The organism is Archangium violaceum Cb vi76 (assembly GCF_000733295.1).
GTDB lineage: Bacteria > Myxococcota > Myxococcia > Myxococcales > Myxococcaceae > Archangium > Archangium violaceum.
In genome coordinates, this window is the sequence record NZ_JPMI01000302.1 from 1 (window position 1) to 56,806 (window position 56,806).

Below are 56,806 nucleotides of genomic sequence, written 5' to 3' on the forward strand. Positions count from 1 at the left end.
CTACTTCTCGGCTGCACCCCGTTCAACCTCGGGGGCCGCATTCTTTATTTCGAAGCAGCTCTACTGTCAAGCGACCGTTGCCGCTCCGTTTCGCTGCTTCGCCTCGTCTGGATTCAACCCGGCGCCGTGGCGCCTCGCTGCCTCCTGCCGAGGGGCGCGGAACCTACTTCGTTTCCGCGTCTCGTGTCAACTCGCTTCGTCGACTCTTTTCTTCCCTCGCTTCAGCTTTCGCCGTTTCGAGGAGAGGCGGCTTCTACCACCACCGCGTTGGGAGTCAACTTCGCTCGCCGACTTCGTATTTCGTCTTTCACTGCTTCGGCCGGAGCCTCCATCGCCAGTGCGACGTCGCCTTTCCGTCCGAGGGGGCGCGGCTTCTATCGCCTCGCCTTGGGTGGAGTCAACCGCTCACTTCAATCAGTCGATTCCGCTCGCCCTCCGCTTTTTCAGCGGCACTGGCCGAGTTCCCCGTATCTATGACCGCCTTCAGGACCTGTCAACTTCATCGACCTGTCCCGTCTGGCCAGTCGCTGCAACCATCATCTGGTGCGGCGATGCCGACCTACGGTCTTATTTGGTGATCAAAAGAGCAGCCCCGCTTCGCTGTAGTGTCACCTGGGTGACACCGCGCCGTGAGGTGAAGCGGCTTATCCACCAACCGATCAGGCGGCGCAAGTTCTTTCGCCTGCGCCCATCCGTGTGCCCAACTCGGACTCCCGGTCCCGGAGACGTGGCGCCTTCCAGCCCGGCCGCTCCGAAGCATGGGGGCGTAGGGAGCGCAACCCGCCTTCGAGCTGGCGTCATTCCCTCAGGGCGTGGGTTTCTCCAACTTCAGTTTCGAGAGATCCACCCGCCCCCGCCGGCTGCGCTCGGCGATGACCACCGCGTGCAGGTCCCTATAGGCCCGCTCGAAGTCGTCATTCACGATGATGTAGTCGTATGCGGCGACTCCCCGCTCGATCTCCGAGCGAGCAGCCAGCATCCGGCGACGGATGGTTTCCTCCGCATCCGTCCCACGATCGCGCAGCCGCCGCTCGAGCTCATCCATCGCGGGAGGAACCACGAAGACGAGCACCGTGTCGGGATGCTTGCGCTTGATCGCCAGCCCGCCCTGAACGTCGATATCGAAGATGGCCACACCCTTCCGGGCCCGCGCCTCGTCCACCACCGCCTGGGAGCTGCCGTAGAAGTGCCCGTAGACCTCGGCCCACTCGACGAACTCGCCCCGCTCGATCCGCTCCTGGAAGGCAGCGACATCCACGAAGTGGTAGTCCACTCCGTCCTGCTCCCGTCCTCGAGGCTTCCGGGTGGTCACGCTGACCGAGAAGATGGCGTCCGGCAACTCGGCGAGCAGGCGGCGCGCCAGAGTGGTCTTCCCCGTTCCCGAGGGCGCGGAGAGGACGAGCAGGAGACCGGGCTGGAGTGGAATGGACTCGTTCATTCGACGTTCTGAACCTGTTCGCGGATTCGCTCGACTTCTGCCTTCATCGACACCACGCGCGAGGAGATCTCCGCGTGCTGGCTCTTCGAGCCCGTGGTGTTCACCTCGCGGTGCATCTCCTGCACGAGGAAGTCCATGCGGCGGCCCGACGGCTCGCTTCCCGCCATGAGATGACGGAACTGCTCGAGGTGGCTCGCCAGCCGCGTCATCTCCTCGGCGATGTCCGTCCGCTCGGCGAAAATGGCCACCTCCTGGGCGAGCCGCTGCTCGTCCACGGAGATGCCTCGCGCCAGCTCGGCCACGCGCTCGGCCAGCCGCTGCCGGTACTCCTCCACCGACCTGGGCGCCATCTGGGCCACTTCCTGGCTCCACCGCTCGATGAGCCCGAGCCGGGCATCCAGATCCGCACGGATGGCCTCGCCCTCCACCTGGCGCATCTGCTCCAGCGCGCCCAAGGCCTGGGCCAGCGCCTCCTGCACCGCCTGCGTGGCCGCCTCCACGTCCATCCCCCGCTCCTCCAGCTTCATCACCCCCGGCTGGTTGGCCACATGCGTCCAGGACACCTCGGCCATCATCCCGAGCGCCTCGGCCACCTGGCGGTAGGCCCGCGAGTACTCCCGCACCAGCCCCACGTCCACCACCGGCACCGTCCCGGCCGCCGTCACCGTCTGCCTCTTGATGAAGACCTCCACCGAGCCGCGCGCGAGCCGGTCCTTCACCTGCTTCACCAGCGCCGCCTCCAGCGCCGCCAACTCCCGCGGCACCCGCGCCTTCACCTCGCAGAACTTGTGGTTGAGCGAGCGCAGCTCGACGGAAAACTCCTCGTCGCGCACCCGCGCGCGCCCCGCTCCGAATCCAGTCATGCTCTTCAGCATTCGCGGCTTGCTAGGCGCTTCCGGCCAACAGGTCAAGCCACCTGCGCGAATCCTCTCTGCTATGGTCCGCCCCCCGATGGTCTGGCACAAGCGGCTCGAGTTGTGGGCGAAGCTGGCACTCGCTCTGGTGGCTTCCGCCCTCCTCTGGCGTCCCGGCCGGCGGCGGAAGCCCGGAACCCCCCTCCCCTCCCCCCGGCGCGTCCTCCTCGTCCGGCTCGACAACCGGGTGGGGGAGGCCCTCCTCACCACCCCCCTCCTCTCCACCCTCAAGGCGGCCCCCCAGCCCCCGGAGGTCCATGTCCTCGTCCACTCGAAGGTCGCCCGCGTCCTCGCCGGCCACCCCGAGGCGGACCGCATCATCCCCTTCGACCGGCGTCTCCTCTGGCTCGGCGCCCTCGCCCCCGGCATCCGCGCCCTCCGGCACGAGCACTATGACGTCGTCGTCGACTGCTCCAACTGGTCCACCCCCTCCGTTACCTCCGCCCTCATCTCCCGGCTCGTGGGGCCTCGCGCCATCGTCATCGGCCCCCATCAGTGGCCCGTCCGGTATCTCCACTCGCTCTCCGTCCCCGCTCGGGAAGATACGTCCCGCGAGGTGCTCCAACGCGTGCACCTGCTCTCCCCCCTCATGCCCGGCGTTCCCCATCAGGGGATGTCCTTCCGGCCGCCCCAGGTCAGTGACTCGTTCCGCTCATGGCTCGACGCTGGCTCCAGTTCGCCCCGCGCCGTGGTCAACCCCGGGGGGAGGCTCGGCTGGAGACGCATTCCTCCCGAGGCCTTCGCAGCCGCGGCCCGGGCCTTGATCGCCTCCGGGCGCACTCCCATCGTCACCTGGGGCCCCGGTGAGGAGGAGCTCGCCCGCTCCGTCGTCGCCTCCGCCCCAGGCTCACAGCTCGCCCCTCCTACCAACATCGACGAGCTCGCGGCCCTCATGCGCTCCGCTGGACTCACGGTCTGCAACAACACCGGCCCCATGCACCTGTCCGTCGCCGTCGGATCCCCTACTCTCGGGCTCTTCTTCCGCATGGACATGGCCCGCTGGGGCCATCCTCTCCCTCCGCATCGCATGGTCGACCTCACCCCCGTCGTCGACTCCGGGGGAGATCTGCCCGCTCGTGTCTTCGAAGAGGTGAGCGCCTTCGCCTCAGGGGTCCCGGTACGGACCTCAGCTTCCTGAGCTCAGTGGGCGAGATTCCTCGGGGAGTAACACCGGAACTCCGTCACGGATGGGGTACGCGCGGGCACAGGTGGCGCAGCACAGCTCGGCCGGAGTGGTGCTCCCGGGAGGGGAACCCGGGGGACGGATACCCTCACCCCGTCCCTCTCCCGGGGGGAGAGGGGAAAGGGGGCCCTTGCAGCGCGGGCACGCCAGTGTCGCGAGCAGCCAGTCCGGGAGATTCATTCCTCCCCTCCCCTACTTCGTCCCTCGCTCCGCCTGCAGCCGCTGCGCGAGCTCCGTCGTGCTGTGATTCTTTGGATCCCCCGCCACCGCCACCCGTCCTCCGTAGGCCCTCACCTCGTCACCCTCGGGAATCGTGTCCGGCGTGTAGTCCGTCCCCTTCACGTGCACGTCCGGCTTCAACGCCCGGATGATGTTCCTCACGTTCGGCTCGTCGAACACCATCACCCGATCCGTACACGCCAGCGCCGCCACCAGCTCCGCCCTCTCCCCCTCGGGAATGTGCGGCCGGCCCGGCCCCTTGTACGCCCTCGTCGAGGCGTCCGAATTCACCGCCACCACCAGGCAGTCCGCCAACTCCTTCGCCCCCTCCAGATAGCGCACGTGCCCAACGTGGATCAGATCGAACACCCCGTTGGCCAACGCCACCGTCTTCCCCTCCGCCCTCCAGCGCTCACGCTGCTCCACCACCTCCGCCAACCGCTGCACCTTGTCCAACGTCCTCACCGCGCACTCCTCAGCTCGCCCAACAGCTCGTCCCGCGCCACCGTCGCCGTCCCCGGCTTCTGCACCGCCAACGCTCCCGCCACGTTCGCCAGTCTCGCCGCGTCCCCAAAGCTCCCTCCCGCCGCCAGCCCGAGCGAAAAGGCCGCGATCACCGTGTCCCCCGCTCCCGTCACGTCCACCGCCTCCTTCGCCCCATGCACCGGAATCACGTCCAGCCCGCCCTTCGCATCGAAGAGCGCCATCCCGTGCCGGCCCCTCGTCACCAATAGCGCCTGGCACTTCAGCCGCTTCACCACCTCGTGCCCCGCCTCCAGCAGCTCCGCCTCCGTCCTCAACGGCCGCCCCACCAGCGAGTGCAGCTCCGGCTCGTTGGGCTTGCACACCGTCACCCCCGTGAACGCCGACAGGCTGTAGCGGCTGTCCACGCACACCGGCAGCCCTTCCGCCGCCAGCCTGCGCAACGCCTCCCTCATCTCCTCCCCCACCACCCCCGCTCCATAGTCCGACACCACCACCGCGTCCGCGTCCTTCGCCGCCTCCTCCACCCTCTTCACCAACGCGCGTCTCAGCTTCGGCGGCAACGCTCCCCGCTGCCCTCGATCCAGCCTCAACATCTGCTGCCGCGTCGTGTTCACCCCTCCCGCCAGGATGCGCGTCTTCGTCTCCGTCTCCACGCCCTTCGCACTCACCGCGCTCAGCTCGATCCCCGCTTCGGCGAACAGCTTCCGCAGTGCCTTTCCCATCTCGTCCGCGCCCAGCAACCCCACCGCCGTCACCCGGCCCGACAGCGAACGCACGTTCGCCGCCACGTTCGCCCCGCCTCCCAGCTTCACCTCCGAGGATTCGTGGCGCACGATCAGCACCGGCGCCTCCCGGCTCACCCGGTCCGTCTGGCCGTAGATGTAGTGGTCCGCGACCAGGTCCCCCACCAACACCACCCTCCGGCGCGCGAAGGCCAACGCATACTGGGCCAGGGGGGAAGCAGTCACTCGGGCGGGCAACACGGCAGCCATGGCGGCGCGTTGTCCCACAGCAACTTCCCTTCCACAAGCCGACCTTTTCCTACCCGAGCCCGAGCGCCCGCCGGAGGTGCGACTCGCCCTCGAGCACCTCCACCCCAAGCCTCACCGTCCACGTCTCGAAGCCTCCAGGCAGCCGCACCCGATCCTTCTCCGTCGTCACCACCCGCGCGCCCAGGCCCGCCGCCCGGCTGCTCACCTCGTCGAGCTCCCGCTCGCTGAAGCGATGGTGGTCCGGAAAGAAGGCCGTGCCCCGAACGTCCGCCCCCAACTCCCCCAGCGTCCTCAGGAACCCCCCCGGCCGGGCAAGTCCCGCCAGTGCCAACACCGGCTGTCCCGACAGCGCCTCCACCGGGTGCAGCCCTCCCGCCGGATCCACCCACGCCGTGGGCCGGTAACGCGTCCTCACGCATGGCGCCAAGAGAGGGGGTAGCTCCGGCCCGGGCACCGCCGCGGCTCGCACCCAGAAGAGCGTCGCCCGACGCAGTCCCGTGAGCGGCTCGCGCAGTGGGCCTCGCGGCAACATCCGGCCATTGCCGAAACCCACCGCTTCGTCCACCACCACCACGTCCTCGTCCCTCGCCAGCTTCCGGTGTTGGAAGCCGTCGTCGAGCAGCACCACCTCCAGCCCGAACTCGTCCCTCGCCCGACGCGCCAGCGTCCGCCGATCCGCCCCCACCAGCACCCTCGCCTCCGGACACCGGCGCGCCAGCAACAACGGCTCGTCCCCGGCCTCCTCCACCGAGGGCAACGGCCCCGCTCCCGTGAAGCTCAACGGCTCCTTCGAGCTCCTCCCATACCCTCGCGTCAGGATGCCCACCTTCCTCCCCTCCCGCACCAGCAACTCCGCCAGGTACAGCACCGCCGGCGTCTTCCCCGTCCCTCCCACGTTCAGGTTGCCCACCGAGACCACCCGCAGCCCCTCCACCCGCTCGCCTCGCAGCACCCCCGCGTCATAGAGCGCTCCCCTCAGCCTCACCCCCGCGCCGTAGCCCCACGCCAGTACCTCCAGCGGTGCCAACGCCGCCCTCCGGCTCCACGGCTCCGGCTTCTCCGGGTAGAAGACCCGCTCGATGGCCGTCGGCGCTTGTGATTTTGGGGCGCCCGCGCTCACCGCTTCGCCCTCGCCTGCTCGTAGAGCGCCAGCACGTCCGCGGCGATGCTCGCGTTGCTCGGATGCTCCACCAACGCCCTCGCACCCGACTCCGACGCCGCCACCACCGCTTCCGGCGTCAACTCCTCCACCAGCACGTCCGCCAGCGACGGCAGGTTCCCCTCGTCCACCGCCACCACCCGGACTCCACACGCCCTCGCCTGCGCTGCCGCCCTCGCGCTCCAGTCGTTCCCCAATCCCAACACCCAGACCTCGTCCAGCGCCCTCAGCCAGCGCACGAACGCCTCGCCCTTCTGGTACCCCGCGAACGTCACCCCCTCCTCCAACCCCAGCCTCCGCACCTGCTCGCGCACCGGCTCCACCAACCCTCCATCCCCCACCAACACCAGCCGCGCTCCCGCCTTCTTCTGGCGCAACCTCGCGAAGGCCTCCACCGCCAGCTCATGTCTCCTCGAGGCCTGGAACGTCGACACCATTCCCACCAACGGCTCCCCCTTCAGTCCCAGCTCCCTCCGGAGCTCCTCCCGGTCCTCCGCCGGACGGAACAGTGGATCCACCAGCGGCGGCAGCACCCTCACACTCCTCCCCACCAGCTTCGTGATGAGCGATGACGAGGGCACCGTGTACGCGTCCGCCGCCGGCAGCGAGGCCCGCAGCGACCTCGGCGCATGCACCGAGCGGATCAACACCGCGCCCCCCGGCCTTCCCCAACGCGCCACCAGGTGATCGTGCGTGAAGTGCGCGTGCACCACGTCCACTCGCATCCGCCTCAGCCGCCTCGTGTCTCCCCATACATTCCACGGCGGCGACTTCACCGAGAGCTCCAGCCCTCCCTCGTCCAACAGACCCAAGGCCTCGAACCTCGGCGCTCCCGGCTCCTCCGAGGTCACCTCCGTCCGCCGGCGATCCACCGCCACCGTGACCTCGTGCCCCGCTTCGCGCTGCGACAATGCCAGCAACGCCACGTTCTCCGCCGGGCCACTCCAGAAGGGACTCGCGAGCAGGTGCAGGATTCTCATCGCTGATCTCGCTCTTCGCTCGAGTGGGGGGACAGGGACGCTGCTCCGGGGGCCAACACGGTGACGGGCACCCTCACCCCGTCCCTCTCCCGAAGGGCGAGGGGTGATTGGGCGCAGTGGGGGGAGTGGGGGAATTGGACACGCTCTTCGCCAGGGCGCTCGCCATGTGCTCCACGTTGCGCTGGCTCGCTCCCGAAATCTGTCTCACCGTCGCCCTCGCCAGCTCCCCCAGCGAACCCACCGTCTCCGGCTTCGCCAACAGCTCCGTCATCACCCGGTACAGCTGCTCCCCATCCTTCACCTGGATGCCTCCCCTCCCCACCAACACCTGCACGCTGTCCCGGAAGTTCTCCATGTGCGGACCGAACAACACCGGCTTCCCCTGCCCCGCCGGCTCCAGGATGTTCTGCCCTCCCCTCGTCGTGAACGAACCGCCCACGAACACCAACGTCGCCAGCCGGTACGCCCTCGACAACTCTCCAATCGTGTCCAGCACCACCACCTGCCCTCCCTCCTCGTTCCCCTTCGAGCGCAACCCCACCCTCAGCCCCGCCTCCTTCACCAACCCCACGATCCGCCCCGCTCGCTCGATGTACCTCGGCGCGATCACCAGCCTCAGGTCCGGGTGCGCCTCCAACAACCGCCGGTACACCCCCAGAAGGTGCTCCTCCTCGCCCTCGTGCGTGCTCCCGGCGATCCACACCCGCTCCCCCACCTTCAACCCCAGCGCGCTCCGCAGCGCCTCGTCCTCCTGCCCCTGATCCGCCACCGCCAACGCGTCGAACTTCGTGTTCCCCGTCACGAACACCCGCTCGCCCGGCGCCCCCAACCCCAATACCCGCTCCGCCTCGTCCTCCCCCCTCATCAGGAACAGCTCCATGTCCTTCAAGGGATTGCCGATCAGCCCGAAGAACAGCCGGTACTTCCCCTGCTGCGCCGGAGAGAACCGCCCATTCGTCAACACCACCTTCCCTCCCGCCCGGCTCGCCGCGCGGATGAGGTTCGGCCAGATCTCCGTGTACTCGAGCACCAGCAGGTCCGGGCCAATCTCCTTCACCGCCCGCCGCGTCGCGCCCCACAGGTCGTACGGCGCGTACACCACCCCGTCCACCTGCTTCGCCAGACGCTCGCGCCCCATCATGTAGCCCGAGTTCGTCATCGTGGAGAGCACGATGCGGCACCCCGGAAAGCGCGCCCTCAACGGTCCGAACATCGGCGAGAGCGCCAACAGATCCCCCGCGCTCGCCCCGTGCATCCAGATGGTCGGCCCCGGCCCCCGCGCGGGCAGCTCGCCCTCCGCGTAGAAGCCCAGCCGCTGCCGCAGCCCGTGCCGCGTCTTGCGGTGCAGCGACAACACCGGGAACAGCACGGCGAACAGCACATAACTGGCGAGGACGTAGAGCAGTCGCATGGCACCCGGGCCTCGCCCCTCTACCAGATGCCGCCCCTCCCGACAGCACACATCCCCCTTCCCGCTCCTCCCTCCAAAACCTTCAAACCACAATCTTTCTCGGAATGTGTTAAAACAGGATAAACAGAACTTATCAGTAATCCTTGAAAGTGTCGGACCCCTCGTGCACAGTGCTTTCCATCCTTGAGGCACAGGGATCAGGAGGCAGCACAGTGGCGAATCGCATCCGTGGAGTAATGGGAGTGGCGGCCCTGTCGTTGATGATGGGCGCCTGCACCGAAGGCAGCACGGCTGAGAACAACAAGCCCGAGGCGGTCCGGACGTTGGCGTCCGCGCTCGGCAACAACGTGGTGGACGCGGACAAGGACGGCGTGGCCCGTTTCATCACCGGTGACCTGGGCACCCTGCCCGAGGCCGGCCTCACCGCGGACCTGAGCCCGGTGCTCGCCACCATCGCGCCCCAGTTCAAGCTGGACGCGGGCAACCTGACCCTCAAGCGCTCCTACACGGATGCACAGGGTGACACCCACTTCCGCTATGCGGTGAGCCACAACGGCCGGGCCATCTACGGCGGCGAGCTGCGCCTGCACGCGCGCGGCGGGAAGATCATCGCGGCCAACACCAACGTGCGCGGTGACCTGGTGGGCCCGGCGAAGGCCACCGTTGCCCCCGAGGCGGCCCTGTCCGCCGCCGAGCAGGACCGCGAGGCCCCCCAGGCCGCCCGCTTCGTCGGCTCGCCGGAGCTCTTCTACTTCCGCAACGGCGACAAGCTCGCGCTGGTCTACGAAGTCCGCCAGACCGGTGAGCAGGCCGACGGTACCCCGGTGGACGACTCGGTGCTGGTGAACGCCGCCGACGGCTCCGTGCTGCTGCGCATCCCGCACGTGCACACCGGCCTCAACCGCAAGCTGTACGACGGCAAGACGCTGTCCACCCTGCCCGGCACCCTGGCCCGCTCCGAGGGCGAGGCGGCCGTGGCCGACGCGGTCGTCAACACCAACTACGATCACCTGGGCACCGTCTACAACTGCTACCAGAGCCTGTACGGCCGTGACTCCATCAACAACGCGGGCGCCACGCTCATCAGCACCGTGCACCACCGCGTCAAGTACGTGAACGCCTTCTGGGACGGCACCCAGATGGTGTACGGCGACGGCGACAACGTCACCGCCTCCAACCTGGCCAACTCGCTGGACGTGACCGCCCACGAGCTGACCCACGCCGTGACGGACAACGAGTCGGACCTCATCTACTCGGGTGAGTCCGGCGGCCTCAACGAGTCCATGTCCGACATCTTCGGCGCCGTGTGCGAGTGGTACGGCGACGGCAAGGTCGTCAGCGCGCGCACCTGGCTCATCGGCGACGACGTGTGGACGCCGGCCACCCCGGGCGACGCCCTCCGCTACATGGCCAACCCCTCCCAGGACGGCGACTCGCTGGACTACTACCCGGACTACGCCTCGGGCGTGGACGTGCACTACAGCTCCGGTATCTCCAACCTGGCCTTCTACCTGCTGAGCGAGGGTGGCACGCACCCGAAGGGGAAGACGACCCAGGCCGTGGCCGGCATCGGCATCGAGAAGGCCTCGCGCATCTTCTACAAGGCCAACGCGGACCTGATGACGCCGAGCACCACGTTCGAGCAGGCCAAGATCGCCACCGAGCAGGCCGCCCAGCAGCTGGGCTACGACGCGGCCACCATCGCCTCCGTGTCCAACGCCTGGAAGGCCGTGGGCGTGGGCGTGCCCGTGCCGCCTCCGGTCAGCATCCCGGTCGAGAAGAACACGCCGATCTCCGACATCTCCGGTGCCCGCGGCGCCAAGACGTACTACAGCTTCCAGGTGCCCGAGGGTGCGACCGATCTGGAAGTCAGCATCGCCGGTGGCACGGGTGACGCGGACCTGTACGTGCGCTTCGCCAACGCGCCGACCACCACCCAGTACGACTGCCGTCCCTACAAGTCCGGCAACGCGGAGAGCTGCCTCTTCGCCGCTCCGGCCCAGGGCACCTGGTACGCCATGCTCAACGGCTTCAGCGCCTACTCCGGCGTGACGCTGAAGGTCACCTGGAAGGGTGGCTACATCCCCATCACGAAGGGCATCCAGCTCAACGGCCTCTCTGGCGTGGCCGGCTCCGAGCAGGTGTACAAGCTCGAGGTCCCCGCTCCCGCCAACGGCAACCGCAACATCCACATCCGCATCTTCGGCGGCTCGGGCAACGCGGACCTCTACGTGCAGCACGGCTCGGCGCCCAGCCACTTCGAGTACGACTGCCGCGAGGTGAAGGAGCACAACTCCGAGAACTGCAACCTCAACAACGCTCGCCCCGGCAACTACTACATCAAGGTCTTCGGAGCGAAGGGTGGCTACGAGAACCTCTCGCTGACCGCCGACTACAACTGAGTTGAGCGCACAGTGACACGGCGGCCGCTCTCGCTCTCGCGGGGGCGGCCGTTTCACTTTGTGGGGTCACGGTGGGGAGGACGGGGACGGGCACCCTCACCCCGTCCCTCTCCCGGGGGGGAGAGGGGAGGTTGGGCACTGTGTCACTTCTGTCGCTCCGGTCAGGGAGTCCAGATTGCTGGCAGGACCTTCACCGGGCTCGGCGATATCCAGGGGCGCCACTGTCTTCCGAAGAAGCGTCCCGGTGCCTCCACCCACGCTTCCACCTGCACCGCCCCCTCCTCCACCAGCTCCACCGACCTTCCATCCGGTCTCAACCTCCCCGCCCCTCGGACCTCGACTCGCACCCGCTCACCGGCTCCCGGTGGCAGGCGCACCGTCAGCACGTCCCCCACGTGGGCCTCGCGGCTCTCCGTTCTCAGGCCCTCCAGCGTGAAGCCCTCGGGCTCCCCCAACGCACGGAAGGCGCAGAGCGCACCGCCACTCGCCAGGCCCTTCACCACCAGGTCCGCCGCGGCCCGCGCGTCCTCGGGGAGCTTCCGCACGTCCGGCAGGTACATCGCCAACGCCCGGAAGACGTCCTCGTACCTCGGCAACCCGTGCGCGTCGTGCGCGCACAGCGCAACCCGCGGCTTCTCCCGCTCGAGTGCCAGCAGCTTCTCCATCGGCTCGGGGCCCGGCTCGACCAGGAGCATCACCCCGTGCACCGGGTTGCCGAACGAGGCCCCCACCGCTGGCAGCAACCGGCTGAACGGATTGCGCACCGCATCCCGGAAGAACGTGTCCGCCGAGTAGAGCTCGAAGCCATCCGCCCGCCGCGCCGCCTCCTCGTGGCTCCACGGGTTGCGCTTCTGCACCGGGTGCGCGAGCACGCTCACCCCACCCGCCTTCTCCACCGCCGCCTCGGCTTCCCCTCCGTCCAGCCACTTCTGGAAGCCCTCCAGCGGGCGCCGCAGGCCGAACGCCACGAGGTGCCCATGTGCCGTGGACAGCTCCACGCCCGGCACCATCAACACCCCGTCCACGAAGGCGGGCTCCCGCGGGGCCACGTCGTTGTGGTCCGTGAGCACCACGAAGTGCAGGCCCGCGGCCTTCGCCGCGGCGGCCACTTCCTCCACCGTGCCCCGCCCGTCCGAGCGAACCGTGTGCACGTGGAAGGCCCCTCGCACCCAACCCGGCCCCTCCGTCTGGGACGCCACCACCGGGTACTCCGCGTACGAGGCCGCCAGGGTGAAGAACCCCGCCACGCCCAGCACCAGCAGCACCAGCCCCAGCAGCGCCCGGAGCAGCTTGCCCACCAATACCGCGGGCTTCACGCCGCTCCCCGCTCCGGCGCCGCCGTCTGCAGCGCCCACAACGCCGCGTAGCGGCCTCCCGCCTTCAACAGCTCCGCGTGGCTGCCCCGCTCCACCACCCGCCCCGCCTCCACCACGCAGATGATGTCCGCGTCCACCACCGTCGACAGGCGATGGGCGATCACCAGCGCCGTCCGCCCCGGCAGCACCGCCGCCAGCGCCGCCTGCACCTCGCGCTCACTCTCCGGATCCAGGCTGCTCGTCGCCTCGTCCAGCACCAGCACCGGCGCCCTCGACAACACCGCCCGCGCGATGCACAGCCGCTGCCGCTGGCCTCCGCTCAGCTTCACCCCGCGCTCGCCCACTCGCGTCTCGTAGCCCTCGGGAAGCTCCCGGATGAAGCCGTCCGCGTTCGCCACCCGCGCCGCCGCCTCCACCTCCTCGCGCGTGGCGTCCGGCCTCGCGTACCGCAGGTTGTCCAGCACGCTGCCCGAGAAGAGCAACGGCTCCTGCGTCACCAGCGCGAACTTCGCCCGCACGCTCGCCGCCGTGTAGCCGTCCACGTCCACCCCGTCGAAATACAGGTGGCCCTCCTGGGGCCGCTCGAAGCGCAGCAGCAGGTTGGTGAGCGTGCTCTTCCCTCCGCCACTCGGACCCACCAACGCCACCACCCTGCCCACCGGCAGCTCCAGCGTCAGCCCGTCCAGCGCCCGCCGCTCTCCATAGGAGAAGCGCACGCCCTCCACCTGGATGCCCTTCTTCAGCGCCGGGGCCTCCTGCGCCCCTGGCACGTCCTCCACCGGATGGCGCAGATCCAACAGCGAGAAGAGCCGCTCGCCCGCCGCGCCCGCCTGCATCGCGAACTGCGTCACCCGGCCCAGGTCCTTCACCGGCTGGTACACCAACACCACCGCGGTGAGGAACGACAGCAACGACTCGGGCTCCATCGCGTGCGTGGCCGCCGCGTAGGCCAGCGCTCCCGCCAACGCCGCGGCCGCCAGCACCTCCATCACCCCGGGCACTCCGCCTCGCGCCCACGCGGCCCGCACCAATGCCTCCTCGTGCGCCCGCGCGTGCTCCGAGAAGCGCGCCAGTTCCGCCGCCTGCCCGTTGAAGGCCTGGATGGTGCGCATGCCGCCCAGTCCCTCCTGCAACTGCCCCGCGAGGTGACCCAGCTGCACCTGGCCCTCGCGCGTGCCCTTCAGCGCCTTGCGCGTCAGCTTCGAGGCCGGCAGCGCCGCCAGCGGCAGCACGCCCAGCATCAACCCGCCCAGCATCGGGCTGATGGACAGCGCCACGCCCGCCAGCACCACGATCTGCAGCGAGTCCCGCAGGTACGAGCCCACGGTGTACATGGCCGCCAGCTCCACCGACTGCACGTCCGCGGAGAAGCGGCTGAGCAGATCTCCCATCCGCTCGCGCGCCAGCTGCGCGGGCGACAGCGAGGTGAGCCGGACGAACAACTCCCGCCGCAGGTCCGCCACCACCTTCTGGGCGAAGAGGCCCATGAAATAGAACTGCCCGAGGTACCCCACGCCCTTCACCACCCCCACCGTCAGCACCACCACCGGGAAGCCCCAGAGCACGGCCTCGCGAGACAGGCTCGACAGCCAGGGCACCGGCTGCGCGCCACCAAAGCCCTCCTCGCCTCCCGACAGCAGGAAACGCAGCGCCGGGCCCATCAGGTACGCGTACGCGCCCGTGGCCAGCCCCAGCAGCGCCATGCACGCGAAGGCCGCCACCAGCACCCCCACGTGCGGCCGGGCGTACCCCAGCAACCGCCTCAGCGACGTCCACATCACGGAATCACCGGCCCACCTTGCGCAGCGCGGCCTTGGCGAGGTTCGCGTTGGGATTGAGCTCGAGCACCTTCAACAGCTTCTTGCGGGCCCCGGACGCGTCGTCCATCTCGCTGTCGATGATGGCCGAGATGATGAGCGCCCGCTCCAGGTACGGGTTGAGCGAGAGCGCCTTGCGCAACACCTTCTGCGCCGCCTTGGCCCGGTCCTCCTTCGGCCCCGTGCCGGCCAGGAACGTGGCCCACGCCAGGTACGAGTAGTACTCGGGCTCCTGCGGGTTGAGCGTCACCACCTCCTCGAAGTGGATGAGCGCCGAGCGGAACTGCTTGCGCTTCAGCGCCGCCTCCCCGCGCCGCAGGATGATCTCCGCGTCCACGTTCACCGTGGTGGAGCGCCCCACGTCCATGCGCGACATCAGGTACTGCAGGTACGCCTTGCGCTTCTCCTCCACCGACAACACCCGGTACGCCGCCGACAGCTTCTCCTGCACCGACTCCAGCAGGTCCTTCATCTCCGAGGTGTCGAACTCGGCGTAGCTGTCCGGATGGAAGTGCGTGGCGAGCTCGTGGTAGGCGCGCTCCACCGCCTCGGTGTCAGCGGCGATGTCCAGCCCCAGGCAACGGAAGTAGCTGCCGGTGATGATCTTCACCGCGCCGTCCCGCAGGTTCGTCTCCGTCTCCGGAGGCAGCGGCTTGCGCTTGCGCGGGGCGATGGACTCCGGCACCGCCACCACCTCGCCGGGGCCCGTCGCCACTGGCGTGGAAGAGAAGCTCACGCAGCCCGCCAGCTTGAGGAACCACAGCAGCGAGTACCCACGCCGCAGATCTCCCCGCCCGTGCGCCAGCAGCTCCCTCAGCGCGATGCGCCCGTTCACCTGCATGGCGATCTTCAGATCGTCCGTGTTCAGCCCCAGCTCGGCCAGGTCCTTGCCGAACTCGGGCGTGCGCACCGGGTACTCCGCCTGGTGCGCGCGCAGCGGTGCGGCCATCACCTTGAGCGGAATGGCGCGCCGCGCCCCATCGAGGATCGGCGCCAGCGCCGGCGTCTCCACCGTGGCCACCTCGGCCTGGTACTCGTCGCCGGGATAGAAGGCGTAGCGGCCCTCGCGCATGCCGATGACCTGGGCCAGCCGGTCCGTCGTGTAGTCGCGCAGCAGTTGCAGCAGGTCCTCGCCCGCCGCCTCCACCCCCGCCTCCGCCAACGCCGCGCCAATGCGCAGCCCCGAGCCCAGCGCCTGCACCACCCGCTCCGCCTGCGCCTCCGTCACCACCTGGCGCTGCAGCAGGTAGTTGGGCAGGGCGTCCTGGCGCGCGCTGGAGTCGTAGTTCACCGCGCCGCCCCGGGCGAAGAACACCCGCCGCGTGAGATCCCTGTACGCCACCACCAGCACGCCATCGCGCTGCATCCGGTGCAGTGACACCAGCAGGGCGGGCAGCGGAAAGCCCTTGAGGTCACCGCTGACCACCGCCGGACGCGAGAGCAGCGCCCGCACGCCCTTGAGGGGCGCCCCGGAGGTCGCGGCCACGGTCGCCAGCGACTGGAGCTTGCCCACCAGCTCGCCGGGCTTGAGCGGGTCCGCCACGTAGGCGTTCACCTTCAGGTCCAGCACCGAGGCCACCCCGCGCGCCCGGCCCAGGTGCCCCTTGTCGATGGCCACGATGGGCACTCGCGCGCCCTGGCTGTGGTTGCGGATGAGGTGACCCACGTGCGCGCCCTCCAGGCGCGGCAGGTCCACGGACACCACGACCATGTCCGGGTTGTCGGCGACGAAGTGCTCCATCGCCGAGCCGGGGTCACTCACCGCTCGCACGGTGTACCCTGCTTGAGACAGCAACCCGGTCAGGTGCTCCAGAGTGGGCGGATGGCTCTCGGCCAGAAGAAGCGTCTTCAAGGGCCGCCGAGTGTACACATTCGGCCCGCTCGCATCAGGGGTATCCTCGCTCCCTCGCTCGCGGCCCCCTTCCTCCGCCTCACGGAAACCGCTTACCCGGTTGCCCAGGGAGAAGCCGGACGCTCCCGGAGTGAAAGAGTTCAGGGAGAGCACCTCGCCCACCGTCCCTGTGCAGGAGTCCGGAAGCCTTGAAAACGGTGCGGGGACAGCCCCACCCTGGGAAAGTCGGGAGCGAGACATGGAGACAGAGACCACCCCCTGGCGCGGCTACACCCTGCGGCGGGCCCGCCCCGAGGAGCTGCCCGCGCTGCCGGACATCGAGAACCTCGCCGCGCAGCAGTTCCTCCAATCCGTCCATCCCTTCGCCGCCTCGTTGCCCGCACAGACGCTCGAGCAGCTCCAGGAGTACCAACGGCACGGAGGCGTCTGGGTGGCCGCCACGGACCAGGGGAGCCTCGCGGCCTTCGTCCTGTGCAAGGAGGTGGATGGCGCGATGTTCATCGGGGAGATCGACGTGCACCCGGCCCACGCGCGCCAGGGACTGGGCCGGGCCCTCTTCGAGGTGGTGAAGCGCCAGGCGCTCGAGCGGGGCCATCCGGCGGTGCTGCTCACCACCTTCCGGGACGTGCCGTGGAACGCGCCCAACTACGAGCGCTGGGGCTTCCGCATCATGCGGGACGAGGACGTGGGCCCCGGGCTGCGCGCCATCCGCGAGCAGGAGACCCGCGCGGGACTCCCCGCCGCGAGCCGCGTCTGCATGGTGCTCCCACTGGACGCGATACCCGGCTACGGTCCCCGCGACCCATGATCGAACTCCTCCTCCACAACCCGCTCCTGCTGCTGTTCGTCGTGGTCGGTATCGGCTACCCGCTGGGACGCGTGCGGGTGGCGGGCAGCTCGCTCGGTGTCGCCGCGGTGCTGTTCGTCGGCATCGGCATCGGCGCGCTGCACCCCGACCTCAAGCTGCCGGAGATCATCTACCTGCTCGGTCTGGTGCTCTTCGTCTACACCATCGGCCTGAGCAGCGGCCCGTCCTTCTTCCGCTCCTTCGGGCCCCGTGGACTGAAGTCCAACGTACTCGTGCTGGGCATGCTGGCCCTGGGGCTCGGACTCACGCTGTTGGCACAACGACTGCTGGGGTTGAGGCCCACGCTCGCGGGAGGCCTGTTCGCGGGCTCGCTGACGAACACGCCCGCGCTCGCCGCCGAGCTCGAGTTCCTCAAGCTGCGCGCTCCCCACGACACGCAGGCCCTGGCGGATCCGGTGGTGGGCTATTCCATCTCCTATCCCCTGGGCGTCATCGGCGTGCTGCTGGCCATCGGCCTCACGCAGCGGCTGTGGAAGGTGGACTACCGCGCCGAGGCCGAGCGCACGCGGGAGCCCGGCTCCGCCAACCAGCCGCTCGAGGCGCGGGTGGTGAAGGTGCTCCGCGCGCCCGAGGAGCCCCTGGGCGTGATCATGCAGCGCCTGGGCTGGGACGTGGTCTTCGGCCGGCACCAGCGGGGCGGCCACCTGAGCATCGCCGACCTCTCCACCCGGCTACAGCCGGGGGACCTGGTCACGGTGGTAGGCCCCATGCAGGAATTGGATGAGGTCACCGCGGGGCTCGGCGAGGTGAGCCAGGAGCCGCTGGCGCATGACCGGAGCGTCCTCGACTACCGGCGCGTCTTCGTCTCCAACCCGGAGGTGGTCGGGCGGCGGCTGGCCGAGCTGGATCTCCCCGGACGCTTCGGCGCGGTGGCCACCCGGCTGCGGCGCGGCGACGTGGACATGCTCGCCCAGGAGAACACCGTGCTCGAGCCGGGCGATCGGCTCCGCGTGCTCACCCGGCGGGACAGGCTCGACGAGGTCAGCCGCTTCCTCGGCGATTCGTACCGGGCCATCAGTGAGATCGACATCCTCAGCTTCAGCCTGGGGCTCGCCCTGGGGCTGCTGCTGGGCGCGGTGCCCATTCCCCTGCCCGGCGGTGTGGACCTGAAGCTGGGCTTCGCCGGCGGCCCCCTGGTGGTGGCGCTGGTGCTCGGCTGGCTGGGACGCACCGGCCGCTTCGTCTGGGGCCTGCCCTACAGCGCCAACCTCACCCTGCGGCAGATCGGCCTGGTGATGTTCCTCGCAGGGGTAGGCACCCGCTCCGGCCATGCCTTCTTCTCCACGCTGACCCAGGGCGGAGGGCTCTCGCTGCTCATCGCGGGTGGCCTCATCACCTTCACCGTCTCGATGGCCACGCTGGTGCTCGGCCACAAGGTGCTCGGCATCCCCATGAGCGTGCTCACGGGCCTGCTGGGCGGCCTCCAGACCCAGCCCGCGGTGCTCGGCTTCGCACTGGAGCAGACGAAGAACGACCTGCCCAACGTGGGCTACACCACCGTCTACCCGCTGGCCACGGTGGCCAAGATCATCCTCGCCCAGGTGCTGCTGGCGATGCTGCTGTGAGCCTCATCCCCAGCAGATGTCGTACTCGCTGTCGAGCGCGGACGTCTGGCGGCCCCGCACCTTCAGCCGGAGCACCTTCGTCTTCTCGAGCAGCTCCAGCAGCACGCCCTCGTGGAACGGATAGGGGATGAAGGTGCGCTCCACCGTGAAACGGGCATGCGCGGGCTCCACCCACGACAGCTCGTACATGCCGAAGCTCAAGGCGATCCGGTACACCGCGGGGAGGCAGTCCAGCAGGCGCCGTGCATCTCCCTCGTGCATGACCCCCATGGCCCTGCCCGCCGAGGACGCCCTGAAGTCCGCCGCCGCCCTCCGGCCGATCCGCCGCAGCGATTCCTCGATGTTCCCGTACTTCGCCGCCAGCAATTGCACCGCGGTGGAGACCATCCGGAGATAGCTGGCGATGGGGTAGCTGAAGAGCTCCACGAAGGCCGTCTCGCCGCTGGCCTGGAGACACTGCCGCGCCGCCTCCGCGCCCCCCAGGTCCTCCATCGCCTTCAACAGGCCGATGCAGAACACGCCCCGCGCGGTATCGGCTGGAGTCGCCAGGGAGATCCGCCGCGCGAAGTCACGCTCCCAGTGCTCCCGGGCGAACCGCGGTACGTCCACCTGGACCTCGTGGTTCATGTGTCGTCCCCCATGGTTGACGCTCGGGTGCCCACCCTACAGGTGGGCCTTCATCGGGTACAGCCGGGCGAGGTTTCCATGCACATGTCACGAAATCATGAAGCGGCGACAAGCAAAACTTCAGGACTGTGTCAGGGATTCCCGCTAGAGCATGAGGAACATCAACTCCTCGTCGACGTACGCGTCACCGATGCGCAACGCGCGCTTCTCCACGCCGTAGGGCTGGAAACCCAGGGCGCGGTACAGGGCACGGGCCGGACCGTTGTCCACCATCACCTCGAGGTGGAGCTGTTCGACTCCGCCCATCTTCCTGCCGGCGTCGATCGCCGCCTCGAGCAGACGCCTGCCGATGCCTCGCGACTGGTGCTCGGGCGCGACGTACATGCCCCAGATGCGGGCCTTGTGCGCCGCCTTGCGGAAGGAGTCGCGCCGCAGGCCCGTCATCCCCACCAGCTTGTCGTCCACGAAGGCACCGAGCACGAGGTTCGTCGAGGGAGACTGGCTGTCGAGCCGGGCCCGCACCACGTCGAGGGGGACGTTCTCCTCTTCCTCGGGGGAGGAGGCGAAGCAGTCAGGGTGCTCCCGCAGCGCCCGGAGCCGGAGGGACCAGAAGGCCGCGGCCTCCGCGGGGAGCAGGGTCCGGATGATCGGTTCGGTGGGTGGAGCCATACCGAAAGCCTGCTGCGTCCGGGGGTGTGCCGTCTACTCCGGCGCGATCCCGTGCGACTTCTGGGTGACTGGAGCATCCGAGCGAGGCCCTCGAATCCGGAGCCGCCCATGCCATCCCCATCCGCCTCGCGCACGAGCCTGACCCTCCTGTTGCTGCTCTGTACGTCCTTCGCGGCCCAGGCGGCGGAGGCCACCCCCGAGGCCTTCCTGGCCACGCACAACACGGAGGCGGTGAAGCTGAACCGGGCGGCCATGGGCGTTCTGCTGGGCTGGGCGGTACTGAACATCGGGACGGGGACCGTGGGGCACTTCACCACCGAGGGTGAGCGAAAGGCCTTCTGGCAGGCCAACGCGGCCTGGAACGTGGTGAACCTGGCCATCGGGGGCTTCGGTCTATACGGGCAGCTCACCGCCACGCCGGAGAGCTGGGACCTGGCGCGCAGCCTCGCCGAGGGGCAGAAGATGGAGAAGCTCCTCCTGCTCAACGCGGGCCTGGACGTGGGCTACATCGCCTTCGGGGGCTTCCTGCTGGAGCGAGGGCTGCGCACGGACTCGGCGCAATTGCGCGGGTGGGGCAAGAGCCTGCTGCTGCAGGGCGGATTCCTGCTGCTCTTCGACGCGGTGCTGTGGGGCCTCAACTGGCACCTGAACTCGCAGCTCACGGCGCGGCTGGTGCCCGCCCCGAGTGGTGTGGGCCTTCTGCTGACGTGGCCTTGAGCGGCGCTTCGGTTAGGATGCGCGCCGCTTCTCATGTCCACCGCCCCCCAGATTCTCGTCGTGGCCGGCGAGGCGTCCGGTGACGCCCACGCCTCCGAGCTCGTCGCCGCCCTCAAGGCCCGCCGTCCGGACCTCACCTTCTTCGGCATGGGAGGCTCGCGTCTGGCCGCCCAGGGCGTGGAGCTGCTCTACGGCGCCCACGAGGTCAACGTCATGGGCATCACCGAGGTGCTGCCCAAGATTCCGCGCATCCTCCAGGTGATGGGCGGACTGGCCCGCGCCGCCGCCGAGCGCCGCCCCGTCTGCGCCATCCTCGTGGACATCCCCGACTTCAACCTCCGGCTCGCCGCCCGCCTCAAGAAGCTCGGCATCCCCGTGGCCTACTACGTCTCGCCGATGATCTGGGCCTGGCGCCGCGGCCGGGTGAAGACGATCGCGAAGCGGGTGGACCGGATGCTCTGCATCCTCCCCTTCGAGGAGGACTTCTACCGGGAAGCCGGTGTCGCCGCCCGCTACGTGGGCAGCCCCGTGGTGGAGCAGGTGCCCTCCCCCGCCAGTGCCACCTCCTTCCGCCAGAAGCTCGGCCTGCCCGTGGAGACGCCCACCCTCGCCCTGCTGCCGGGCAGCCGCATGAGCGAAATCCGCCGCATCCTCCCCAGCATGGTGGGCGCGGCGAAGCAGCTCGTGTCCGAGCGTCCCGGGCTCCAGGTCGTCGTGCCGGTGGCCCCCACCATCCCGCGCGAGGAGATCCTCTCCCGCTTCCAGGGCAGTGGCGTGCAACCGGTGCTGGTGGAGGGCCGGGCCCCCGAGGTGGTGGGCGCCAGTGACGCGGCCATCGTCGCCTCGGGCACCGCGGCCCTGGAGGCCGGGCTGATGCAGCGGCCCATGGTGGTGGTGTACCGCGTCTCGCTCGTCACCTACCTCGTGGGCCGGATGATGCTGAAGGTGGCGCACGTGGCACTCGTCAACCTGCTCGCCGGCCGCAGGGTGGTGCCCGAGCTGCTCCAGGGCGACATGACCCCCGAGCGCATCGCCGGGGAAATCCGCCGTTTGTGGGTGCCAGGCACACCACGCGAGGAGATGCTCCAGGGATTGGAGGAGGTCCGCACGCGGCTCGGAGAGCACGGGGCCGCCGGCCGCGCCGCCGAGTCGGTGATGGAGCTGCTTCCCCCCGCCCAAAAAGTCTAGGGGCGGACACCGCGCCGCTCTGCTATGTCCCGCCGCGCGATGAATCCAGCGCTGGTCTGCATCCCCACCTACAACGAGCGGGACAACCTCGAGCCCATCACCCGCGCGGTGCTCGCGGCCGACCCCCGCGTGGACATCCTCGTCGTCGACGACAACTCCCCGGATGGCACGGGGAAGATCGCGGACGAGCTGGCGGCCAGGGAGCCTCGCATCCGCGTCCTGCACCGCGAGAAGAAGCAGGGGTTGGGGCGTGCCTACCTCCACGCCTTCCGCGTGGCGCTCGATGCGGGCTACCAGTACATCATCGAGATGGACGCGGACTTCAGCCATGATCCGCGCTACCTGCCCAACATGCTGGACATGGCGCAGGGGGGCGCGGACCTGGTGCTGGGCTCGCGCTACGTGAGCGGCGGCGGCACCGTCAACTGGGGCACCGGCCGGAAGATCATCAGCCGGGGCGGCTCGCTCTACGCGCGCACCATCCTCGGCGTGGACGTGAGGGACCTGACCGGCGGCTTCAAGTGCTTCAAACGCCGGGTGCTCGAGAGCATCGAGCTGGAGCAGGTGCAGAGCACCGGCTACGCCTTCCAGATCGAGCTCACCTACCGCACCCTCAAGAAGGGCTTCACGGTGAAGGAGACGCCCATCGTCTTCGAGGACCGCCGCGTCGGTCAGTCCAAGATGAGCCGGAAGATCTTCCTCGAGGCCCTCACGATGGTGTGGAAGCTGCGCCTCACCGTGTAGAGGGGCCCATGCTTTCCGAGCAGCTCTCCCTGTTCCTCGTGTCGCTCCCGGCGGTCCTCTTCGTGGTGGACCCGATCGGAGTCGTGCCCATCTTCCTGGCGATGACGTCGGGGGACTCGGAGGAGAAGATCCGCAGCACCGCGCGGCGGGCGTGCGTGGTGGCGTGCTCGCTGCTGGTGTTCTTCGCCGTCTTCGGCGGCGTCATCTTCAAGGTATTCGGCATCTCGCTGGGCGCCTTCCGGGTGGCGGGCGGCATCCTGCTGCTCATCACCGCGCTGGACATGCTGCGGGCGCGGCCCTCGGAGACGCGCACCACCCCGTCCGAGCAGGCGGAAGGTGAGACCAAGGATGACGTGGCGCTGGTGCCGCTGGCGATGCCGCTGCTGGCGGGTCCGGGAGCCATCGCCACCGCCATGGTGCTGATGGCCCGCGGCGGCGACAGCCTGCTGTCCGCCGTGCCCGTGCTGCTGGCCATCATCATCACCTTCGTGACGAGCTACTTCGTGCTGCGTGCCGCCGGCTTCGTGCAGCGCGTGCTCAAGCAGTCCGGCGTGGCCATCCTCGAGCGCGTGATGGGCCTCATCCTGGCGGCCATCGCGGTGCAGTTCATCGCGGACGGCGGGAAGGACCTGCTCCGGTAGCGAGAGCAGATCCGACCGGCTCAGATGCTGGAGGACACCCAGGCGCCGCCTTCGCTCTTCATCACCGCGCCCTTGGCCTCGCCGCCCAGGGACAGCTCGTCCGGGGCCGCGCGCTGCGCGTCGTAGATGTAGCCGCCCACGCGCGGCTGGAGGTAGAGCACCACCGCGTCCGTGGTGATGTTCTGCACCACCTTGTAGTTGGCACCGCCGCACGTGGGCTCGTCGCTCGCGAAGAGCCGCTCCAGCATGGCCTCCTCGGGCCGGCGCACGAAGACGAGCACCTGAGAAGGAGCGTCGTCCTCGTCCGTCGCCAGCCCGGCCAGCAGTTGCTGGGGCACCTGCTCGCGCATCAGCGCCTGGACCAGCTCACACTTGGCGGACTCCTCGTCCGGGCGGATGAGCGAGGCCTTGGAGCGCATGCAGCCGGTGGCGGCGAGGACGAGCAGAGCGGGCAGCACGAGTCGCTTCATCCGTCGGTTCTCCTGGGGGTGCATCTTGAGGTGCATCACAGCTTCCGCCACTGCGGCGGAAAGGGGGTGGAGGCCAGGGCCGGAGGCTCGATGGCCAGGATGTATTCGGCGCGCCGGTTGGCGGCCTCGTCCGTCTCGTCCTGAGTGGGCACGCGCGGGGACTGCTCGCCGAAGCCCTCGTAGAAGATGGGCAGCTTCAGGCCCCGCTTGCGCAGGTACGCGGCGATGCTCCGCGCCCGCTCGAGCGACAGCTTCCGGTTGGAGTCCGTGTCCCCCACCGTGTCGGTGTGCCCGAGGATGTAGAGGCGCAGCTGTGCGAAGCGGCCGTAACGTGTCACCGCGTCGGCGATGAGCGCGTGGCTGGCGTCCAGCTTCCGCCGCTCCGCCGCCGGCACGTCCGCCTTGCCCGAGGCGAAGTTGATCTCCTCATGCGGGATGTCCACCCGCCACGGGAAGAAGTCCATCCCCGTGTAGAAGTCCGCGGTGTCGAAGGCCTTGAGCGAGATGCGCAGCACCTTGCCCTCCGCCTCCGGCCACGTCACCTCCAGCGGCTGGCCCGCGGGCGCGCCGTCGAAGGGCACCTCGCCGTCGAAGGCCGTCTTGCCGGTGTCCATCAACACCGTCACCTGCGCGCGCGCCGCGGGCCGGGACAGCGTGAAGCGCAGCTTGCGCCCCGGCACGTCCACGTCCTCCGGCACCACCGTCAGCTTCAGCGGCCCCAGCAGCTCCGTGTCGAAGGACAGGGGGATGGACGCCTCCTCCGCGTCCGGGAAGCGCACCACCAGCTCTCCCTCGTAGTGGAAGCGGCCCTCGGGCTGCTCCAGCGGGAGGGCTCGCGTCGTCCCCGGCTTGCCTCCGCCCTTTACCCGCACCTGCTGGCCGTCACCCCGCTCGAGCTTCAGCTCGAAGCCGGCGATGGGCTCCTCGATGTGCACCCGCAGCTCCGGCAGCCCCTTGCCCACCGCGGCCCGGGGCTGGAGCGACACGCGCACCGCGTCCGCGAGCGCGCACAGCGGGGTCAGGGTGAGGCACAACAGCAGGAGACGGACGTTCATGCGTGGTGGCGACCTCCGGACAAGGCCAACCCTGGCCGGAGCGTGTGGTTCGGTGCAACGCGGACCCGGGGGGAAGCACGGAATAGTGTCCGGAACAGGCCCTTGGGCGGCGAGCATTCCACACAGGGGCGTGAATTGACGACCCTCACCCCAGCCCTCTCCCAGAGGGAGAGGGAGCACGCACGGAGGACAGCCAGGGGGGCGAGGGGAAATGAGCGGGGACTGGGTACTCCTCAGGGGACTCCGACGAGGGTGATGCCCGCCTTGTCCGCCCCTCGGAAGAGCTCCGGCGCGTCCAGCAGCACCGTCTTGCCCGTTTGCAGGGCCAGTACCTTCGCCCCTACTTCCTGCATGACTTCCAGCGTGCGCGGGCCCACCGCCGGGAGATCGAATCGCAGGTCCTGCCCCGGCTTGCAGCGCTTCACCACCACCGCGCCCGCTCCACCGTACTTGCCGCCCCGCCGGATGGCCTCGTCCGTGCCCTCCACCGCCTCCAGCGCCAGCACGTGCCCGTTGTGCACCACCACCGTCTGGCCCACGTCCGCCTGGCCCAGCAGCGTGGCCACCTCCCGGCCCAGCGTCACGTCCTTCTCCTGCGTGGCGTTCAGCCGAGGCCCCGCCAGGTGTCCCTCGGGGCACAGCGCCTGCGCCAGCCAGTCCGTGGGCGCCACGATGGTGATGCCATGGGACTCGAAGTAGTCCGCCACCGCGCGCAGCAGGGCGTCGTCCCGGAAGCTGCGCAGGCGCGACATGATGCGCACCGCGCCCAGGTCCGGCCGGGCCTCCGTCAGGGCCCGCACCCGGCCGATGCCCCCGGCCATCGCCGCTCGCTTCACCCCTCCCTTGCGGAAGGCGCGGATGATCCGGTCCACCTGACCCAGCTTCACCCACGTCAGCTCGGCGACCTCGGCCTCGAGCGAGGGATCCGCCTCGCCCCGGTGGGCCACCGCCACGACCTCCAGCCCCTGCTCCCGGGCGGCGCTCGCGAACAGGAAGGGCAACCGTCCGTTGCCCGCGATGAGGCCGATGCGCTCCACGTCAGCGCGTCAGCCCGCGCTTGCTCTGGCTGACGAAGTCCACCAGGTAGTCGATCTCCGACTGGCCGCCCATCTCCGCCTTCAGCTGGGCCAACGCCTCCGCCAGCTGCAGCTTCGAGCGGAAGAGGATCTTGTAGGCCTCCTTGATGCGGCCGATCTGCTCCTCGCTGAAGCCGTGCCGCTGCAGGCCCACCACATTGAGGCCGGCCAGCTCCGCCCGGTCTCCCTGGGCCGTGCAGTACGGGGCCACGTCCATCACCACCATGGAGCCGCCCGCGATGAACGCATGCTTGCCCAGCCGGGTGAACTGGTGCACCGCGGACAGGCCTCCGAGGATGACGGAGTCCTCCAGCACCACGTGCCCCGCCAGCGCCACGCTGTTGGCGATGACGCAGCCATTGCCCACCACGCAGTCGTGTGCCACGTGGCTGTAGGCCATGAAGAGGTTGTTGTTGCCCACCCGCGTCACTCCGCCCCCACCGGCCGTGCCGATGTTGAGCGTGGTGGACTCCCTCAGGGTGTTGCCATCCCCGATGATGAGCTGGGTGTCCTCGCCCGCGTACTTCAAGTCCTGCGGGGCTCCGCCCACCGCGGCGAACGGGAAGATGCGGTTGCGCGCACCGATCGTCGTGCGTCCGTCGATGACGACGTGGGGACCCACCCGCGACCCCTCGCCAATCGTCACCTTCTCGCCGATGATGGAATAGGGACCCACTTCCACTGTCTCGTGGAGGCGAGCCCCGGGGTGGACCACCGCAGTGGGGTGAACCTGCGCCATGGTGTCTACCTCGTACCTTCTCAGGAAGCGTCGGCCGTGGAGCCGCCCGTGCCCTTGTTCTTGTCCACCACCGTGGCCAGGAACTCGCCCTCGGCCACCTTCACGCCATCCACCGTGGCCGTGCCCTTCGTCTTCCAGATGGCACCCTTGTGGCGGATGACCTCGATGTTCAGCTGGAGCCGATCTCCCGGCACCACCGGCTTGCGGAAGCGCGCCCCGTCCACCCCCATGAGGTACGTCACCATGTTCTTGGGGTCCATGTTCTCGGTCTTGTACGCGAGAATGGCCATGGCCTGCGCCAGCGCCTCCAGGATGAGCACTCCCGGCATCACCGGGTGCCCCGGGAAATGGCCGTTGAAGAACTCCTCGTTCATGGTGACGTTCTTGAACGCCACCAGCTTCTGGCCGGGGACGATCTCCACCACCCGGTCCACCAGGAGGAACGGATAGCGGTGCGGCAGCAACTGCTGGATCTCCTGGATGTCCATCATCCGGCCTTCTCCTTCTTCTCGAGCGTCTCGACCCTGCGGCGCAGGGTACGCACTTCCTTGAGCAGGTCGCTGATCTGCCCGAGAGCGGCCGACATGCGCAACCATTCCCTGTGAGGCACGGCCGGGCTGCCACTGACCACCTGCCCGTCCTCCACGTCATGGGCCACACCGGACTGGGCGCCCACCTTGGCCATGTCACCCACGCGGATGTGGCCCACCACTCCCACCTGCCCCGCCAGGACCACGCCCATGCCCAGCTCCGCCGAGCCGGACACGCCCGCCTGCGCGCAGATGAGCGACAGCGGGCCCACCTTCACGTTGTGGGCGATCTGCACCAGATTGTCGAGCTTGGAGCCCCGGCCGATGACCGTTTCGCCAATCGTCGCCCGATCAATGGTGGTGCAGGCCCCCACCTCCACGTCGTCCTCGATGCGGACGATGCCGGACTGGGGCACCTTGTAGTGCTCCGGGCCGTTCTCGCCCTCGGGGTTGAACGCGAAGCCGAAGCCATCCGCGCCCACCACACACGAAGCATGGAGGATGACGCGCGCCCCCACCTGGCAGTGCTCGCGCACGGTGACGTTGGGGTAGAGCAGGCTGTCCTCGCCAATGCCCGCGCCCTCGCCCACGTAGGCACCGGGGAAGAGCACGGCGCGAGCGCCCACCGTGGCGCCCTTCTCCACCGTGGCGCCCGCCATCACCGTGGCCTCCGGGTGCACGCGCGCCTCGGGGTGCACGTGCGCCCCGGGCCGCACTCCGGCCGCGTGGGAAGGCCTCGGGTGGAAGAGGCTGGAGATCTTCGCGAAGGCCAGGTGCGGATTGGCCACCCGCACCAGGGAAACGCCCTCGCGAGGCTCGGCGTCCTGCGTCACCAGCACGGCCGAGGCCCGGGTGGCCTCGAACTGCTTGCGGTAGCGCGGATTGCCGTAGAAGGAGAGCTCGCCCGGAGCCGCCTCGGCGAGTCCGTTGAGCCCTGTAATCAAGAGGCCGGCATCTCCGACGAGCTCGCCGCCCACATGGGTGGCGAGCTCACCGAGCCGGCGCGGGGTGATGGCGTTCACGAAGAGGCCTACTTCTTGGGAGCGTCCTTGGCGACCGGCGCGTCCTTCGGCTTGGCCGAGGAGCTGTTGTAGGACCGGATGACCTCGTTGGTCAGGTCATACTGGCTCATCGCGTACACCAGGCCGGAGTCCCGCTTCTCGAAGACCATGCCCAGGTTCTCGCGCTTGGCGATGCCGGCGATGACCTCGTCGATCTTCCCGATGATGGGCTCCATCTCCTTGCGCTCGCGCTCGGCGATCTCCGCGCGGCTCTTCTCGAACTTCTGCATCAGCTCCAGGTACTTCTTCTGGAAGTCGGCGGCCTTCTGTGCGCGAACCTCCTCGCTCATGGCGCTGGCCTGCTTCTCCAGCGTCTCCTTCTCCTTGAGGAGGGCCTGCTGCTGCTGGGCGATCTCCTTCTCACGCCCCTCCACCCACTTCTGGAGCCGGTTCTTGGCGGCCTTGCCATCCGCCACCTCGACCAGGACGCGCTGATAGTCCACGTAGCCGACCTTCAGCTCCTGGGCGGCGGCCAGGGTCGGAACGGCGAGCGAGAGGGACAGGGCCAGCACCGACAGTTTGCTTCGAAGCGACATGTGCGACAGCTCCTCGGAGAGGTTTGGAAAGTCCGACGTTCCGGCCCCCTTCCCTGTTCAACGGCCGTGAAATCGGCCGGTTGGGAAGCGGGCGGGCCGCCTGTCAGAAGAAATTACCGATCGTAAACTCGAAGAGGATGGGCTCGTCTTCCGTGCGCTTGTTGAGCGGGATTCCCCACTCGAAGCGCAAGGGGCCGACCGGCGAGAACCAGCGGAAGCCGAAGCCCACCGAGGTGAACAGGCCCGCCAGCGGCAACGGCACCCCCCGGTCATTGCGGATGACGAAGAAGCTCTCGTTGGCGGCGAACGCGTTGCCCGCGTCGAAGAAGACGACGCCGCGGATGCCGGCCTTCTCGAAGACGGGGAACTCGAGCTCCAGGTTGAGGATGAACTGCTTGTTGCCACCCACGTTGAGCCGCTCGATGGGCGCGTCCGGCGAGCCCGAGCTGGGCGCCAGCAGCGAGGGGCTGATGCTGCGCAGCAGGTAGCCGCGCACCGAGTTGATGCCACCCAGGTAGTAGAGCTCGGAGATGGGAAGCGGCCGGTCGGCATCCAGCTGCTGGATGTAGCCCACGGTGGCGTTCGTCTTGAAGACGGCGCCCAGGGGCATGGGGAAGTAGAGGCGCGAGTAGGCGGTGTAGCGCGTGAAGAGGAACGGCGAGTTGCCGATGCCCAGGAAGGGCGGCGCGTACTCCACCGAGCCGTAGTGGATGAAGCCCTTGGAGGGGAACAGGCGGTTGTTGCGCTTGTCGTAGGTGACCGAGAAGCGCACCGAGCTCGTCACGCCGCTGAGGAAGCGGTTGGCCAGCAGCACGCCACCGAAGTCCTGCGAGGCCGACACGTTCACGTGCTCTTGCGAGTAGCCCACGTTGAGGAGCAGGTCCTCGATCACCTGGTAGCCCAGCGACAGGTTGCCGCCGGTGGACTGACGGGTGAAGTCGACGTAGTCCGCCTCCACGCGGAAGAAGTCGGCGGACAGCAGGAAGTTGGTGTCCAGGAAGTACGGATCGAAGAAGGACAGCTGGACGAGCGAGCGCAGGCTGGAGATCTGCGCCGAGGCCGACACGCTCTGGCCCCACCCCAGGGCGTTGTTCTGCGACACCTGGGCCGTGAAGATGAAGTTCTCCACGTTGGAGAAGCCGAGGCCCACCTGGAAGGTACCGGTGGCCTTCTCCTTCACCTCCACCTGGATGATGATGGAGTCATCGCGGCTGCCCGGGCGCTGGGTGACTTCCACCGTCTCGAAGAAGCCGAGCGCCGTCACGCGCTCCTTGCTGCGGCGCACGCCGGTGCCGCTGTAGAGCTCACCCTCGTAGATGCGCAGCTCGCGGCGGATGACCTTGTCGCGCGTCTTGGTGTTGCCCACGAGCTCGATGCGCTCGACGGAGACCTGGGGGCCCTTCTGCACGTCGAACGTCAGGTCCACCGTCTTGGTGTCCGCGTTGACGTTGGTGACGGGGTTGATGTTGGCGTAGGCGTAGCCCCGGTCGTAGTAGACGTCCGTGATGGACTGGATGTCCTGGCCCAGCTCCGTGCGGCTGAAGTGCCGGCCCGTCCCGGAGCTCATCAACACGGCCAGCTCCTCCTTGGGAATCACCAGGTCGCCGGAGAAGTCGATCTTCCCGATGTCGTAGCGATCACCCTCGGTCAGCTTGATGGTGATGTAGATGTAGCGCTTGTCGGCGGAGAGCGAGACGGTGGGCTTGTCCACGCGGACGTTGATGTAGCCCTCGTCGTAGTAGGTGGCCTGGATGACCGCCAGGTCGCGCTGGAAGGCCTCCTCGCGGTAGGTGCCCTCGCCGGTGACGAAGGAGAGGTAGCCGCCCTCCTTGGTGATCATCACGTCCTTGAGCTTGGAGACGGACACCTGCTCCGCGCCCAGGAAGACGATGTCCTTCACCATCACCTTGGAGTTCTCGTCGATGACGAACACCACCTCGACCTGGCCGCCCTCCACGGGGGAGATCTCGTGGGTGACCTCGGCGAGGAAGTAGCCCTTGTCGATGTACTTCTCCTGGATCTTCTTCTGGGTGCGGCGCACCGCGTCCATGTCCAGGATGGTGAGGGCCTTGACCTCGATGGACTCCTTGAGGTCGTCCTGGCTGAGCTCCTCGTTGCCGCGCAGCTTCACGGCGCGGATGGAGGGCCGCTCCTGGACACGCACCACGTAGACGATGCCGCCGGTGGGCAGGCGCTGCGTCAGGAGTTGAACATCGGCGAAGTAGCCGAGCGCCCAGACGGCGCGGAGATCCTCGGCGGTACGGTCCTCGTCGAAAACCTCACCGACCCGGGTGCGAAGGGCGCGGCGGATGGCCTCGCCCTCGACGCGGCGGTTGCCCTCGATGCGGATGTCGGTGACCTCGCCCTCCCGGACCTCCCGGTCTGGGGCGGCGGGGGCTTCGGAGCCGGGCGTGGCCGGGGCCGGGGGAAGCGCCTCGGCGGGCACGGAAGTAGGCGGCGGGGTGGCCTTGTCCGCCTGCGCGAGCACGCGACCGGGCATCACCGTCCATGCGGCGACGAGGAGCGGGACCAGGAACCTGAGCGAGAGAACGGGGAGCCTCAAGGAGCGTTCGGCCTGTGAAGGGCGGGGCAATCTACGGGAGGAATTCGACAGGTCTCAATGGGAAATCGCCGGGAGGGGGGCTGGGAAGTCAAGCCTCGGTCACCTGGCCGGCCACCAACCGCAGCCTTCGGGGCATGGAACGGGCCAGAACCTCGTTGTGGGTCACCACCACGGCGGTGATGCCCAGGTCCCGGTTCACCTCGCGCAGCAACTGGTGGATGCCCTCTCCGGTGGCGGGGTCCAGGTTGCCGGTGGGCTCGTCGGCGAGCAGCACCGCCGGCTTGAGCACCAGGGCCCGGGCCAGGGCCACGCGCTGGGCCTCGCCGCCGGACAGCTCCCCGGGCCGATGCTCCATCCGGCTGCCCAGCCCCACCCGCTCCAGCAATTCCCGGGCGGAGGCGTAGGTCTCGGTCCGGTCCCGCCGCTGGATGAGGGCCGGCATGGCCACGTTCTCCAGGGCGGTGAACTCGGGCAGCAGGTAGTGGCTCTGGAAGACGAAGCCGATGGTGCGGTTGCGGAAGTCGGCGATCTCCGCGTCGTTCATCGCGAAGACGTTGCGGCCCTCGAAGCGCAGCTCGCCCGCGGCAGGAATGTCCAGCGTGCCCAGCACGTGCAGGAAGGTGCTCTTCCCCGCTCCGGACGCACCGATGAGGCTCACCAGCTCGCCCTTCTCGATGTCCAGCGACACGCCGCGCAGCACGTCGATGCGCTTGCCGTGCAGGAAGTAGCTCTTGAAGACGTTGTGGATGGAGAGCAGCGCCATCTTCTTCACTCCGCCTTCAGACCTTCCACCGGCTCCACGCTGCTCGCCTTGAGCGCGGGATAGATGGAGGCCAGGTAGGTGACCAGGACCGCGATGACCACCGCGAGCGCGGTCTGCACCGGCTCGATCTTCACCGGCAGCGCGGGGATGTAATAGACGGACGGGTCCAGTTTGATGCCCACCTTCAGGATGAAGTAGCACCACGCCAGGCCGGACAGGAGCCCCAACAGGCCGCCCGCCACGCCAATCTGTAGACCCTCGGCGAGGAATATCTTCACGATGCCGCCATCGGAGACACCGAGTGCCTTGAGCACGGCGATCTCCTTGCGCTTCTCCAGCACGAGCATGATGACGGTGGCCACGATGAGGCCGGCGGCCACCACGATGATGATGGACAGGATGATGCCCATCACCAGCTTCTCCAGCCGGAGCGCGGAGAAGATGTTGCGGTGGATTTCACCCCAGTCGCGCGAGCGGTAGGGGTAGCCACCCAGCTCGCGGGACACCGCCTGGGAGATGCGCCGGGCGTCGTCCACGTCCGCCACCTTCAGCTCGATGCCGCTGGGGCCATCGGTGCCGAAGAGCTTCTGCGCCTCGGCCAGCAGGATGTAGGCGAACTTGGCGTCGTACTCGTACATGCCCGAGTAGAAGATGCCGGCCACGCGGAAGGCGCGGCTCTTGGGGATGAGGCCAGCGGGGCCCAGCTCGGCGCCCTGCGGGGAGATGACGTTCACCCGGTCCCCCACCACCACCCGGAGGATGGCGGCCAGCTCCCGGCCGAGGATGATGCCGGGCAGCACCTTGTCCGAGGCGCTCGTCGTGGACTTGCCGATGATCGGATCCTCGACCTCTTCCTCCTCGGGCTCATCGGGCTGCTTGCCGAACATCGTGCGCCGGGGGGCGATCTTCTGGGGCTGCTCGAGGTGATCAAGGTTGCCGCCCGGCTGCATGTTCTGGCGCAGGTCCAACACCGAGCCCACCGTCTCCGGGTCGATGCCCTTGAGGACGATGCCCTGCACCTCGTCATCGGCGAGCACCATCACCGGGTTGTCGATGGACGGCGTCTGGCCCTCCACGCCGGGCACCTTGGCGATCTGCTCCATCAGCCGCTTGTACTCGGGCAGCTGGCCCGCGTACTTGGACACCACCACGTGCGAGTGGGCGCCGAGGATCTTCTTCTGGAGATCCTCCTCGAAGCCGCTCATCACCGACAGGACGATGATGAGGGCCATCACGCCCACGCCCACGCCGCCCACGGAGAGCGCCGTCATCATCATGGTGGGCGACTGCTCGCGCAGCTTGAGGCGGTTGAGGGCGGAGGCGGCGGCGAGCGGATCCTGCAGGCCCAGGGAGCGGATGCGCGTGCGCTCCACGGCCGCCTCCACCGCGCGGATGATGCCGTAGACGATGAGCGGCGGGATGATGCCGAACATCAGCACCGCCAGCGTGCCCAGCAGCAGCGAGGGGCGGAAGACGCCCACGTGCCGGCGGGCCACGAAGAGCTCGAAGCCCAGCCGCAGATCCAACCGTCCACTGCCCGCGGCGATGAAGCCGGTGTTGATGCCCAGCACCAGCATGAGCACCAGCAGCGAGAAGACGAGCCAGTAGCCAATCACCGGGCGGCCGAGCATGTCCGCCAGGTACGTCACCTCGCGCAGCCGGTAGCCCAGCGACAGCTGGAGATCCGGGAGCTGCTCCATCAGCGTCAGCAGGATGGGCACGGGCAGGCCCAGGTAGATGACACCGATGGTGGCCTCGGGCATGGCCACCCGCCGCGCGCGCGAGGCCCCCACGAAGCCGCACGCGAAGGCGACCAGCGAGGCGACGACCAACGACACGGCGAAGGCGACCGTCGGCGCCAGTCCCGACGACTCCCCCGCCGCCGCGGAGCCACCCCCGCTGGACAGGAACGTCTGCAGGAGGATGAGCACCAGCTCCGCCAGCAGGATGCCGCCGCCGTAGGCGCCCAGGGTGCTCCAATAGAAGTCCCGGTACTGGGCCAGCCGCGGATACAGCGTCGCGCCAGCGGCCGGGCTCGGACCCTCGGAGGAAACCGGGGCGCGCCGGATGCCGGAGGCGATGACCACCCAGCCCACCAGCCAGGCCGCCGCGCCGGCGATGACGTACTCCGTCCCGACGGGCTTCACCGCGGCCGGCAGGGCGGACTGCACCGGCATCAGGCCCAGGGCGTTGAGGGCCTGCAGCAGCCCGCCCCAGCTGAGGGTGGACAAGCCGAGCGTGCCGGCCACACGCGCCCAGGCGTCGGCGCGGGTGATGGCCAGGCCGAGCAGCACGGCCCCCACGAGCGCCACGAGGGCGCCGCTCCAGATGAGACTCCAGCGGTAGACGGTCTGCCGTTCGGCGTTCACGAGATTCCCTGCCTACTTCGCAAGCGGCTTGAGGAGGGGGAAGAGGATGACGTCGCGGATCGACGGTGCGTCCGTGAACAGCATCGCGACGCGATCAATCCCGATGCCCTCGCCAGCCGTGGGCGGCATGCCGTGCTCCAGGGCACGGATGTAGTCCTCGTCATAGTCCATCGTCTCCTGCTGGCCGCGCTTCTTGGCGTCCAGCTGGGCGAGGAAGCGCTCCTTCTGGTCGAGCGGGTCATTCAGCTCGGAGAAGGCGTTGCCGATCTCCCGGCCGGCGACGAAGAGCTCGAAGCGGTCGGTGATGTCCGGGTTCTGGTCGTTGCGGCGCGCCAGGGGGCTGACGGCGGTCGGGTAGTGGGTGATGAACGTGGGGTGCACCAGCTTCTGCTCCACGTGGTGCTCGAAGAGCGCGCCCACCAGCTCGCCGTGGTGCATGGTCTCCACGGCGCGGCGCTCGGCCTCGCCGTGCGACGTCTTGAGCAGCTCGCTCCGCAGCCGCTCCGGGTCCGCCATGTCCTTGTCGCTCAGGGACGGCACCACCTCGCGGATGGCCTCGGTCATGGGGATGCGCTTCCACCCCTTGCCGAAGTCCAGCACGTGCCCCTGGTAGGTCACCTGGGTGTCGCCCGTCACCGCCTTCGCCGCGCCCGAGAGCATCTCCTCGGTGAGGTCCATCAGGTCCTCGAACGTGGCGTAGGCCTGGTAGAACTCGAGCATCGTGAACTCGGGGTTGTGCCGGGTGCTGATGCCCTCGTTGCGGAAGTTGCGGTTGATCTCGTAGACGCGCTCGATGCCGCCCACCACCAGGCGCTTGAGGTACAGCTCCGGGGCGATCCGCATGTACAGATCGATGTCCAGGGCGTTGTGGTGGGTGCGGAAGGGCCGGGCCGCCGCGCCGGACACCAGCGGGTGCATCATCGGCGTCTCCACCTCGACGAAGTCGCGCCCGTCGAGGAAGTCCCGGATGAAGCGCACCAGCTTGTTGCGCTTGAGGAAGACCTGCTTCACCTCGGGGTTGGAGACCATGTCGAGGTAGCGCTGGCGGTAGCGGACCTCGACGTCCGTGAGGCCGTGCCACTTCTCGGGCAGGGGCCGCAGGGACTTGGTGAGCGGCACGAACTTCGTGGCGGACAGGGTCAGCTCGCCCGTCTTCGAGCGGAACACCGCGCCCTGGGCGGCGACGAAGTCACCCATGTCCGTGAGCTTGAAGAGCTCATAGGCGTCCCCGAGGGCGTCCTTCTTGAGGTGGACCTGGATCTCCCCCGAGCGGTCGCGCAGCTTGACGAAGGCGGCCTTGCCGAAGCTGCGCACGGCCACGATGCGGCCGGCCACATCGTAGACGGCGGGCTCGGCCTTCTCGAGCTCCTCCATGGACTGGCTGCCGTGACGGGTGAGGATCTCCGCGGCCAGGTGCTGGGGGCGGTAGCCGTTGCCGTACGGGTTGAAGCCGGAATCCCGCCATTTGCGCCCCTTCTCGAGGCGCTGGTCGTAGATTTCCTGCTCCTTGGACCCGAGGTCCGCTTCCGCGTTCTTGTTCTCTGGAGTGTCAGCCATGGGGCATCCCGTAGGGGCGCGGCACCGTAGCCAAGCCCACCCCGGGACGCAACGAATGGCTGGTAGGGATGTTCCCGAAAAGACCCGACCCGGCCCGTCTCAGGGCGCGGACATGATGAGGAAGGCCCCCACCGCGGCCGCGATGAGCAGCGGAATGAGGATCTCCACCGGCAGCCGGTAGTGCGCGTGCATCTGGTGCAGCCGCTTGAGGCCGAAGCGCCGCTGGCGCTTCACCCGCGTCATCACCCTGGAGGCCAGCGCCGGGGGCGCCTTCTGCTTCTCCACGTTGCGCACCCGCAGCACGGTGGCCGAATAGCGCTGCCACCCCCGCGCGCAGTCGCCGCACTCGTCCAGGTGCGAACGCACCGCCTGGGCCTTGTCGGCCGGAAGCTCCTCATCGGCGAGGGCGATGAAGAGGGCCTTGGTCTCGCGGTGGCTGAGCTGCGCTGGCATATCCCGGAGTCTCCGCTGAAAACCGTTCATTCCTCAAGCCGCCCCAGGAGATCCGCCAGCTTCTCCCGTGCCCGGTGGAGCCGACTCTTCACGGTACCCAACGCCAGCTCCGTGATGTCGACGATTTCCTCGTATGACAACCCCTCGATGTCCCGCAGGGCCACCAGCATCCGGGCGTCCGGCTCCAACTGGGAGATGGCCCACTGCACCCGCGCCTGTTCCCTGGCCGACTCCAGCGCCGCGTCCGGCCCCGGCGGAGAGCCCAACAGGTCCGCCAACGCCCCCTCGCTCTGCTCGCCGTACTCCTCCGAGCGTCCCCTGCCCCGCCGCTTCAGGTACTTCAGCCGGTTGATGCAGTGGTTCTTTCCAATCCGGAACAACCACGTGGACAGCTTCGAGTCCTCCCGGAAGCGCGACAGGTTCTGGTGGGCGCTCACGAAGACGTCCTGCACCAGATCGTTCGCCTCCTCCCGGTCCCCCAGCATCCGCACGCAGAAGTCGTAGAGCCGGTCCTGGTGCGTGTGCACCAGCGCCTCGAAGGCCTCCGGCTCGCCCCGCCGCAGGCGCGCCAGCAACAGGCGCTCCTCGCGCGCGGCGGCCTCGGCTTCGGCGGACACCGGCGTTCCCTCTGTCTCCATCCCGAGCACCCCGCTCGAAGACACCGGTGACCTCCCCACGTGGCCTACACCGCGCGCGTCCATCCTACCCCGTCCCGTTTCTCCCTGTTCCACGGCCTCGGACAACGAGGCCATGGAAAGGTTCCACGGGTTTTCCGGGGCAACTACTCGGGGACGTTGCGGTTGGGGTTCTTCACGCCCATGAGCTGGGCGGTGACGAACTCCTCGAGGCTGCCGTCCAGCACGGCGTCCACGTTGCCCGTCTCCACGCCGGTGCGCAGGTCCTTCACCATGCGGTAGGGCGCGAGCACGTAGGAGCGGATCTGCGAGCCGAAGGAGATGTCCTTCTTCTGGGCCTCGGCGGCGGCCTGCTCGGCCTCGCGCTTCTTGAGCTCCAGCTCGTAGAGGCGGGCGCGGAGGATCTTGAAGGCCATGTCCTTGTTGGCCGACTGCGAGCGCTCCGTCTGGCAGGTGATGAGGATGTTGGTGGGCAGGTGGCGCAGCTGCGCCGTGGAGGAGGTCTTGTTGACCTTCTGACCGCCCGCGCCACCGCCGCGGATGAACTTCAGCTCGTAGTCCTTCTCCGGGATGTCGATCTTGATGGTGTCATCCACCTCCGGATAGACGTCCACCGAGGCGAAGGCGGTCTGCCGGCGCGCGTTGGCGTCGAAGGGGCTGATGCGCACCAGCCGGTGCACGCCCACCTCGGCCTTGAGGTAGCCGTAGGCGAACTCACCCTCGATCCGCAGCGAGACGTTCTTGAAGCCCGCCTCTTCGCCCTCCACCGCGTCGTTGATCTCGACCTTCCAGCCCTTGGTCTCGCAGTAGCGCGTGTACATGCGCATGAGCATGGCGGCCCAGTCCATGGAGTCGGTGCCGCCCGCGCCCGCGTTGATGTCCATGAAGCAGCTGGAGCGGTCCTGCTCGCCAGAGAGCATCCGCGCCAGTTCCAGCTTGGCGACCTCCGACTCGAGCGTGCCGAGCGAGTCCTCGGCTTCCTTCGCGCTGGCTTCGTCGTTGAGCTCGGCGGACAGCTCGAAGAGCACCTGGGCGTCATCCAGGCCGCGCATGGCCTTCTCGTAGGAGCCCACGCTCGACTCGAGCGTGGTCTTCTCCTTGAGCATCGCCTGCGCCTTGGTGTTGTCGTCCCAGAAGTTGGGGAGCGTGGACTCTCGCTCGATCAGCGCGATGCGGGACCTCTTGCGATCGAGGTCAAAGATGCCCCCGGAGCGCGAGCAGGCGCTCCCGAAGTCCGTTGATCTTCTCCATCGAGTCGTTGGCCATGTGTGTCGTGTCCTCGGTGTGCGCGAGGGGTACCCGCGCGCGATTGCCGGATGATCAGCTACCGGAAGCCTTCAGGGAAGGAGACAGTGGTTCCGCAGGCCCGGCCGCCGCAGCCCGGCCCCGGGCCAGGGTGCACGCCCCCTCCAGGCCCATCGACAGGGGGAGCAGGAGCGCGATGAGGCGCCAGTTGTCCTGGTCGAACATGGGCAGCACCTTGAGCATCAGCCCCAGCACGCCCAGCGCCGCCAGCGTCCGCCACAGGCGCCGCAGCCGCTCGATGGCCCGGGGCGAGCCGAGCATCAACTGGATGCCCAGGGGCACGGCCAGCACGGTGAGCGGGTTGGCCAGGAAGAGGTTCTCGTTGCGGTACGTGACCGTGTGGTCGGTGAACAACCACATGATGAACAGCGCGAGGCCCGGAATCCCGGCCACCAGGCCCACCAGCAGGTTCTGCAGGCCGAGCAGGATGCGAGGCGCCCGGGCTCCCCCGCTCCGGCGGATCCAGAACCCCAGACCCGCCGCGCCGCCGCCCAGCAGGAGCCCCAGCACCAGCAGCAGGGGCGCGTACTTCGGCGGCTCCGAGGGCGTCACCGGGCGGCCCTGCGCCGCGTAGATGTTGATGGTCTTCGCGACCAGAGGGTGCTTCTGCCCGTCCTCGCCCACCACCTGCAGCTCCGCCACCTGTCGCTCCAGCTCGTCCGGGAGGAAGGCCTCCTGCCAGCGGGTGACGGGCTTGTCGATCTCGTCGTTCATCAGGAAGTCGAGCAACAGGCCCATGGCCGGGCCGACGTCCGAGTAACGGCGCGTGTGGTCGCGCAGCGTCATGCGCCCGGGTGCGTTCATGGACTGGTGGAACTGGCCGCCCACCACCTTGTCGATGGCGTCGCGCAGCCGCGTCACGCAGTTGTCGTTGTAGTGGTGGTAGAGGTAGTGCCGGTTCTCCGGCAGCACGTTCACCGCGAGCAACCGCCCCATCTCCACCTTCTGCGCGGGCGAGAGGTTCAGCTCCTGCAGCCGCACGTCCCGGTTCAGCGAGCGGTAGAAGCGGAAGGTGCCCCCGGGGCCCGCGTCGTCCACCCAGAACTCGAGCCGCCCCATGGCGTAGCGGGCCAGCATGGTCGAGTCGAAGGAGAACATGCCGTAGTTGTAGAGGCGCGACTGCTTCAGCCGCTGATCCTCCACCACCAGCGAGCCGTGCCCGAACCACGACGCCACGTCATCCCCGGGCCCGAAGGTGACCAGGTAGATGCTCAGGTCCTGGCCCTGGCTCTCGCCCGTCCCCCAGGGAGGCATCTCCTGGGCGCGCGTCGGGGTGGAGGCCAGCAGCAACAGGCCGAACAGGCAGGTCAGCAATGGAGCAAGACGAGGCATTGTCCGTCCCAACAAATGAGGGCGGGCCTACCTATCATGCGCGCCGCCCGACTCAACCCCGAGAGTGGCTGACAGGTGAGCGGGCGTCCAGGGCCTGAAGGGCCCTCACGTCATGAGCTTGCGGGCCCGGGGGGCCACGGCGTCGCCCACCATGCCGCTCTCGCCGAGCAGCCGCTCCTCGGTGCGCGCCATCTTCTGCGCGTCCTTGGGGCGCTCGTGGTCGTACCCCAGCAGGTGCAACAGGCCGTGGGCCAGGTAGCGCGCCACCTCGGCGTCGAGCGTCCGCTCGTACTCCTTGGCCTGCTTCTTCGCCGTGTCCAGGGAGATGACCACGTCCCCGAGCTGCCTCGGCCCGGGCGTGCCCTTGGGCAGGTCCCCCGCCGGGAAGCTCAGCACGTCCGTCGCCTTGTCCTTCTTGCGCCACGTGCGGTTGAGCCGGCGGATGGCGTGGTCCCCCACCAGGGAGATGGACAGCTCGCACCCCGTCAGCTCCAGCTTGCGCAGGAACGTCTCCGCCAGCTCCGTCACCTGCTTGGAGAAGCGCTTGCCCTGCGGGTGCGCCACCTGCACCGTCACCCGGTTGGCCTGCTCCTCCTCGGGCTCCTCCTCGAAGTGGGCCAGCTCCACCCGGAAGGCCGGCGCGCACACCGAGTAGTAGTCACACGCGCCCTGCCCGTCGTTGCGGTACACCACCCGGTGCTCCCTCGGCACCATCCCCAGCTCCCCTTCCCCGATGAGCTGGCGCCGGCCGTCCACCACCAGCGTCAGCTCCCCCTTGAGGACGATGACCACCTCGTCGAACGCGGCGGTCCGCGCCGGCCCGGACCAGCCCGGCGGCGCCAGCATCCGGGCCACCGACATGGAGTCGGTCCCCGTCGTCGCCGCGCCCACGAACTCCTCGATGCGCTTCCCATCCTCGCGCGGGATGATCTTGCCCTTGCGCAGCTTCACCACGTTCGGCCTCCTCCGCTGCCTCAGGTGCCCGTGCCAGTCGGGCGCGCCTTGCCATCCTGCTTCGTCGTCCCCGCCACCGTCAGCGCCGCCCCCTTGGGGCCCGCCTGCAGCGCTCCCGCCGGGTACTCCGGGCGCGCATGGTAGATGCCCTCCAGCGTGTGCAGGAAGGACTGTGCGATGAGGTTCAGGTCCCTCAGTGTCAAATCACACTCGTCCAGCTGCCCCTCGGAGAAGATGAGGTTGATCATCTTCTGCACCTGGGCCTGCAACCGGGACGTGGTGGGCTCGGGCAGCGCGCGCGTCGAGGCCTCCACGGCGTCGGCGATCATCACCAGCGCCGCCTCGCGGAACTGCGGCTTGGGGCCCGGGTAACGGAAGATGCTCTCGTCGATGGGCTGAGCGCCTTCCTTGCCCTCCTGCTCCTTGACGGCCTTGTGGAAGAAGTAGCCCACCAGCCGCGTGCCGTGGTGCTGCGGAATCGCATCCGCCACCAGCTTGGGCAACCGGTACTGGCGCGCCATCTCCAGCCCCTCGGTGACGTGGCGCTTGATGATGACGGCGCTCATCGCCGGGGCGAGGCTGTCGTGCTTGTTGTCGCCCTTCTGGTTCTCGCCGAAGTAGAGCGGATTCCGGCCCTTGCCAATGTCGTGGTAGTAGGCGCACGAGCGCGCCAGCAGCGGGTTGGCGCCAATGGCCTCCGCCGCGTTCTCCACCAGCGTGCCGATGATGATGGAGTGGTGGTAGGTGCCCGGCGCCTGGACGATGAGCTCCTTGAGCGCCGGGTGGTTGAGGTTGGCCAGCTCCAGCAGCTTCAGGTCCGACGCGTAGCCGAACACGGACTCGATGAGCGGCGTGAGCGCCATCACCATCACCGGCACCGCCAGCGCCGTGCCCGTGAAGGCGAACAGGGCCGTGATGAGCGTGTCCGGCGTCAGCCCCTTGCCCTCGGCCAGGAAGAGGCAGAGGACCGCCACCAGGTTGACGCCACCGGAGACCACACCCGCCCGGAAGAGGCCCACCCGGTCCTTGGCGTGGGCGACACGCTCCGCCGCCACCAGCGCGCCCACCAGCGCGTAGATGCCGAAGGACAGCGAGTTGCCCAGCATCACCCCGCACAGGCTCGCCAGCACCAGCGCGAAGTAGAGCGCCAGCTCCTCGGAGAGGATGAAGCGCACCAGCATGGCCCCGGCCGCCACCGGGAAGGCGTAATAGAAGGCCTCCAGGGGAATGGCCGTGTACCGGTCCTGCACCGCGTCCGCGATGGACACCCACACCTGCAGCAGGCCCAGCATGGCCACCAGCAGCAGGCCCAGCAGCACCGCGTCCTTGCGCGTGGGGCGGAAGCGCCGGAAGGCCGCCCGGCAGAAGAGGTAGATGGCCGAGATGAGCAGCGCCACCAGCCCCGTGCCACCCACCTGCAACTGCACCAGATCCAACCGGTCCGTCTGCGCCCGCATGCCGCGGATGGCCACCAGGTGCGTCTCGTTGACCAGCTCCCCGTCCCCGATGACCCGCTGGCCCTTCTTGATGGAGATGACGGCGTCCTTCACCGCCGCCGCCGCCTGGCGCCGCCGCGCGTCCGTCTCCGCCAGGTTGATGGTGAGGTTGGGCCGCACCAGCCGCTTGGACAGCCGCAGCACCGCCCGCCGCTGCACGCCCGGCGAGTCCGGCAGCAGGTTGCCCGGAATGGAGGCGAACCGATCCATCTCCATGTGCGCCTCGCGCACGTCCACCACCGTGGGCGCCGTCCCCGGCAGCGTCTGCTCCCCCTTGTGCCTCAGGTCCCGCACGGTGATGCCCTGAGGGCCCTCGCGCGACACCTCCTCGCGCGAGTTGGTGATGTACACCGGGGTGGGCTCGGCGAAGCCGTACGCCCGCTCCACCAACGATACCGTGGCCTGCTCCATCGCCTCGGAGAAGCGCGCCGAGGCCAGCGCCTGGACGTCTTCATTGTCCAGCACCGCGTCCTTGCGCCCGAACAGCAGCCCCAGGAAGAGCTCGCGCTCCTCCGGAGTCACCAGGGGCTGCTGCGCTGGCTTGCGCGGCTGCGCCTTGCCCGTCTCCGGGGCCGCCCCCTCCTGCGCGGCGGCCTCCGCCCGGGCCGCCAGCCGCTGGCGCATCTCCTGGAAGGCCGCGCCCACCGACGCGCGGATCTCCAACAGCACCCCCGGGCTCAGGTCGTACACCGGCCGCACCGCGCCGCGCGCCTCCAGGCGCCGCTGCTCGGTCATCGACTGGTGGATGATGTCGTAGTCCCGCCCGGCCTTGAAGCCCGCGGGGGAGTTCGCCCGGAAGGGCTTGCCCAGGTGCTCCTCGGTGAGCGCCGGAATCTGCTGGCTGAAGAGGCCCGGAGAAATGACGAAACCGGCGGCCACCGACACCGTCAGTAGCAACAACACACTCGTCAGGCGCCGGCCCCAACGCGGGCCGAGCCGGAAGCGGTGGGCGAGCGCGTCCAGCGGACTGGGTCCGGGGGGCGACGAGTCCGGTTCGGCCATGGGGTTGTCCAACCTATGGGAGGCGTGGCGGGTTCATCAAGCACAGCGGGCGGCGGGAATTCCCTCCGCCGCCCGCCGCCTGCTCACCCGGCTATCGAGCTAAGGAAAATCAAGGGGTTGGCGTGTCGGACTCCGGCACACCGGCAGCCACTTCCGGTGCCGCCCCACCCGCCACCGCCGCTTCCGCTTCCTTCAGGGCCTTGGCTGCCTGCTGCGCCGCGTCGTACCGATCGTAGGCGCGGATGACCTCCTGCACCAGCGGGTGACGCACCACGTCCACCTCGGTGAACTCGGAGAAGGAGATGCCCTCCACGTTCTTGAGGATGGAGCGCGCGTGGTGCAGGCCGCTCGTCTTTCCCACCGGCAGGTCCACCTGCGTCACGTCACCCGTGATGACCGCCTTGCTGTTGTAGCCCAGGCGGGTGAGGAACATCTTCATCTGCTCGATGGTGGTGTTCTGCGCCTCGTCGAGGATGACGAAGGAGTCATTGAGCGTGCGGCCACGCATGAAGGCCAGCGGGGCCACCTCCACCACACCCTGTTCGATGAGGTGCAGGGCGCGCTCCACGGCCATCATGTCGTGCAGCGCGTCGTAGAGCGGGCGCAGGTAGGGGTTGACCTTCTCGGCCAGGTCTCCGGGGAGGAAGCCGAGCTTCTCGCCGGCCTCGACGGCCGGACGCGCCAGGACGATGCGCTTGACCTTGCGCTCCTGCAGGGCGGCCACCGCCATGGCCATGGCGAGGTACGTCTTGCCGGTACCGGCCGGGCCGATGCCGAAGACGATGTCATGGGCGCGGATGGCATCCACGTAGCGCTTCTGCGCGATGCTCTTGGGGGCGATCTGCTTGTTGCCCGAGCTCTTGAGCACCGGGCTGTTCATCACGTCCTGGAGCGACTCCGCCCCGCCGCGGCCGAGCACCTTGATGGCCTGCTCGACGTCCTCGCGGTAGATGGGGCGGCCGGCGCGGATCATCTCCTCGAGGTTCTCCACGAGGCGCACGGTGAAGGCCACCGCGTCCGACGGTCCAGACAGGTGGAGCTCGGTCCCCCGCTGTCCGACCCGGACGCCGAGCCGACGCTCCATGAGCTTCAAATTCTCGTTCTGGTTGCCACACAGTGCCAGGGTCGTCGCGTTATCGCGGACATCCACCTTGGCCGAGGTGGGGCTGACTGCTGCTTGAGCCTCTACTGTGGCGGGGTTTCGCAATTCGTCTAATCCCTCGGGACGGGTGTCGGACAATTCAAAGCCTCACTGTCAAGCTAACGTCCTCCCACTGTCAGCGAAAGGAGGAAGCAAGCAGCCCACCTAGCGCAGGGGAGACAGGAGGATGAACTGCCGATCTGACGTACGGCGGTAGTAATAATCCTCCCGCCACGGGTAGCGGAGGTCCTCCTGCTGTAGGAGTCCCACCTCCACCAGCACATCCAAGCGCTCGGGGAGGGCGCCCTTTTCCAGTCGAAACACCTCCAGGGCGGCTTCGATTCGGCCCCGCTGGGCGCGCGCCAGGAGACGCTGGGCCGCCGGGTCAGCGAACGAGGAGGCGGAGTCATCCCCCAGGTCCCAGGTGTCCGGCCGGAGCCGGGAGCCCACGAAGCCCAGCGCGGCCAGCACGACGACGGTGACGACGGCGCGGGCCACCACACCGCCCACCCGGACGAGCAGGTTGGCCGCTCCCACGGAGGAGGCCCGGCCCGAGGCATGGTGGGCACGGATGTACTCGAGGTTGAGCAGGTTGACGAGCGCCTTGCTGGTCTCGAACTCGCCCATGCAGCTGAGGTCCACCAGCTTGCGCAGGTCGCGGCCGGGGGCGACGAGCTCGTAGACGCGGCGCTCGGCGCTGCCGATGGACTTGAACTCGCCCTTGTTCTCGTCCTTCTTCTCCTCGGAGAAGGCGTCGTCGAAGGCGGCGTCGAAGTCGTCCTCTTCCTGCTTCTTGTTCTTGGGGTTGGGGGCCGGCAGCTCCTTGAGCCGCTCGAAGGTCATGGCCTCGCTGGAGATCTTCTTCCGGACGTGGGGCCACTCGTCCACCATCCGGAAGCCTTCCATCAGCACGCTCTCGGCGCGCAGCGGTGTGATGGATTCGCTGTCGGCCTGGACCTCCTCCTGCTTGAACTCGTAGGTGCCCGCCTTCCAGAGGAAGAGCCCGTAGAGGGACTCCGTCACCTGGAGCTGCATCATCTGCTTGAGCTTCTGGGCGGAGATGGCACCGGTGCTGATGAGCACGTCGCCCACCCGCTTGAGGGTGCGCTTCTGCGTCTCCAGCGCGCTCTCGAGCTGCTGCTCGGTGATGAGCTCGGCGCGCACCAGCATGTTGCCGATGAGATCCTTCTTCTTCCGGGTGACGCTCTCGGCGCGGACGATGTTGCCGTCCCGGAAGAAGACCTGGACCTCCTGCTCCTTGCTCTTGAGGTACAGGACACCCGTCTTCTGCTGCTGACCGATCAGCTGCAGGATGTCCGCGATACCAAAGTCCTTGAGCGTTCCCGTGAGGGCCATCGTCGGTCCCGGCCTACTCGTTCTGGCGGCGGTACAGGCCGCGCAACGTCAAAAGGTGGAGGGGAATGAGCAGCAGCAGCAGCGGCGCCAGCTTGAGGTACAGCGGGGCCTCGCCATACGGCGCGCGCAGCACCCCGGAGCGCAGCAGCACCCCGGACACCGCGAAGAGGAAGAAGAAGGCGTAGAGCGTGCCGCGGACCGGCAGCCCCTGGAACAGATGGCCCGCGCCGGACACCAGCGCGCCGACGGCGTACGACACGCCACTCTCCCACTGGCGGTGGCGCTCGATTTCAATCTGCTTGCGGGCCCGGACACGCGCCTCCACCGCGCCCTTGCGCGAGAAGGCGTTGACGCACTGGGCGCACATCTTGCTCGCCACGCCCAGCTCCTTGTCGCACCGGCGGCACACCGGGCGGCCGCACTTCTCGCACTCGCGCGAGGCCTTCATCGACTGGCCCGCGAAGCCAAGCCCGAAGGCCAGCAGCGCGCCCAGCACCGGCAGGCCCCAGGCGGTGAGGCCGGAGCCGCCCCCGAGCAGCCTGCGCGACAGCTGCGCCTCCACCCGTGCGCCGGCCTCCGGATCATCCGTGGGCGGCAGGTCCGCCTCCACGAGCACGGGGGCGAGCAGCAGGCGGTTCATCAGCAGGCGATCCTCCGGCGGCCGCTGCCACATCAGCAGGCTGGAGTCGAGGCGCTGCGCGGCCTGGAGCGCATCGCGCGCCTTCTGGTTCTCGGAGCCAATCTCCGAGTCCGGAGCCACCGCGGCGCGGCGGCGGTACACCTCGGCCAGGTTGAAGGCGGGAGCGGCCAGGCCCGGATCCGCCGCCGAGGCCTCGGCATACTTGCGTGCCGCTTCGTCCGTCTCGCCCTTGACCAGCAGCGCGTTGGCCCAGTTGGTCAACAGCGCCGCGTGCGGGGCGCTGCTCATGGCCGACGCCGCCTTGTAGTGGGCGATGGCCTCGTCCAGCCGGCCGCGGCGGGCCTCGAAGCGCCCGAGCGCGAACAGCTCCGCGAACTCGATCTTGTACTCCTTGTCCTCGCTGCGCGCGCGCACCCGATCCGCCACCACCTCCGCGGACAGGCCCCCGCGCTCCAGCATGTAGACGTCCTCGGCCACCGTCCCGGCGAAAGCCGACGTCTGGGCGATCTTCCCGGCGGCGAACGGCACGAAGGCCGCCGCCACCAGCAGCACCGCGCCCACCGCCCGCTCCAACTTCGAGAGGTAGAACGACACCGACAACAGGAGGATGAGCAGCACGGGCACCAGGCCCAGCCTCAGCGCCACCGGCGTGCCGAGCAGCAGCAGCACCGCCAGGGCCGCGGACTGCCACCGCGCCGCCGCCCGGGGGAAGAGGTGGTGGAAGTCATGGAAGAAGAAGCGCGCCCGCCGCAGGAAGAGCACCCCCACCACCACCGCCGCCGTGGCCAGCACCGCCACCAGGAACACCGCGCCCAGGTCCGCCAGCGCCGGGCGCCGGTAGCGCGGATCCTTCAGCATCACCATCAGCGCGGCCTTGAGCTCCTGGCTGTACGCCCCCACGTCACCGGGCGAGCGGCGCGCATGGGCCTCGGCGAGCGCGAGCCGCGCATAGGGAAGGTTGGGCGAGAGCGACACCGCGTGCTGCAGCAACTGCAACGCACCGGCACCGTCGTTGGCCTTGCGCCGCCCCTCGGCCGCCCGGATGAAGCCGATGCTGAGCGACTCCATGTCCAGCGCGGCCACGTCGTCCTTGAGGGACACCAGCTCCTGCTGGGCCTTGCGCGCCGTCTCCATGTCCAGCGCGGCCACGGCCTTGCGCCACTTGTCCCAGGCGGCCTGCAGATCCGCGTCCGTCACCCGCGGGGCGAGGATGGGCGGAGGCGGAGGCCGGACCACGGGGGCGGGCGCGGGAGGCGGCGGCTTCGTCTCCACCGTCAGGGTGGCGGGCTTCTCGTCCACCGGAGGCGCGGCCTCCTCCTCGTCCCGCCCCTTCTGGCCCTTGCGGTTCTTGCCGCGGCCCGCGCGCGGGGAGTCCTCCTCCGACTCCTCCTCGGGGGAATCGTCGGAGCTCATCTCATCCGAGGGCTCGACCGTCATCTCCGACGGCTCCAGCATCGACGGGTCGTCGTACCCGGGCTTCTCGGCGGGAGCCTGACGCTGGGACTTCTGCGCGGAGGGACGCGGCTTCTGCGCATGCGCCTGCCGCGCGGGCATCCACACGGCAAGGCACATCATCAACGACAGGAGGCGCAACAGGGGAAGGCGCGGCATTCGGGGTCCCGATGATAGGCGACGGGCCACCCCCACGGAAGTTGTCACCCCCGTTTCGCGGTTCCCCCGTGTTACAGGAACTCGCTCGCTCGCCCGGGGAGGAGAAGGAATCATGAGTGCAGCAGGGGAGCAATTGGACAGGTTGGTGGAAATCATGGCCCGGCTCCGGTCCCAGGAGGGTTGTCCATGGGACAGAGCGCAGGACCTGCGCTCGCTGCGCCCCTACCTGACCGAGGAGGCCTTCGAGGTCATCGACGAGATGGATCGGGTGGCCGAGGGGGCCCGTGGCGCGCGCTGGGCGAGGAGCTGGGGGATCTGCTCTTCCAGATCGTCTTCCACGCGCGGCTCGCCGAGGAGCTGGGCGAGTTCTCCATGGCGGACGTGTCCCGGTTCATCAGCGACAAGCTCACCAGCCGCCACCCGCACGTCTTCGGCGAGCGGCAGGCGGACGGCACCCCGCAGCCGCTGGCCAACTGGGCGAAGCTGAAGGCCGAGGAGCGCAAGAAGAAGACGGGCCGCGAGGGCTCGGTGCTGGACGGCGTGCCCCACGGGGGCCCCCGCCCTGCTGCGCGCCGAGCGGCTCACGGAGAAGGCCAGCCGCATCGGCTTCGACTGGCCGAGCCTCCAGGAGGTGCGCGCCAAGCTGTACGAGGAGCTCGGCGAGCTGGACGAGGCCATCGCCTCGGGGAACCGGGACGCGCTGGAGCACGAGCTGGGGGACGTCCTCTTCTCCCTGGCCAACCTCGCGCGCTTCCTCCAGACGCCGGCCGAGGACGCGCTGCGGATGGCCATCCGCCGCTTCACCACGCGCTTCCAGCACATCGAGTCCGCCCTGCGCGCCGAGGGCATCCCCCTGGGCGAGGCGACCCTGGAGCACATGGACCGGCACTGGGACGCCGCCAAGGCCGTGGAGAAGGGCCTGCCGCCCCCCGTCCGCGTCCCCCGCGCGCCCCTGGTGGCCCTGCGCCTGCCGGTGACGGACCTCCCCGCCCAGCGGGCCTTCTGGGATCGGCTCGCCCCGCTCCTCGGTTGGAGCGCCGAGCGGGGGGCGGCCGACGAGGCGGCCTACGGGGACGGGGTGTACCGGCTCGTCTTCACGCCAGGCCCGGGTACCCCCTCCCCCACCACCGTGACCTTCGGGGCCCCCTCCGCCGAGGCGGTGGAGCGGCTACGGACCCTCCTGGAGGGCGCCTCCCCCGGGTGCGTGCTCGAGGGAGGGGGCGCCACCGGGCGGATCACCTTCCGGGACCCGGCCGGCCTGCGTTGGGAATACGCCTTCGGAGCCCGCTGATTGATGGGACTCGGGCGTCCGGAAGGTGGCATGGATCACGCAGGTCTTGACGCTCAGTGGGCGCCGAAGTAGGTACGGCGCCTCTTTTCCACAGAAGTAAGCTGGAGATCACCTTGGCCAACACCAAGTCCGCAGAGAAGCGTAACCGCCAGGCCCAGAAGCGCCGCGCTCGCAACGTCAATGTCCGCACCACGGTGAAGGACGCCGTGAAGAACATGCGCGACACCCTCACCACCAAGGACACGGCGAAGACCGGGGACGCCCTCAAGGCCGCCACCCGCACCCTCGACAAGGCCGCGTCCAAGGGCGTCATCCACAAGCGCGCTGCCTCGCGCCGCGTCTCCCGGCTCGCCAAGGCCGCGAACCGCGCCAAGGCCGCCGCGAAGTAATCGCGCCCCTCACCAGTTGCTGGCCAACCGGTCGTACCCCTCGCGCATCAACGTCTCGGCGAGACGCTGCAGCGCGGCCCGCCGGTTGGCCTCCACTTGCAGCACATCACCGGACACGCTCGTCGTGCCCGGCAGGAAGTCCTCCGTACCGGAGACCTCCGTCTCCGACAGTACCCGTCCGTCCCGCTCGAGCCGCAGCAGCACCACCGCGGACGCCTGGTAGCCCGCCACCTGGGCTCCGCTCCGCGGATTGCTCTGGAAGGAAGGCTCGGCGAGGACGGTGGGCCCGTTGGCCACGCTCCGCACCACCCCTTCCAGGGTGGCCTCACAGGCCCCCGTACCGCCGAGCACCCCGGCGCGCACCAACTCCTGGCGCAGGACGCGGGTGAAGAGCACCTCCAGCCCCGGCTCGGCCGTGTCGTTGCGGAAGACGGGCGCGCACACCGAGCTCACCCCCTCGGGCAGCCCCGCGCCCCGGGACGTGAAGCGGTAGCCGCAACCGGCAGCCGACAGCAAGAGAACCCACCCCATCACGCGCATGCGGGACATGGCGCCCACACTAGCGGCGCGATCCCAACGGTCAAGCGCCAGGGGTGCCCCGTCCGAAGCGGACTACACGGGGGGTTCGCTCACCTTCACGCCACGGGAGCGCACCACCTCCGCGAGCGTGCGCCACACCGAGCGCAGGCGCTGCTCCTGGGAGGAGCCGCGGCGCACGGTGCCCAACTCCCAGCGCGTCTCCACCTGGCCAGCGGACTCCAGGACGAGCGTGTAGCGCCGGCTCAAGAACGCGAGGGCCAGCCCCACCAGCGCCAGCAGGCCGAGCAGGACGCGCGGCCCCTGCCGGGACACGAAGGGCAGCAGCACGACGACCACGGCGGTGAGGGCCAGGGCCTCGTAGCGCGGCCGATGCACCAGGGAGAGCCGGCGCAGGCCAGGCAGCTCGAGGAGGAAGGGCGTCGCGGAGGGACCCGGACGGAAGGAGAGGCGGTTGCCCTCGCCCGCGAGGACGCGCCCGCCCGGGAGCTCCGCCGAGAGGAAACGCTCCGTGGAGGTGGCACCCACCGGAGGAGGCAGGGGGGCATCGGGCAGCTCCCCCCCGCACGCGGCGCAGCGGCCCGCCCCCGCCTGCTGGGGACGGCCGCACCGCTTGCACATGACGAGGACCTCGGTGGGCACCGGGCTCCCGTCTCAGCCGACGACGAAGTTCACCAGCCGCTTGGGGACGAAGACGAACTTGCGCAGCGTCTTGCCCGCCATGGCCGCCTGCACCCGCTCGTCCGCCTCGGCCGCGGCCCTCACGTCCGCCTCGGCCGCGTCCGCCGCCACGCGGATCTCCGCGCGCAGCTTGCCGTTCACCTGCACCGCGTACGGAATCACGTCGTCCACCACCAGCGATGGATCGAACTCCGGCCAGCCCTGCGTGACGGTGAAGTCCTTCGCGCCGTAGGACTCGGCGAGCTCATCCGCCAGGTGCGGGGCGAACGGCGTCAGCACCACGGACAGGATGCGCACGGCCTCGGCCATGGCCGCCTTCTCCGCGGGCGTCTCCGCCGTGCCCAGCGCGTACAGCGCGTTCACGTACTCCATGGTGCCAGCGATGGCCGTGTTGAAGGAGAGCCGCTCGATGGCCTCCCCTACCCGCTTCAGGCACTTGTGCGCCGCGCGGCGGATCTCCAGCGCCTTGCCCTCGTAGGCCCCGGCGTGCGTGGACCCCGCCACGCCCTGGTGCTGCACGGCCAGCGTCCACACCCGCTTCAGGAAGCGGAACGCACCCTCCACCTGATCGTCGGACCAGTCGAAGTCACGCTCGGGCGGGCCGGCGAACAGCACGTAGGTGCGCGCGGTGTCCGCTCCGTACTTCTGCACGATGGAGGCCGGTGCCACCACGTTGCCCCAGCGCTTGGACATCTTCCGCCCGTCCGGGCCGTTGACGATGCCCTGCGTCACCAGGCGCTTCACGGGCTCGTCCACCGGGCTCAGCCCCAGCAGCTTCATCACCCGCGTCCAGAACCGGAAGTACAGCAGGTGCATCACCGCGTGCTCGGGGCCACCCACGTACACGTCCACCGGCAGCCAGCGCTGGGCCTCCTTCGGATCAATGGGCGCCTCGTCGTAGTGCGGCGACAGGTAGCGCGCGAAGTACCAGCAGGAGTCGACGAACGTATCCATCGTCTCCGTCTCGCGCCGCGCCGGGCCCTGGCACTTGGGGCACGTGGTATTCACCCACGAGGGCACCTTGGCCAGCGGCGGCTCGCCCTTGCCCGTCAGCACCGTCTGCGTGTCGATCTCCGGCAGGCGCACCGGCAGCTGCTCCAGCGGCACGGGCTGGCCCTTGCGCTCGGGGTCGCACTTCTCGCAGTACACGATGGGGATGGGCGTGCCCCAGTAGCGCTGGCGGCTGAAGCCCCAGTCCTTCTGGCGGTACGTCACCTTGGGCTCGCCACGGCCCTCGGCGCGCAGCTTCTCGCCCATCTTCTTGCGCGCCTCGGCCGACGGCAGGCCCGAGTACTCGCCCGAGTCCACCAGCACGCCGTCCTCGGTGAACGCCTTCTCCAGCGCGTCACCCGGGGGCAGCTTGTCCCCCGTGGCCGGCTGCACCACCACCTTGATGGGCAGGGCGTACTTGCGCGCGAAGTCGAAGTCGCGCTCGTCGTGCGCCGGCACGCTCATCACCGCGCCCGTGCCGTAGTCCGACAGCACGAAGTTGGCGATCCAGATGGGCACCGGCTGGCCCGTGAAGGGGTTGATGGCGTGCGCCCCGGTGAAGACGCCCTCCTTCGTCGCGCCCTCGGCCGTGCGGTCCGTCTTGGAGACGGCCGACATCTTCTTCACGAAGGCGTCCACCTCGGCGCGCTGCGCGGGCGTCGTCACCTGCGCCACCAGCTTGTGGTCCGGCGCCAGCACCACGTACGTGCAGCCGTGGATGGTGTCCACGCGCGTGGTGAAGACGCGGATGCGCGCGTCACTGCCCTGGACGTTGAAGTCCACCTCCACACCCTCGGAGCGGCCGATCCAGTTGCGCTGCATCGAGGTGATGCGCTCGGGCCAGTCCTTCAGCTCGTCCAGGCCGTCCAGCAGGGCCTGCGAGTACTTCGTGATCCGGAAGGACCACTCGGGCAGCTCCTTGTCCACCACCGGGGACTCGCAGCGCTCGCACGTGCCTTCCTTCACCTGCTCGTTGGCGATGACCGTCAGACAGCCCGTGCACCAGTTCACCTTGCTGAAGCGGCGATAGACCAGCCCCCGCTCCAGCATCTGGATGAAGAACCACTGGTTCCAGCGGTAGTACTCGGGCTCGCTGGTGTTGACCTCGCGCGTCCAGTCGTAGCTGTAGCCCAGCGAGCGGATCTCCTTCTTGAAGGAGTCGATGTTCTCGCGGGTGCGCACCGCCGGGTGCACGCCGTCCTTGATGGCCGCGTTCTCCGCCGGCAGACCGAAGGCGTCCCAGCCCATGGGGTGCAGCACGTCGTAACCCCGCATCTGGAAGAAGCGCGCGTAGACGTCACCGATGAGGTAGTTGCGCACGTGCCCCATGTGCATCTTCCCGCTGGGGTACGGCAGCATCTCGAGGATGTACTTCTTGGGGGCCCCGGGGCGCTTGCCCGCCCGGAACACTCCCGCCTCTTCCCATCGGGTCTGCCACTTCTGCTCGATTGCCTGCGGCTCGTAACGCTCGTTCATGGCCATGACGGGGTGCGTCTTAGTGGGACGCCCAGCCCCAAGCAACAACAGACGCCCGGGTCCGTCTCCCTCTGACGCTCGGCATCCAGGCACGAGCGGAGCCAACGTTGGCCCGGCGACGAGCGCCCGCCAGGCCGGCCGCTACTCCAGCCGCAGCAGGCTCTTCACCGTGTCCTGCACCACCTTGGACTGCACCGGCTTGACCAGGTAGGCGCTGGCCCCGAGCGCCATTGCGCGCTCCCGGTCCTCCACGGCCGACTCGGTGGTGATGACCACGATGGGCACCGTGCGGTACGCGTCCGTCTGCCGGATGTGGCGGATGAGCTTCAGCCCGTCCATCAGCGGCATGTTGATGTCCGTCAGCACGAGATCGTAGCGGCCCAGGGTGAGCTTCTTGAGGCCCTCGGCCCCGTCCTGCGCCTCGTCGGTGTGGAGCCACGAGCCCAACCGCTGCAGCGCGTACATGAGACTGCGCCGCATGGCCAAGGAGTCATCCACCACCAGCGCGCGGATCTGCTGCGTCATGGCTCCGACCATAGCACCGCCGGACGCCCGCCAGGGGAACACTCGCCGGGCCCTCCCCCATCGGCCGGGCGGGCGAGCGGGTCCGAAGCCCGACGAGACAGGTCATGCGCCCGGCGTTACCTCGGAGGAATGCCCGAAGGCAACATCCTCCATCGAATCGCGCGGATCCACGGCCAGTGACTCGTGGGGCGGAGCTTCACCGCGGACTCGCCCCAGGGGCGCTTCTCGGCGGGTGCCCGGCACCTGTCGGGACGGCGGCTCGTGGGCGTGGACGCGCATGGCAAGCACCTCTTCCACCACTTCGAGGGCGGGGTACGGCTGCACATCCACCTGGGCCTCTTCGGCCACCTGCGGCACTTCCGTTCCCGAGCCCCTCCCCCCTCCGCCGCGTGCCGGCTCCGGCTCGCCTCGCCCCAGGTGACGCTCCACCTCGCCGGACCCCAGGCCTGTGAGCTGCTCAGCCCCGAGGACGAGGCCGAACTGCGCTCCCGGCTGGGACAGGATCCGCTGCGACCGGACGCCTCGCCCTCACGCGCCTTCGAGGCCCTCCGGAAGGGACGGATTCCCCTCGCCGCCGCGCTGCTGGACCAGGAGCGCATCGCCGGCGTGGGCAACATCCTGCGCGCCGAGGCCCTGTTCCTCGCGCGACTGCCTCCGCTGCGTCCCGCCTCGGAGCTGCGCCTCGCGGACTTCGAGCGCCTGTGGGAGGCCCTCCGGCTGCTGATGGAGGACGCGGCCCGAGATGGGCGCATCGTCACGCCCCATTCGCCTCCGGCCCCCTGGGAGACTCCCGGCAAGCGCCGCGAGGATCGCTTCAGCGTCTACGACCGCGCGGGACAACCGTGTCCCCGGTGTGCCACGCCCATCTCGCGCGTGACCCTGGCCGGGCGCGGACTGTTCTTCTGCCCGGGGTGCCAGACTCCGGGCGCACGCGGGAGATCGGCTCGCCATGCTCGAGCCGATTCGTCGGGTGGACGCACCCGGACTTGAGTGCCCCGACTGTCCACATGCGCCGGGGCTCCTGGTCGGCTACATACCTTCACATGCTCCGCCGCACCTCCCTCGCCGCCTTCAGCCTGTCGCTGGCCGCCTGCACCACCCCACTGCACAACACCCGGGAAGTGCTCCAGCGCGCCGACACTCGATTCTTCATCCGGGAGCAGTGCCAGCCCAAGAGCACCGCCTCGTTCTCCCGCGCCCAGGTCTCCGGACTCGACGAGCTGCCCGCCGCCCTGCGTGAACGCCTCCTCGCGGACCTCCCCGCGGAGGCCACCGGGAGCAGACCGTTCATCCAGTGCCAGGATGTCGCGGCCCGGCTCCTCGAGGACCGGCTTCATTCACTGTGCTGGCCTGAAGCGCGCGTGACGTGGCAGGCGGACACGTCCACCGGTGCCTCCGCCTCCCAGCCCCGGCTGAACGTCCAGCTCGGGGCTCGCTACCAGGTCGATGACATCTGGGTCGTCCAGCGCAAGAACGCGACGGTGCCCGCGGCTCGCATCATCAAGGCGGCCCAGAGCGCGCTCCCCAAGGACCGGGCCTGCTCGGCCCGCACGTTCGAGGACATCCGCACCCAGGTCTCCAAACTCGGAACCTTCCACCGGGTGCTCGTGGTCCCCGGCCCACCACCGGGCGGTGAGCAGAAGAAGGTCCCCGTGGTCGTCGACATCAGCGAGAAGCCTCCGGCCCCTCGCACGAAGTGACGGAACATCCCGCTCAGGAGGAGGAGTGGGAGAGCTGGCGGAACAGCTCCGCGTGCTCGGGATGGCGGGCGGCCAGCTCCTCGCCTCGGGGCATCTCCCAGTCCGCGAAGTCGAAGCCCGGACCCACCGTGCAACCGCACAGCGTGTAGTCCCCTCGAGGCACCGCCGCCTGCAGCACCCCGGCCGGTACGAGCACCTGCGGCCGCTCGGCCCTGGTCACATCCCGGCCCAACGTCACCGTCTCCAGGTGTCCGTTCTCGTCGAGCAGGAACATCGTCAGGGCGTGCCCGTCGTAGAAATGCCATAGCTCGTCCGAGCGCACCCGGTGCCAGGCGGCGAACGTGCCTCGCGGCAGCAGGTAGTAGATGGCCGTGCCCACCGAGCGCGTGCCTCGCGGCGTCTCCACCGGCACCGTCGAGCGCCAGGTCTCCCGGTAGAAGCCGCCCTCGGGGTGCGGCAAAAGTCCCAGTGTCCTCACCAGTTCATCGACCATACCGGCCAGTGTAGCGCCACCGCGGCATGGGGTAGCGCCGAGGTGGCGCGAGGCGAAGCGCCTGTTTATCTTGCGCCCCCACCACCGACTCCAGCAGCGGCCCCATGGGACACGTTCACATCATCCGAGACTTCCCCTCCCCTCACGAAGGCCGCTCCCGCACCGTGCGCATCTACACGCCCGATGCGTATGACTCCGCCCCCGAGGGCCACCGCTTCCCCGTCCTCTACATGCTCGACGGGCAGAACGTCTTCGCCCACCCCGAGTCCGCCGTCTACGAGACCTGGTGCGCCAACCTCACCCTCGAGCACCTCGTCCGCGAGGGCTCCATCGAGCCGTGGCTCATCGTCGCCGCGGACTCCACCCACAACCGGCTCGCCGAGTACTCGCCCTGGGACGAGCCCCGCGGCAACGTCCGCGCCCAGGCCGAGCCCTACATCCGCTTCATCCTCGACTCGCTCAAGCCCTACGTCAACAGCGTCTACCGCACCCGCCAGGGCTCCGAGTGGACCGGCATCATGGGCTCCTCCCTCGGCGGGTTGATGGCCCTCTACCTCGGCAGGCACTACCCGCACCTGTTCGGCCGCATCGGCGGCCTGTCTCCCTCGGTGATGTGGGGCTGGAACCAGCTCTTCTCCGACTGGACGAACCACACCCGGCAATGGTCGCGCATCTACCTGGACGCGGGCGCCGAGGAGATCATCGATCCCGTCGGCTACACCATGTTCTACGGTGACGCCACGCGCGACTTCTACCTCCACCTCAAGCGCCTGGGCTACGCCGACCACGAGCTCCTGCTCATCCTGGATCCCGCCGGCCGGCATCACGAGCTGGACTGGCAGCGACGGCTGCCCTTCGCCATGCACTGGCTGCTGCGCTGAGCAGGCCGCGC

Annotated in this window: 51 protein-coding genes and 1 pseudogene; 14 read left to right on the top strand and 38 right to left on the bottom strand. The window is 69.1% G+C overall.

What is annotated here, in order from left to right:
- Nucleotides 1-805: 805 nt before the first annotated feature.
- Nucleotides 806-1,438, bottom strand: a complete 633-nt coding sequence (gene gmk / locus Q664_RS41630) for a guanylate kinase (protein ID WP_043409586.1) — start codon at nt 1,436-1,438, stop codon at nt 806-808.
- Nucleotides 1,435-2,313 carry a YicC/YloC family endoribonuclease gene (locus tag Q664_RS41635; protein WP_043409590.1) on the bottom strand — a complete coding sequence of 293 codons (879 nt, stop codon included), beginning with the start codon at nt 2,311-2,313 and terminating at the stop codon, nt 1,435-1,437. Before Q664_RS41635 ends, gmk begins: the two co-directional genes overlap by 4 nt.
- Nucleotides 2,314-2,389: 76 nt before the next feature.
- Between Q664_RS41635 and Q664_RS41640 the strand changes: the two genes are divergently transcribed.
- Nucleotides 2,390-3,490, top strand: a complete 1,101-nt coding sequence (locus Q664_RS41640) for a glycosyltransferase family 9 protein (protein WP_043409747.1) — start codon at nt 2,390-2,392, stop codon at nt 3,488-3,490.
- On the opposite strand, the gene Q664_RS63080 is transcribed toward Q664_RS41640, so the two are convergent.
- From Q664_RS63080 to Q664_RS41665, 6 genes are all read right to left on the bottom strand, one after another.
- Nucleotides 3,479-3,715 (bottom strand): Trm112 family protein, encoded by a 237-nt coding sequence (locus tag Q664_RS63080; RefSeq protein ID WP_075207665.1) that lies wholly within the window; start codon nt 3,713-3,715, stop codon nt 3,479-3,481. The two genes, Q664_RS41640 and Q664_RS63080, sit on opposite strands and share 12 nt — an antisense overlap.
- 12 nt (nt 3,716-3,727) lie before the next feature.
- Nucleotides 3,728-4,219 carry an adenylyltransferase/cytidyltransferase family protein gene (locus Q664_RS41645; RefSeq protein WP_043409592.1) on the bottom strand — a complete coding sequence of 164 codons (492 nt, stop codon included), beginning with the start codon at nt 4,217-4,219 and terminating at the stop codon, nt 3,728-3,730.
- Nucleotides 4,216-5,232, bottom strand: coding sequence for a bifunctional heptose 7-phosphate kinase/heptose 1-phosphate adenyltransferase (locus Q664_RS41650; RefSeq protein ID WP_043409594.1), 1,017 nt, complete (start codon nt 5,230-5,232; stop codon nt 4,216-4,218). The genes Q664_RS41645 and Q664_RS41650 overlap by 4 nt, the downstream gene beginning before the upstream one ends.
- A gap of 49 nt (nt 5,233-5,281) precedes the next feature.
- Nucleotides 5,282-6,352 carry a tetraacyldisaccharide 4'-kinase gene (gene lpxK, locus Q664_RS41655; RefSeq protein ID WP_043409596.1) on the bottom strand — a complete coding sequence of 357 codons (1,071 nt, stop codon included), beginning with the start codon at nt 6,350-6,352 and terminating at the stop codon, nt 5,282-5,284.
- Nucleotides 6,349-7,371, bottom strand: coding sequence for a glycosyltransferase (locus Q664_RS41660; protein ID WP_043409598.1), 1,023 nt, complete (start codon nt 7,369-7,371; stop codon nt 6,349-6,351). Before Q664_RS41660 ends, lpxK begins: the two co-directional genes overlap by 4 nt.
- Nucleotides 7,372-7,444: 73 nt before the next feature.
- On the bottom strand, nt 7,445-8,782 hold the full coding sequence (locus Q664_RS41665; protein WP_084610797.1) for a 3-deoxy-D-manno-octulosonic acid transferase: 1,338 nt from the start codon (nt 8,780-8,782) through the stop codon (nt 7,445-7,447).
- Nucleotides 8,783-9,018: 236 nt separating this feature from the next.
- Here Q664_RS41665 and Q664_RS41670 point away from each other — a divergent pair, with 236 nt between their 5' ends.
- Entirely contained in the window at nt 9,019-11,184 is a 2,166-nt protein-coding gene (locus tag Q664_RS41670; protein WP_043409601.1) for a M4 family metallopeptidase, read from the top strand.
- A 161-nt stretch (nt 11,185-11,345) separates the two neighbouring features.
- On the opposite strand, the gene Q664_RS41675 is transcribed toward Q664_RS41670, so the two are convergent.
- The 3 genes from Q664_RS41675 to Q664_RS41685 are packed head-to-tail and all read right to left on the bottom strand — an operon-like array spanning nt 11,346 to nt 16,169.
- Nucleotides 11,346-12,500, bottom strand: a complete 1,155-nt coding sequence (locus tag Q664_RS41675) for a PHP domain-containing protein (protein ID WP_043409753.1) — start codon at nt 12,498-12,500, stop codon at nt 11,346-11,348.
- On the bottom strand, nt 12,497-14,278 hold the full coding sequence (locus tag Q664_RS41680) for an ABC transporter ATP-binding protein (RefSeq protein WP_043409602.1): 1,782 nt from the start codon (nt 14,276-14,278) through the stop codon (nt 12,497-12,499). Before Q664_RS41680 ends, Q664_RS41675 begins: the two co-directional genes overlap by 4 nt.
- Before the next feature lie 7 nt (nt 14,279-14,285).
- Nucleotides 14,286-16,169 (bottom strand): DUF4388 domain-containing protein, encoded by a 1,884-nt coding sequence (locus Q664_RS41685; RefSeq protein ID WP_043409755.1) that lies wholly within the window; start codon nt 16,167-16,169, stop codon nt 14,286-14,288.
- Nucleotides 16,170-16,407: 238 nt separating this feature from the next.
- Between Q664_RS41685 and Q664_RS41690 the strand changes: the two genes are divergently transcribed.
- Together Q664_RS41690 and Q664_RS41695 are read left to right on the top strand one after the other, a co-directional pair.
- Nucleotides 16,408-16,977 (top strand): GNAT family N-acetyltransferase, encoded by a 570-nt coding sequence (locus Q664_RS41690; RefSeq protein WP_052519335.1) that lies wholly within the window; start codon nt 16,408-16,410, stop codon nt 16,975-16,977.
- Entirely contained in the window at nt 16,974-18,602 is a 1,629-nt protein-coding gene (locus Q664_RS41695) for an aspartate:alanine exchanger family transporter (RefSeq protein ID WP_043409605.1), read from the top strand. The genes Q664_RS41690 and Q664_RS41695 overlap by 4 nt, the downstream gene beginning before the upstream one ends.
- 3 nt (nt 18,603-18,605) lie before the next feature.
- On the opposite strand, the gene Q664_RS41700 is transcribed toward Q664_RS41695, so the two are convergent.
- Nucleotides 18,606-19,229, bottom strand: coding sequence for a TIGR02265 family protein (locus Q664_RS41700; RefSeq protein ID WP_052519336.1), 624 nt, complete (start codon nt 19,227-19,229; stop codon nt 18,606-18,608).
- A 144-nt stretch (nt 19,230-19,373) separates the two neighbouring features.
- Complete coding sequence (locus tag Q664_RS41705; RefSeq protein WP_043409607.1) at nt 19,374-19,898, bottom strand: GNAT family N-acetyltransferase; 525 nt, start codon at nt 19,896-19,898, stop codon at nt 19,374-19,376.
- 108 nt (nt 19,899-20,006) lie between these two features.
- On the opposite strand from Q664_RS41705, the gene Q664_RS41710 reads away from it, so the two are divergent.
- The 4 genes from Q664_RS41710 to Q664_RS41725 are packed head-to-tail and all read left to right on the top strand — an operon-like array spanning nt 20,007 to nt 23,188.
- Complete coding sequence (locus Q664_RS41710) at nt 20,007-20,615, top strand: DUF6992 family protein (RefSeq protein ID WP_043409608.1); 609 nt, start codon at nt 20,007-20,009, stop codon at nt 20,613-20,615.
- 33 nt (nt 20,616-20,648) lie between these two features.
- Nucleotides 20,649-21,803, top strand: coding sequence for a lipid-A-disaccharide synthase (gene lpxB / locus Q664_RS41715; protein ID WP_043409612.1), 1,155 nt, complete (start codon nt 20,649-20,651; stop codon nt 21,801-21,803).
- Nucleotides 21,804-21,842: 39 nt separating this feature from the next.
- Nucleotides 21,843-22,547, top strand: a complete 705-nt coding sequence (locus Q664_RS41720) for a polyprenol monophosphomannose synthase (protein WP_043409615.1) — start codon at nt 21,843-21,845, stop codon at nt 22,545-22,547.
- Between the two features lie 8 nt (nt 22,548-22,555).
- Nucleotides 22,556-23,188, top strand: coding sequence for a MarC family protein (locus Q664_RS41725; protein WP_043409618.1), 633 nt, complete (start codon nt 22,556-22,558; stop codon nt 23,186-23,188).
- A 20-nt stretch (nt 23,189-23,208) separates the two neighbouring features.
- Here Q664_RS41725 and Q664_RS41730 read toward each other — a convergent pair whose 3' ends face one another.
- From Q664_RS41730 to Q664_RS41830, 20 genes are all read right to left on the bottom strand, one after another.
- On the bottom strand, nt 23,209-23,658 hold the full coding sequence (locus tag Q664_RS41730) for a hypothetical protein (protein ID WP_043409760.1): 450 nt from the start codon (nt 23,656-23,658) through the stop codon (nt 23,209-23,211).
- 35 nt (nt 23,659-23,693) lie between these two features.
- Complete coding sequence (locus Q664_RS41735) at nt 23,694-24,713, bottom strand: OmpA family protein (protein WP_043409620.1); 1,020 nt, start codon at nt 24,711-24,713, stop codon at nt 23,694-23,696.
- 233 nt (nt 24,714-24,946) lie between these two features.
- A complete protein-coding gene (locus tag Q664_RS41740; protein WP_043409623.1) occupies nt 24,947-25,750 on the bottom strand; it encodes an LpxI family protein in 804 nt (267 codons plus the stop codon).
- A gap of 1 nt (nt 25,751) precedes the next feature.
- Nucleotides 25,752-26,528, bottom strand: a complete 777-nt coding sequence (gene lpxA, locus Q664_RS41745) for an acyl-ACP--UDP-N-acetylglucosamine O-acyltransferase (protein ID WP_043409627.1) — start codon at nt 26,526-26,528, stop codon at nt 25,752-25,754.
- A 20-nt stretch (nt 26,529-26,548) separates the two neighbouring features.
- On the bottom strand, nt 26,549-27,016 hold the full coding sequence (gene fabZ / locus Q664_RS41750) for a 3-hydroxyacyl-ACP dehydratase FabZ (RefSeq protein WP_043409761.1): 468 nt from the start codon (nt 27,014-27,016) through the stop codon (nt 26,549-26,551).
- Nucleotides 27,016-28,071: a UDP-3-O-(3-hydroxymyristoyl)glucosamine N-acyltransferase gene (gene lpxD, locus Q664_RS41755; RefSeq protein WP_043409764.1), complete on the bottom strand. Its 1,056-nt coding sequence runs from the start codon at nt 28,069-28,071 to the stop codon at nt 27,016-27,018. Before lpxD ends, fabZ begins: the two co-directional genes overlap by 1 nt.
- A gap of 17 nt (nt 28,072-28,088) precedes the next feature.
- A complete protein-coding gene (locus Q664_RS41760) occupies nt 28,089-28,655 on the bottom strand; it encodes an OmpH/Skp family outer membrane protein (protein ID WP_043409628.1) in 567 nt (188 codons plus the stop codon).
- 103 nt (nt 28,656-28,758) lie between these two features.
- Nucleotides 28,759-31,155 carry an outer membrane protein assembly factor BamA gene (bamA, locus tag Q664_RS41765; protein ID WP_075207666.1) on the bottom strand — a complete coding sequence of 799 codons (2,397 nt, stop codon included), beginning with the start codon at nt 31,153-31,155 and terminating at the stop codon, nt 28,759-28,761.
- Nucleotides 31,156-31,306: 151 nt separating this feature from the next.
- Nucleotides 31,307-31,981 carry an ABC transporter ATP-binding protein gene (locus Q664_RS41770; protein WP_043409767.1) on the bottom strand — a complete coding sequence of 225 codons (675 nt, stop codon included), beginning with the start codon at nt 31,979-31,981 and terminating at the stop codon, nt 31,307-31,309.
- A gap of 5 nt (nt 31,982-31,986) precedes the next feature.
- The gene (locus tag Q664_RS41775; protein ID WP_043409635.1) at nt 31,987-34,350 is read right to left on the bottom strand and encodes an ABC transporter permease; all 2,364 of its coding nucleotides are present in this window, start codon (nt 34,348-34,350) and stop codon (nt 31,987-31,989) included.
- 12 nt (nt 34,351-34,362) lie between these two features.
- Nucleotides 34,363-35,907: a lysine--tRNA ligase gene (gene lysS / locus Q664_RS41780; protein WP_052519337.1), complete on the bottom strand. Its 1,545-nt coding sequence runs from the start codon at nt 35,905-35,907 to the stop codon at nt 34,363-34,365.
- A gap of 99 nt (nt 35,908-36,006) precedes the next feature.
- Nucleotides 36,007-36,360 carry an anti-sigma factor family protein gene (locus tag Q664_RS41785; RefSeq protein WP_235217084.1) on the bottom strand — a complete coding sequence of 118 codons (354 nt, stop codon included), beginning with the start codon at nt 36,358-36,360 and terminating at the stop codon, nt 36,007-36,009.
- Nucleotides 36,361-36,386: 26 nt separating this feature from the next.
- Nucleotides 36,387-37,022 (bottom strand): sigma-70 family RNA polymerase sigma factor, encoded by a 636-nt coding sequence (locus Q664_RS41790; protein WP_043409640.1) that lies wholly within the window; start codon nt 37,020-37,022, stop codon nt 36,387-36,389.
- Between the two features lie 119 nt (nt 37,023-37,141).
- A protein-coding gene (prfB, locus tag Q664_RS41795) for a peptide chain release factor 2 (protein ID WP_235217085.1) occupies nt 37,142-38,261 on the bottom strand; the annotation gives its coding sequence in 2 pieces (ribosomal slippage) (nt 37,142-38,191 and nt 38,193-38,261; 1,119 coding nt in all).
- Between the two features lie 54 nt (nt 38,262-38,315).
- Nucleotides 38,316-39,632, bottom strand: coding sequence for an Lnb N-terminal periplasmic domain-containing protein (locus Q664_RS41805; protein WP_043409649.1), 1,317 nt, complete (start codon nt 39,630-39,632; stop codon nt 38,316-38,318).
- A 105-nt stretch (nt 39,633-39,737) separates the two neighbouring features.
- Nucleotides 39,738-40,583, bottom strand: a complete 846-nt coding sequence (ybeY, locus tag Q664_RS41810) for an rRNA maturation RNase YbeY (RefSeq protein WP_043409772.1) — start codon at nt 40,581-40,583, stop codon at nt 39,738-39,740.
- Nucleotides 40,584-40,606: 23 nt separating this feature from the next.
- Nucleotides 40,607-43,084 carry an HD family phosphohydrolase gene (locus tag Q664_RS41815; RefSeq protein ID WP_043409651.1) on the bottom strand — a complete coding sequence of 826 codons (2,478 nt, stop codon included), beginning with the start codon at nt 43,082-43,084 and terminating at the stop codon, nt 40,607-40,609.
- Nucleotides 43,085-43,193: 109 nt separating this feature from the next.
- Nucleotides 43,194-44,291 (bottom strand): PhoH family protein, encoded by a 1,098-nt coding sequence (locus Q664_RS41820; RefSeq protein WP_043409654.1) that lies wholly within the window; start codon nt 44,289-44,291, stop codon nt 43,194-43,196.
- 99 nt (nt 44,292-44,390) lie between these two features.
- The gene (locus tag Q664_RS41825) at nt 44,391-45,581 is read right to left on the bottom strand and encodes a DUF4388 domain-containing protein (protein WP_043409657.1); all 1,191 of its coding nucleotides are present in this window, start codon (nt 45,579-45,581) and stop codon (nt 44,391-44,393) included.
- A gap of 13 nt (nt 45,582-45,594) precedes the next feature.
- The gene (locus tag Q664_RS41830) at nt 45,595-47,832 is read right to left on the bottom strand and encodes a hypothetical protein (protein ID WP_075207668.1); all 2,238 of its coding nucleotides are present in this window, start codon (nt 47,830-47,832) and stop codon (nt 45,595-45,597) included.
- A gap of 186 nt (nt 47,833-48,018) precedes the next feature.
- Here Q664_RS41830 and Q664_RS62780 point away from each other — a divergent pair.
- The 3 genes and pseudogenes from Q664_RS62780 to rpsT form a co-directional block, all read left to right on the top strand.
- Nucleotides 48,019-48,204 (top strand): annotated as a pseudogene (locus tag Q664_RS62780) (MazG nucleotide pyrophosphohydrolase domain-containing protein); the annotation flags it as partial.
- Between the two features lie 259 nt (nt 48,205-48,463).
- Nucleotides 48,464-49,123, top strand: coding sequence for a MazG nucleotide pyrophosphohydrolase domain-containing protein (locus tag Q664_RS62785; protein WP_326938787.1), 660 nt, complete (start codon nt 48,464-48,466; stop codon nt 49,121-49,123).
- Nucleotides 49,124-49,236: 113 nt separating this feature from the next.
- A complete protein-coding gene (rpsT, locus tag Q664_RS41840) occupies nt 49,237-49,512 on the top strand; it encodes a 30S ribosomal protein S20 (protein WP_043409660.1) in 276 nt (91 codons plus the stop codon).
- A 9-nt stretch (nt 49,513-49,521) separates the two neighbouring features.
- Here the strand turns inward: rpsT and lptE are convergent, their stop codons facing one another.
- From lptE to Q664_RS41860, 4 genes are all read right to left on the bottom strand, one after another.
- Nucleotides 49,522-50,061, bottom strand: a complete 540-nt coding sequence (lptE, locus tag Q664_RS41845; RefSeq protein ID WP_235217086.1) for an LPS assembly lipoprotein LptE — start codon at nt 50,059-50,061, stop codon at nt 49,522-49,524.
- Nucleotides 50,062-50,124: 63 nt separating this feature from the next.
- Nucleotides 50,125-50,691 carry a hypothetical protein gene (locus tag Q664_RS41850; protein ID WP_043409669.1) on the bottom strand — a complete coding sequence of 189 codons (567 nt, stop codon included), beginning with the start codon at nt 50,689-50,691 and terminating at the stop codon, nt 50,125-50,127.
- A 12-nt stretch (nt 50,692-50,703) separates the two neighbouring features.
- The gene (leuS, locus tag Q664_RS41855) at nt 50,704-53,202 is read right to left on the bottom strand and encodes a leucine--tRNA ligase (protein ID WP_043409672.1); all 2,499 of its coding nucleotides are present in this window, start codon (nt 53,200-53,202) and stop codon (nt 50,704-50,706) included.
- A 135-nt stretch (nt 53,203-53,337) separates the two neighbouring features.
- A complete protein-coding gene (locus Q664_RS41860) occupies nt 53,338-53,721 on the bottom strand; it encodes a response regulator (protein ID WP_043409778.1) in 384 nt (127 codons plus the stop codon).
- A 183-nt stretch (nt 53,722-53,904) separates the two neighbouring features.
- Here Q664_RS41860 and Q664_RS41865 point away from each other — a divergent pair, with 183 nt between their 5' ends.
- Both Q664_RS41865 and Q664_RS41870 read left to right on the top strand, forming a co-directional pair.
- A complete protein-coding gene (locus Q664_RS41865) occupies nt 53,905-54,711 on the top strand; it encodes an Fpg/Nei family DNA glycosylase (protein ID WP_063934856.1) in 807 nt (268 codons plus the stop codon).
- Between the two features lie 53 nt (nt 54,712-54,764).
- On the top strand, nt 54,765-55,421 hold the full coding sequence (locus tag Q664_RS41870; RefSeq protein ID WP_043409675.1) for a hypothetical protein: 657 nt from the start codon (nt 54,765-54,767) through the stop codon (nt 55,419-55,421).
- Between the two features lie 13 nt (nt 55,422-55,434).
- On the opposite strand, the gene Q664_RS41875 is transcribed toward Q664_RS41870, so the two are convergent.
- Entirely contained in the window at nt 55,435-55,914 is a 480-nt protein-coding gene (locus tag Q664_RS41875; RefSeq protein WP_043409679.1) for a cupin domain-containing protein, read from the bottom strand.
- 104 nt (nt 55,915-56,018) lie between these two features.
- Here Q664_RS41875 and Q664_RS41880 point away from each other — a divergent pair, with 104 nt between their 5' ends.
- Nucleotides 56,019-56,795, top strand: coding sequence for an alpha/beta hydrolase (locus Q664_RS41880; RefSeq protein ID WP_043409683.1), 777 nt, complete (start codon nt 56,019-56,021; stop codon nt 56,793-56,795).
- The last annotated feature ends 11 nt before the right edge of the window (nt 56,796-56,806 follow it).

Coding starts and splice junctions, on each gene's coding strand:
- gmk (WP_043409586.1), bottom strand. CDS start 1,438: ATGAACGAGTCCATTCCACTCCAGCCCGGTCTCCTGCTCGTCCTCTCC.
- Q664_RS41635 (WP_043409590.1), bottom strand. CDS start 2,313: ATGCTGAAGAGCATGACTGGATTCGGAGCGGGGCGCGCGCGGGTGCGC.
- Q664_RS41640 (WP_043409747.1), top strand. CDS start 2,390: ATGGTCTGGCACAAGCGGCTCGAGTTGTGGGCGAAGCTGGCACTCGCT.
- Q664_RS63080 (WP_075207665.1), bottom strand. CDS start 3,715: ATGAATCTCCCGGACTGGCTGCTCGCGACACTGGCGTGCCCGCGCTGC.
- Q664_RS41650 (WP_043409594.1), bottom strand. CDS start 5,232: ATGGCTGCCGTGTTGCCCGCCCGAGTGACTGCTTCCCCCCTGGCCCAG.
- Q664_RS41660 (WP_043409598.1), bottom strand. CDS start 7,371: ATGAGAATCCTGCACCTGCTCGCGAGTCCCTTCTGGAGTGGCCCGGCG.
- Q664_RS41665 (WP_084610797.1), bottom strand. CDS start 8,782: ATGCGACTGCTCTACGTCCTCGCCAGTTATGTGCTGTTCGCCGTGCTG.
- Q664_RS41670 (WP_043409601.1), top strand. CDS start 9,019: ATGGGAGTGGCGGCCCTGTCGTTGATGATGGGCGCCTGCACCGAAGGC.
- Q664_RS41680 (WP_043409602.1), bottom strand. CDS start 14,278: ATGTGGACGTCGCTGAGGCGGTTGCTGGGGTACGCCCGGCCGCACGTG.
- Q664_RS41690 (WP_052519335.1), top strand. CDS start 16,408: ATGGAGACAGAGACCACCCCCTGGCGCGGCTACACCCTGCGGCGGGCC.
- Q664_RS41695 (WP_043409605.1), top strand. CDS start 16,974: ATGATCGAACTCCTCCTCCACAACCCGCTCCTGCTGCTGTTCGTCGTG.
- Q664_RS41700 (WP_052519336.1), bottom strand. CDS start 19,229: ATGAACCACGAGGTCCAGGTGGACGTACCGCGGTTCGCCCGGGAGCAC.
- Q664_RS41705 (WP_043409607.1), bottom strand. CDS start 19,898: ATGGCTCCACCCACCGAACCGATCATCCGGACCCTGCTCCCCGCGGAG.
- Q664_RS41710 (WP_043409608.1), top strand. CDS start 20,007: ATGCCATCCCCATCCGCCTCGCGCACGAGCCTGACCCTCCTGTTGCTG.
- lpxB (WP_043409612.1), top strand. CDS start 20,649: ATGTCCACCGCCCCCCAGATTCTCGTCGTGGCCGGCGAGGCGTCCGGT.
- Q664_RS41720 (WP_043409615.1), top strand. CDS start 21,843: ATGAATCCAGCGCTGGTCTGCATCCCCACCTACAACGAGCGGGACAAC.
- Q664_RS41725 (WP_043409618.1), top strand. CDS start 22,556: ATGCTTTCCGAGCAGCTCTCCCTGTTCCTCGTGTCGCTCCCGGCGGTC.
- Q664_RS41730 (WP_043409760.1), bottom strand. CDS start 23,658: ATGAAGCGACTCGTGCTGCCCGCTCTGCTCGTCCTCGCCGCCACCGGC.
- Q664_RS41735 (WP_043409620.1), bottom strand. CDS start 24,713: ATGAACGTCCGTCTCCTGCTGTTGTGCCTCACCCTGACCCCGCTGTGC.
- lpxA (WP_043409627.1), bottom strand. CDS start 26,528: ATGGCGCAGGTTCACCCCACTGCGGTGGTCCACCCCGGGGCTCGCCTC.
- fabZ (WP_043409761.1), bottom strand. CDS start 27,016: ATGGACATCCAGGAGATCCAGCAGTTGCTGCCGCACCGCTATCCGTTC.
- Q664_RS41760 (WP_043409628.1), bottom strand. CDS start 28,655: ATGTCGCTTCGAAGCAAACTGTCGGTGCTGGCCCTGTCCCTCTCGCTC.
- bamA (WP_075207666.1), bottom strand. CDS start 31,155: ATGCCCGGTCGCGTGCTCGCGCAGGCGGACAAGGCCACCCCGCCGCCT.
- Q664_RS41770 (WP_043409767.1), bottom strand. CDS start 31,981: ATGGCGCTGCTCTCCATCCACAACGTCTTCAAGAGCTACTTCCTGCAC.
- lysS (WP_052519337.1), bottom strand. CDS start 35,907: ATGGCTGACACTCCAGAGAACAAGAACGCGGAAGCGGACCTCGGGTCC.
- Q664_RS41785 (WP_235217084.1), bottom strand. CDS start 36,360: ATGCCAGCGCAGCTCAGCCACCGCGAGACCAAGGCCCTCTTCATCGCC.
- Q664_RS41805 (WP_043409649.1), bottom strand. CDS start 39,632: ATGCCTCGTCTTGCTCCATTGCTGACCTGCCTGTTCGGCCTGTTGCTG.
- Q664_RS41815 (WP_043409651.1), bottom strand. CDS start 43,084: ATGGCCGAACCGGACTCGTCGCCCCCCGGACCCAGTCCGCTGGACGCG.
- Q664_RS41825 (WP_043409657.1), bottom strand. CDS start 45,581: ATGGCCCTCACGGGAACGCTCAAGGACTTTGGTATCGCGGACATCCTG.
- Q664_RS41830 (WP_075207668.1), bottom strand. CDS start 47,832: ATGCCGCGCCTTCCCCTGTTGCGCCTCCTGTCGTTGATGATGTGCCTT.
- lptE (WP_235217086.1), bottom strand. CDS start 50,061: ATGTCCCGCATGCGCGTGATGGGGTGGGTTCTCTTGCTGTCGGCTGCC.
- leuS (WP_043409672.1), bottom strand. CDS start 53,202: ATGGCCATGAACGAGCGTTACGAGCCGCAGGCAATCGAGCAGAAGTGG.
- Q664_RS41860 (WP_043409778.1), bottom strand. CDS start 53,721: ATGACGCAGCAGATCCGCGCGCTGGTGGTGGATGACTCCTTGGCCATG.
- Q664_RS41870 (WP_043409675.1), top strand. CDS start 54,765: ATGCTCCGCCGCACCTCCCTCGCCGCCTTCAGCCTGTCGCTGGCCGCC.
- Q664_RS41875 (WP_043409679.1), bottom strand. CDS start 55,914: ATGGTCGATGAACTGGTGAGGACACTGGGACTTTTGCCGCACCCCGAG.
- Q664_RS41880 (WP_043409683.1), top strand. CDS start 56,019: ATGGGACACGTTCACATCATCCGAGACTTCCCCTCCCCTCACGAAGGC.